Consider the following 57,671-nt stretch of genomic DNA (forward strand, 5'->3'; position numbering starts at 1 on the left):
TATCTTTTTCCTATTGCTTTTTCCAATGATTAATATTTCAAAGATATTTTAACTATTTCAAATGATTTATTCTATTTGACAAACTTATCACAAGGATAATTAAGCAGATTCTGTTAAATCTGTAAATTAACAACTATTCAATTAACCATTGAATTTCTTGAAAACCAAAGTCGCATTATGGCCTCCGAACCCGAAAGCATTGCTTAACGCAAAATTGATTTCCTTTTCTTTAGCTTCTCCAAAAATGATATTTACATCTTTCGGAATATTTTCATCCATACTGTGAAGATTGATCGTGGGAGGAATGATTCCTTTTTCTATCGCTTTGATAGAAAGGATCGCTTCAGCAGCTCCTGCGGCACCCAATAAATGCCCGGTCATAGATTTCGTAGCACTGATGTCAAGGTTTTTGCTTCCTCTGAATATATTGCTGATGGCTTTTAATTCTACCAAATCACCGAGTGGGGTAGACGTGGCGTGTGGATTTAGATAATCAATGTCTTCCATATTGGCTCCTGCTTCTTTCATAGCCAGCTGCATGGCCTTAATGGCACTGATTCCGTCCGGATGAGGTGCTGTCATGTGATAGGCATCAGCGGTCATTGCAGCACCTCCAAGTTCAGCATAAATTTTTGCACCCCTTGCTTTGGCGTGCTCATATTCTTCAAGCACCAAAGCACCTGCCCCTTCACCCATCACAAAACCGTCTCTGTCTGCATCATAAGGACGGCTTGCAGTGGCAAAATCATCATTTCTGGTAGACATGGCTTTCATAATGGAGAAACCGCCTACAGAAGCGGGTGTGATGGCTGCTTCAGAACCTCCGCTGATAATTACCTTTGCTTTTCCAAGACGGATATAATTAAAGGCATCCATCAAAGCTGTATTTCCCGTTGCACACGCCGAAATGGTTGTATAATTGATGCCCTTAAGGCCAAACTTCATAGAGATCATTCCTGACGCCATATTGGCGATGAACTTAGGAACAAAAAACGGATTGAATTTCGGTGTTCCGTCACCTTCTGAAAAATTCATGACCTCAGTTTCAAATGTGATCATACCACCCTGTCCGGTTCCCCAGATCACTCCGGTATCAAATGGATCCATTTTTTCAAATTCCAGTCCTGAATCCTGAATAGCTTCGGTGGAAGCGTACATTGCATATTGTGAAAACAGGTCACTTCTTTTTATTTCGTTGTGGGTCAGATAAACTTTCGGATCAAAATTTTTCACTTCACAGGCGAAGTGTACTTTAAATTTTTCTGAATCAAAATGGGTAATTAAACCTGCTCCGCTGACACCGTTAATACAATTTTGCCAAAAATCTTCGACATTGTTCCCCAAAGGCGTCACCGCGCCCAGTCCTGTAATGACAACTCTTTTCATATCTAGTTATTAATTTTGAATAGATTGGAGGTTCCCCTGGCAATCAGTCTTGTTTTGTCTGCGTTCCATATTTCGCATTGCGCATTGACAAACTGCCGCCCTCTTTTTAAAATTTTCGTTTCGGCTACAATATTATCATTTTCTTTTGCAGTTGAAAAATAATCGATCACATTATTGATGGTAGTTATGAAAGAATTTTCGTTCAGAGAGAACATAGTGGCCCCAATGATGTCGTCAACGATGGCTGCCGTTACACCGCCATGAAGATTTCCAATGGGATTAAGCCATTCCGGTCTTACAGTATACTGAAACTCCAGATGTCCTTCTTCTACAGAAAGAACAATAGGGTTGAGCCATTTCATAAAAGGTGATGGGGACTGGTCAAATTCTTTTCCGATGAATTGCTGAAGTTGTGCTAATCTGTCCATATTTTCTGTTTTATTTTTCTAAAATCATCGTTACACCCTGGCCGCGTGCGGCACAAATAGAGATGAATCCTTTTCCGCTTCCTTTTTCGTGGAGCAGTTTTGCCAGCGTGCCGATAATTCTACCGCCTGTTGCGGCAAACGGGTGGGCTACTGCGAGACTTCCGCCTTTTACATTCAGCTTATCTCTGTCGATTTTCCCCAATGCTTTTTCCAGACCGAATTTTTTCGCCAGATCATCATTTTCCCAGATTTTGATGGTGGCAAGAACCTGGGCGGCAAATGCTTCATGAATTTCATAATAATCAAAGTCCTCTAGACTCATGCCTGCTTTTCTAAGCATTCTGTCTGCTGCGAAAACGGGTGCAAGAAGTAAATTATGCTTATTTTCTACATACTCGATTCCCGCTACTTCTGAAAAGGTAACATAGGCTAAAATAGGAAGCCCATTAGCATTCGCCCATTCTTCACTACCCATTAAGACCGCTGAGGCACCGTCTGTAAAAGGTGTTGAATTTCCGGCTGTCAAAGTTCCGTTCTCTTTATCAAAAGCCGGTTTCAGCTGGGAAAGCTTTTCAATGCTGGTGTCGCGGCGGAGATTATTATCTTTATCCAAACCAAAAGCGGGAATGATCATATCATCAAAAAATCCTTCATCATAAGCTTTGGCCATATTTTGGTGGCTTTTTAAGGCCAATTCATCCTGTTCCTCACGAGAGATCTGATAATATTTTGCTGTGATTTCTGTATGACCACCCATTACCAAACCGGTTTTGGGTTCCTGTCCTTTATAAGGAATCGGCATCCAGTCTTTCAGTTTTGGGGTTAAGAGCTGTTTCAATTTTCCAAAAGCTGATTTTTCTTTATTGGCTTTTAATAGGGCTTTTCTTAATCTTGGTGCAGATTCAAAAGGGATATTACTCATAGCTTCCACACCACAAGCAATGCCACTTTCAATTTGTCCCAGGGCAATTTTATTTCCAATATAAACCGCTGCTTCAATTCCGGTATCACAAGCTTGCTGAAGATCGCATGCGGGCGTAGCCGGGTCAAGAGAGGTATTCATTACAGTTTCCCTGATGAGGTTGCTCTCAGAAATGTGTTTGATAACAGCACCACCGGCTACTTCACCGAGAAGTTTCCCCTGTAAACGGTATTTGCTGATCAATCCGCTGAGTGCAGCTTCCAAAAGTTCCTGATTATCCAGGTCTGCATAAGCTGTATTGATTCTTGCGAAAGGAATTCTGCTGTATCCTACAATAGCCACTTTTTTTGTTTCCATATTGAAAAATTTATGAGGAAAGTATGTTTAATTCTTTATCGATCATGAATATTATTCTGTCCAGGGCCAGGTGTAGATACTTTTCGTCTTCCGTTGTTTTGGAAAGTAGTATTCCGCCTTCAATGAGCATGATGAACAGAGATCCATATTCATCAGCGTCTATGTTAGGGTATATTTCTCCGCTTTCCTGTCCATCTGTAATCACCGATGCTATCTTTTTGATCCAACCTTCAAAAGATTGGGTGACCTGTTTTTTTAGACTGGGAAACGTATCATCAGCTTCAGTAGCTGCATTCATTAAGGGACATCCTCCGTTTTCAAACACGGCTTTCCAGTTTTTCCTGTAAAAATTGACAAAAGCATTTAATTTATCAATCGTAGTGGGGAATTCTTCTCCTAAAGACCGGGCCATGTTTTTAGATAATAGGCTGGAGTTGTATTTGTATACCTCAAGCGCCACTTCATCTTTGTTTTCAAAATTTCCGTAAATGCTGCCTTTGGTAAGGCCTGTTGCCTCCGTGATGTCAGATAAAGAGGTAGACATATACCCTTTGGTATTAAACAAAGAAGCTGTCTTCTCAATAATGAATTGTTTGGTCTTTTCTGCTTTTGACATGTATCGGTTTAATTTCAATACAAATATACAAAAATATACCGATTGGTATATTTTATTTTATTTTAAAATTATTCTCTTTCTTGATTGGGAGCATAATTCCGGGAGTAAAATATAACCACAAAAGACACAAAAGCTTATTGAACACTTTAGTAAATTTTAGGTTAAATACATCACGTACAAGAAAGTCCACTTAAGTTTCTATGAAAATCTTAGATTTTCTACTGATGTGGTCTTACTATTTTCAGGAGGGTAAAACTTTTAAAATTAAAGTATTCCAAAGTGTTTAAATAACTTAAAAGCTTTTGTGTCTTTTGTGGTTCAATAAGAACACCTAAGTTGAATGAAAATCTTTGATTTTCTTCATTTCACAGTGGAAATCTGCTTGATATAAAATATTAAACCATTAAAGCTTTTTAGTGGAGAAGAATAATTAAGAATCTGCAGGCGGTCCTAAGACATTCTGCTTTAAAATATCAATTGATAGTCTCTTAACTTTCCTAATTCCTTAAAAAGCCTTAATGGTTCAAATAAAGAAATTTGAATATAATTAAGCTAAAGTAGCATTCAAAGTAATTTCAAAATTGAAAGCTGCGCTTACAGGGCACCCTTCTTCAGCTATCTTAGCAAATTTCTGGAATTCTTCTTCTGAAAGTCCCGGAACTTTTGCGGTTAAAGTCAGCTCAGATTTTGTTATTTTTCCAATGCTTGGATCAAGGGTGATCACAGATGTTGTTTTTAATTCTTCAGGTGTGAAACCCGCCTGGGAAAGTTCTGCACTTAGTTTCATGGTGAAGCATCCGGCGTGTGCTGCTGCCAGCAATTCTTCCGGGTTTGTTCCTACTCCATCAGCAAATCGGCTGTTGAAAGAATACTGAGTTTCGTTTAAAGTAGTACTTTGTGTTGTTAAATGTCCGTTACCTTCTTTGATGTTACCGTTCCAAACGGCTGTTGCGTTACGTCTCATAATGTTTGCTTTTTGTTGTTATAATATATTGATTTTGATGATACAAAGATATGGTGGTTGTCTGCCGGATTCAATAGATAAAAAGACTTAAATATTGTACTTTTTTCCCGACGAGTAGTTTTTCTTGAAATTGGAAGGGGTGTTTCCTGTTTTGTTGGTGAAAAGCCGGTTGAAATAGGCCGGATCTTCATAGCCAAGATCGTAGGCGATTTCTTTCACGGGTTTGTCTGTATAAAAAAGCAGTCTTTTGGCTTCAAGCAGAATTCTGTTGATAATCAACTGATTCGGGGAGTCTATATTTAGGTTTTTAAATTTATGCGTTAATGTTTTCGGGGCGATATGGAGAAGTTCCGCATAATCTGCCACATTGTGTTTCTCTCTGAAATGAATTTCCAGATACCTGCTAAAGTCCCTGAAAACATCCAGCTCGCTGCCGGGAATTTTGATGGTGTCATTATTAAGATGCTGCTTTTTCCAGTTTCTGGTAGCGCGGATGATGATCTGTTTTACATAGGTTCTGATCATTTCCTCAGCAGAAGAATCTTTCCATTCCAGTTCATTTTTTATATGCTGAAACAAATTTTTAATGTCAGTACTTTCTGTATCATTAAGTTCTACAAAAGGAATTTCAAAAACATTGTGAAAAAGAAGTCCGTCGCACGCAACTTCTTTATCATGAATCTGGATGCAGTAGAAATCACGGTTATAATAGAGCAGTGTAGCTTCCTCTTTTGCTTTTTCTATCTTCAGGTGCTGGCTGGTGAGAAAGAACAGGGAGGGTTTTGAGACTTTATAATGATTAAAATCTACGGTAAGTTCATAACCCTCCGGAATGAAAAGGATTTTAATGTCATATCTGAATTGATTTCCGTTGATGATCCCCAGATTGTCTTCGGAGAACATTTCAAGGCCAAGTTTTTTATAGTGATCTTCAAAAATAAGCTGCTTCTGCATACAATTACTTTAGTCTAAAGATACAAAAAAGAAGGTTTTGGGAATATTAATAAATAAAACCTGTTTCTTATACGAATGATTTTACAGGATCCTATAAGGTTTTTATTATCCATTATAGGGGCGATTTTCAATTTTCGTTTCACTTTTTTAATTAAAAACAGAGAAAAAATAAAAATTATATATTAGTTGATTGGTTTTTTATCAATTTTGCAAAAAGTACCGTATTGAATGATAACTTTAACTTCTTCAAAAATTAGATGAGCAAGCTAGAAAATATTTTGAGAGAAATAACTCCATTATCTCCCGAGGACAGTTTTCTTGTATTTGACAGGATAAAAGCATCCTTCGATTTCCCCTATCATTATCATCCGGAAATCGAGATCAATTTTATCATCAAGGGAAAGGGATACCGGCGTATGATCGGCGACCACACAGGAGAGATAGGTGACATCGAATTGGTGTTGGTAGGTCCGAATTTGCCGCACTGCTGGGCGAATTATAAATGCAAAAACCGAAAGACCCATGAGATAACGGTGCAGTTCAATCAGGATTTTTTTAACCAGTCTATGATGGATAAAAATATTCTGAAACCGATTAGCAACCTGATGAAGGACTCGATTCGGGGCATTTTATTTTCGCAGGAAACCGCTGAAAAAGTGAAAGACTCCTTTCTCAACCTATCAAAAATGAACAGTTTTGAATCTTTCATCGAAATCATGAAGATTCTTAATGAATTGGCCATTGCCGAAAATAAAACGCTTTTATCATCCTACAGTATAGAGCTTGAAACCTTTGCAGATAATGACAGAATGAAGATCGTCCATGATTTTGTCCATAAGAATTTTGAAAATAAAATAACACTTCACGATGCAGCTTCGCTGATCAATATGAGCAGTGTGACCTTCAACAGATTCATCAAGAAAAGAACGGGTAAAACTTTTGTGAATTATCTGAATGAAATAAGGATTAGTTATGCTGCCCGATGGTTGATGGAAAAAAATCTGACCGTTTTTGAGACTGCTTTTGAAGCTGGATTTAACAATATCGCCAATTTCAATAAAGTTTTTAAATCCATCAAAAAAACTACACCTACTGAATTTAAAGAACTTTTTAAAGGGGTGAAAAAAATAGAGTAACCCATTTTAAATTAAGGAAATACATTTTATATTCTCAAGATCCGGATAAAGCTATCCGGATCTTTTTTTTGATGAAATTCGATATGTTTTCGTCAAAAAGTGTTAAAAAAATGTTACCTGAATTAACAAAAAAATAAAAGTCTGAAATTGAGGTACAATGCTGCAAATCAGCGCATAAAAGCGGTTCTTGAAAAACACCTGAAAAAATAATATCGTTTTATGATAAAATAGCATTATATCTGGCTATGAACAAAATTTAGATTTGCTAATATGAATTAAATCTTAACAAAACTTTAATTATTTAGCACAATTAGAACATAATGTTGAAGAAAAAAGAAGATAAATAATGTTTTATATGGTAAATAGTATTTAAAGCGATGTAGTTGATTCTCAAATAAATCTTAATAAAACTAAACCTTATGAGAAAAACTGTTATACCGGTTTTATTAGCAATTTCTTTATCCGCCTATGCACAGGAAACAAAAAAGGCAGATACTGCTAAAACAACCAAAATAGAAGAGGTGGTTGTGACTTCTTTGGGGATAAAAAGGCAGGTGCGATCTTTAACGTACTCCAGCCAGCAGATCGGCGGGGATGAACTTACAGAAGTAAAAACACCCAATCTTTTGAATTCAATCAACGGAAAAGTTTCCAACGTACAGATTAATAAGACCAATGGTGGTGCTGGTGGATCGGTCAGGGTAATCATGAGGGGAGATAAGTCCACGCGAAACAGCCAGCCGTTATATGTAATTGACGGTATCCCGATCATTAACAATACCGGAACTCAGGGAACAACAGGACCAAATGTTGATTATTTTGCATCCATGCCTGATACAGGTGATGTACTCAGCACCATAAACCCTGAAGATATTGAAAGCATCAATTTCTTAAAAGGAGCTTCTGCAGCAGCTTTGTATGGAGCAGCCGGAGGAAATGGAGCCGTATTGATTGTTACCAAAACCGGAGCAAAAGGTAAAGGCCTTCTTTCATTTACTTCGAGTCTTACTTTTGATAAGGTCTATAATTTACCGAAACTTCAGTATAGCTATCTTCAGACCACACCTTATGATGCATCCACCGGAACTACCGGATCGCAAGACAGCTGGGGTGCAAAAGGTGCTTCTAAGGATCATGTAAAAGATTTTTTTGACACCGGTATAACCTGGACCAACGGATTCACTTTCCAGGCGGGAAATGACAAGTCATCAAGTTTCTTTTCCCTTGGAAATACAACTAATAAAGGGGTAATCCCGACTTCTACTTTTGATCAGTACAACCTTAATTTCAGAAATACCAGTAAATTTTTGGATGACAGGCTGGTTTTAGATGCGAATGTAATGGCATCTTTGCAGGAATCTAGAAACAGACTTACCCCCGGAACTTATTTTTCACCTCTAAACAATATCTATTGGTTGCCGAGAGGGGTTAATTTTGATAATTACAGTGGTGATAATTATGCTTACTTTGATCAGACCCGTTACCTTCCTGCACAGAACTGGTGGGCCATAAAACCGGATGGAGGGTTTAACGGTGAAAACTCTCAAAACCCGTATTGGATCCTTAATAAAAATACAGTTAATACAAAGAACAAAACCTTTTACGGATCTGCTGCTCTTAGCTATACAATCAATGATTGGCTTGTTGCCAAGGCGAGAGGTAATTATAACTATTTTAATTCCGACAGCCAGCGTAATGTTGCTGTTTTCTCTTTGCCTATTGTTCTTGGAGGAAATAATAATGGTAAAATTTATAAGAATACCATTGAAAGAACTTCATCTTACGGCGACTTCATCTTGGTAGGTAATCCTAAGATCAATGAAAATCTCAGTTTGGATTTTACTGTTGGAGGAAGTGTTTCTGATTCCAAAACAACCGTTACCAATATAGAAAATAACAAGCTGTTTATTGCCAACCTTTTTGCATTGAATAACCTGGATTGGGGGAACAGCTCCGGAGAAGGAACGGTTGGAAACGGGTTAAATTACACCATTACCAATTATAACAGAAGAGATCAGTCTTTTTTTGCCAGTGCCAATTTTGGGTACAAAAAAATGCTTTATTTAGACCTTACTTTTAGAAATGACTGGTCTTCTACCTTAGCAGGGGCACCGAACAGATCTTTTGATTATGAATCGATTGGGGTGAACGGTATTATGAATGAAATATTTCAACTTCCGAGTTTTATTAATTTCTGGAAGCTGAGAGCTTCATATGCAACTGTTGGAAATGCTTTGGATCCCAATTCTACATTGCCTCAGCCTATCTTTAATGCAGGTGTTGTTACCGGAACTTATACTTCATCCCCTGTAGATATCAGCCTTTACCCTGAACTGACATCTCTTTTTCCAAGACCGGAAAAAAATAAAAGTTTTGAAGCAGGAACAGAATTTAGATTATTCAACAATAAGTTAAGTTTTGATATTACCTATTATAATTCCTTAACGACGGACCAATACCTGAAAGGAGTAGATGCTACAGGATATTATACCACTACCATAGGGAAATGGGATATCAATGCCGGTAAAATTCAAAATACAGGTTTCGAATCCAGCCTGACTTATAAGGTATTTAGCAATGAGAAATTTGGATGGACTGCTACACTCAACGCTTCTGCCAATAAAAATAGAATCAAAGAAGTATTTCCTTCCGGATTTTATCCTGATTCCGAAAAATTATTTACACTTAACGGAGGAGGGTTCAATGTAATCAAAAAAGGAGGTTCATTTGGAGATCTTTACGGGACTGTATTTTTAAGAGACGGACAGGGAAGAATTATTGTTGATGAGAATGGATTGCCTTCAAAAGATCCTAATCAGAAACAATATTTAGGTAATCCCAATCCTAAATTTATGCTTGGTTTCAGTAATTCATTCAACATCGGAAAATTCAATTTAAATTTCCTGATTGACGGAAAATTCGGAGGAAAAGTACTTGGAATGACGCAGGCATTAAATGATAAATATGGAGTAAGCCAGGCCACAGCCGATGCAAGAGATGCAGACGGGGTCCTTATTTCTAACGCTGTTTATGCAAACGGAGAAGCTTATACAGCACGTACAGATGCGCATGCCTATTATAATTTAGTGGGCGGAAGTGATGGAATCAATGAGGCGTATATTTACAATGCAACTACCATCAGGTTAAGGCAGGCATCTGCATCTTATACTTTCAATATTAATGCAAAATATTTTAAAGATATCACGATGAGTGTAATCGGAACAAATCTTTTCTTTTTATACAAGAAAGCACCATTCGACCCTGAACAGGTATCCGGTGTAAATCCTGGAGGTGTAGGTGTTGATATGTTTGGAATGCCTATTACACGTTCACTTGGTTTTTCATTAAAGGCTAACTTTTAAAAACGTAGAAAATGAATATTAAAATATTAATTGCAGCATCTGCTTTATTTCTTTCTGTAGCAAGCTGCACCGATGACTTTGCAGAAATAGATTCAAAAAGCTCTGAAGGTCTGGGAACAGAACAGCTTAATGCCGATTTCTTATTGCTCACAAATCCAATGAAGCAAATGCAGAGGAATCTTCAAAGCCAGACCAACTGGATCTATCAGTTGCAGACGAACCTTAATGCTGATATGTATAGCGGATTATTCAGTACAGCAACACCTTATAATGGAGGAAGAAATAATACCACCTATTTTATGATGGATGGTTGGAATGAAAGAGTGATGATGAACCAGCTTGAGGATGTCAATCAACAGTATAAAAACTTCAAGACAATAGCTTCAAAAAACTACGCAGGGGTCAATTTTTCACATTCTTTAGCCATACTTTCCATATTGAGGATCATTGCGGCCCAAAAAGTATCAGATGCTCATGGTCCGGTTATTTACAGCAAATTTGAATATCCGAATACAACGACGGGGATTACAGATTTTGATTCTCAGCAGGATGCTTATAATAATTTTGTTGCAGATCTGGATCTGGCAATATTGGCACTTCAGACAAGTATTGGAATAGAAGATAAGGCTGTAATTAAGAAATCTGATCTTGTATTTGGAGGCAGTTCTGTCAATTGGGCGAAATTAGCGAATTCACTGAAACTGCGTTATGCCTTACGAATTAGTTATGCAGATTCCGGAAAGTCTAAATTGTATGCAGAGCAGGCGCTGGCATCTCCTGTTGGCTTTATAAGTGACAATATGGAAAATGCTCTGGTAAATTATGGAGCAGCCTCTCCTCTTAGCGATATTATTTATTCCTGGGGGGATTGTAAGATAGGTGCACCATTAATGACATTTATGAATGGTTTTAATGACCCGAGAAGATCCGCTTATGCAAAACCGGCCACTGACCCTTCTGTAGCAGGACAGTATATCGGAGTGAGACAGGGCGTTGACATGGGTGGAAGCAAAGACCGTTATGGAGACTTTTCCCAACCTATAGCTGCTGCAGCAGGTGGAGATTATTTCTCCGTAAGCAATGGAAAAAATAAAGTCTTTACAGCCGCAGAAATATGGTTTCTGAAAGCAGAAGCTGCCATCAGAGGCTATGCCGGAGCAGGAGATGCAGGAACCAATTATAACAAAGGAATAGAAATGTCATTTGCAGAATGGGGCAAAAGTTCAGCCTATGCAACCTATGTGGCTGATGCAGTCTCCAAAGAAGCTCCCTATATTGACACTAAAAATGCTTCAAACAGTATTCTCACAGGAAGCCCGATGCTTAGCACCATTACCATCAAATGGAATGAAGGTGATTCTTTTGAAAGAAAATTAGAAAGGATAATGACTCAAAAATGGATTGCTATTTATCCTGATGGATCCGAAGCATGGGCAGAACAGAGAAGAACCGGCTATCCTATCATATTTAAAAATGTGTTGAATGACAGTCAGGGGACGATCAGTACCGATGCCATGATCAGAAGAATCCCGATTCCAACCAAATATCGAAATAATACACTGAATTATGCTCAGGCCCTTCAATATCTTGGAGGAACCGACACCGGAGGAACCAAACTATGGTGGGATAAAAAGTAATAATTTTAAGCAGATCAAAGATAAAGATATAGAGGCCATCTCAAAAGTCAGATTTAATTTGGTTTTTTTTATTCCGGAAGGAGAAATCTTACACCGTTAGTTTCAGAATTCTTCAATTTTAGTTTCGTTTCAATCCGGAATGACACTTTTGAGAGGCCCTCTTTTCTTTACTATTTTAATTTGAATATGGAAAACAACAGCTCTGAAACCCGTTTAGTAAAACCGATCCTCTGGATCTCCACATTATATTTCGCAATGGGAATACCCTTTGTGACCATTAATGCGGTCTCCGGGATTATGTACAAGGATATGGGGATTTCAGATTCCAAGATTACCTTCTGGACAGCGCTTATTATGTTTTCCTGGACCTTAAAACCTCTTTGGAGTCCTTTTCTGGAGATTTACAAAACAAAAAAATTCTTTGTTGTTGCGACTCAGTTTGCGATAGGAATTCTATTCGCTCTCATTGCATTGACACTGCCTCTGCCGGATTTTTTTAAATACAGCATTGCCCTTTTTGCTGTCGTTGCATTTTGTGGAGCAACGCATGACATTGCTGCAGACGGAACGTATATCAATTTTTTAACGAACAAAGAGCAGGCGAAATACATTGGCTGGCAGGGAGCTTTCTATAATCTGGCCAAGATCATCAGCAGCGGAGTTCTGGTTTATTTTGCAGGAGTTTTGGAAAAAACAAAAGGAGTAGTGAATGCCTGGATGATTATCATGGGAATTTATGGCCTTCTGTTTTTTGCTTTAGCGATTTATCATTATGCTATTTTACCGAAAGAAAATAAACAGGAAAAAGAAACCAGAAAAGTAGGAAATATCCGTAAAGAATTACTGGAAGTCATCACTTCTTTCTTCAAAAAGAAGAACATCATGTGGGCAGTACTCTTCATTATTTTGTACCGTTTTGCAGAAGGATTTGCAATAAAGATTGCGCCCCTGTTTTTCAAAGCTCCAAGAACTTCAGGAGGATTAGGTTTATCTACCTCTGATATTGGACTTATTTATGGGACTTACGGTTCAGCAGCATTTATTTTAGGATCTGTACTGGCGGGATATTTCATTGCGGGCAGAGGGCTTAAAAAATCTCTGATCTGGCTGTGTTCTGCCTTTAATATTCCATTTGTAGTCTATGCATTACTGGCCTATTTCCATCCAACAGAACTGCTTCCGGTAGGAATTGCCGTCGTGGTTGAATATTTTGGCTACGGATTCGGTTTTGTAGGACTGATGCTTTACATCATGCAGCAGATCGCACCAGGCGAACATAAAACCGCTCATTATGCTTTTGCAACCGGGATTATGAATCTGGGAGTAATGCTTCCAGGAATGTTCAGCGGGATGATCAGCGACTGGATAGGATACAAAATGTTTTTTATCTGGGTACTGATTGCCACCATACCGGCGTTTGTCGTGACATTACTTGTTCCGTTTTCTTATCCTGATCAGCCAAAAGAACACTAAATCATTTATTAAACATATTAAATAAAAAGTAAAAATACTTTATGACATTTCAACCAGCAAAGATCCCTTGGCAGGATCGTCCGGAAGACAGCCGTGATATCATGTGGCGTTACTCTGCAAATCCGATCATCAACAGATATGCAATACCTACGTCCAACAGCATTTTTAACAGTGCGGTGGTTCCTTTTGAAGATGGGTTCGCGGGAGTTTTCCGTTGCGATAATAAAGCCGTGCAGATGAATATTTTTGCAGGCTTCAGTAAGGATGGGATCAATTGGGAGATCAATCATGATCCTATTGATATGAAAGCCGGAAATACGGAAATGATAGAATCTGACTATAAATACGACCCCCGTGTTGCCTTTATAGAAGACCGGTACTGGATCACCTGGTGCAATGGGTATCATGGCCCAACAATCGGAATAGCCTATACTTTTGATTTTAAAGAATTCTTTCAGTGCGAAAATGCATTCCTTCCTTTTAACAGAAACGGAGTTCTTTTCCCTGAGAAAATAGACGGTAAGTATGCCATGCTGAGCAGACCTAGTGATAACGGACATACCCCTTTCGGAGATATCTACATCAGCTACAGTCCGGATATGAAATACTGGGGCGAGCACCGTTGTGTAATGAAAGTAGCACCGTTTGAAGACAGTGCTTGGCAATGCACAAAGATAGGAGCAGGTCCGGTTCCGATTAAAACGAATGAAGGATGGCTGCTTTTTTATCATGGAGTGATCAATACCTGCAGAGGGTTCCGGTATTCGATGGGAGCATCGTTGCTGGACCTTGAAGATCCGTCAAAAGTATTGTACAGAACAAAACCTTATTTACTGGCTCCGGCAGAACTGTATGAGCTTACAGGAGATATTCCTAATGTGGTTTTCCCCTGTGCTGCACTTTCAGAAGGAGATAAGGTAACCGTATATTATGGGGCAGCGGATACCGTTGTAGCCATTGCGTTTGGATATATTTCTGAAATTATTGATTTTATGAAAAAAGATTCGCTTTAGGCCAATTAAAAACCTGGGAAACATGTTGGTTAACTTTATTTTCCTCCTTGTTGAAATCATGGTTATGGTTTTTATATTGTTGAATAAACTCCTATCTTGAGAAATTTTTAAGATTTTCCTATTATGATTAAGAAAAAAGAACTGCTTATATTGGTATCAATGATCCTGTTTTCTCATGTTGGAAACGCCCAGCAACGGAAGGATGATGTTCTTTCGTGGGTAGATCCGTTTATAGGGACAGGTGGGCACGGACATACATTTCCGGGAGCAACTACGCCGTTCGGAATGATTCAGCTCAGTCCGGATCAGAATACCAAAAGCGGCGATTGGGACTGGTGCTCAGGGTATCATTACAGCAGTAAAACCATCATGGGATTCAGTCATAATCATCTCAGTGGAACAGGCTGGGCAGATCTTGGAGATATTTTAGTGATGCCAACCGTCGGGAAAATAAAGATGCTTCCGGGCTCGGAAGACAAACCTGAAAGTGGCTACCGTTCGACATTCAGTCATGAAAGAGAAACCGCTTCACCGGGATATTATTCCGTGATGTTGGACAGCTACGGAATTAAAGCCGAGCTGACCGCTTCTCCGAGAGTCGGGTTTCATAAATATACCTTCCCCAAGAGTGAAGAATCCAATGTCATCATTGATCCTACCAATAAGATTTTCGGGAATATTTACCATACCCTAGTCAGTGTAGAAGGAAACAATAAAATCAAAGGCTACTGTTACAGCAACGGCTGGGGCGGAAAACGTTTTGCTTATTTCGTGATGGAATTTTCAAAACCGTTTAAATCTTATGGAACTTATTCTGAAGTAAAAATAAAAGAGAACGAAAAAATCGCGCTTGCTAAAGATGCCAAAGCTTACGTGCGATTTTCAACTGAGGAGAATGAAAGCATTGAAGTAAAAGTTTCTTTATCTCCCGTAAGTACGGAAGGCGCTCAGGAAAACTTTGATGCCGAAGCTAAGAATGTGAATTTTGCACAAGCTAAAGAAACGGCTCAGAACACCTGGAGAGATCTGATCAACAGATTCCAGGTGACTGGAGGAACAGATGACCAGAGAAAAATCTTCTATACCGGAGTGTACCACACCTTCATTGCTCCTAATCTTTATATGGATACCAACGGAGATTATGTTGCCGCTCAGGAAAATATGAATACCAAATGGTTTACCAATTACAGTACGTATTCGTATTGGGACGGTTTCAGAGCGACACATCCTTTGCTGACCATTATGGATCAGAAACATACCAAAGAATTTGCCAACTCTCTCATTAGTAGATATACAGACCGTAAAGACCACATGCCAATCTGGGAACTTTGTGGTTACGATAATTTCTGTATGCTCGGTTATCACAGTGTATCGGTGATCTGGGATGCCATTTCCAAAGGCGTGCCGGGAATCGATCAGGAGAAAGCATTTGCTGCAATGAAAGATGCTTCCTTAACGGACAAAATGAGCAGCAGCGATGGAGGTGGAGGTCTTAATGATTATATAAAATTAGGGTATACACCATCAGAAAACGGAGCCTCGGTCTCCGCAACGTTGGAATATGCTTATGACGACTGGTGTATTCAGCAGCTTGCTGAAAAATTAGGTAAAAAAGATGAAGCGGAAGTGTATAAAAAACGTTCTATGAGCTTCCTTAACACCTTCAACAAAGGAAATAATCACTTCTGGCCCAAACAGAAGAACGGAGAATTCTTACCGGATTTCACTTTAAACGACTGGAAAAAACTTCAGCCCCATTGGGTTTCAGGGAATATCTGGGCTTACGATTTCTTCGTTCCCCATAAGATCGATGAAATGATGGATTTATATGGAGGAAAGAAAGGTTTTGAAGAAAAACTGGATAAAACCTTTACCGAAGAACTTAAGATGATCGGCGAGCAGCATGTGGATATTTCGGGATTCATCGGTTCTCTCGGATTTGGTGATGAGCCGGGACATCATGTTCCTTACCTGTATAACTATGCAGGAGCTCCTTACAAAACTCAGAAAATGGTCAAATTCATCCGGGATCACATGTATGCGGCAAAACCGGACGGAATTGTCAATAATGAAGACTGCGGACAGATGTCTGCCTGGTATATTTTCTCTTCATTAGGGTTTTACCCGGTGACTCCCGGAAAACCTGTCTACGCCATTGGTGCACCTCAGTTTCCGAAAGTAGCCTTACAACTGGAGAACGGAAAAACCTTTACGGTGATTGCAGATAAGATATCCGATAAAAATATCTACGTTCAGAAAATGTTCCTGAACGGAAAAGAATTCAAAAGCTGGGAAATCAACCACAGCGATATTATGAATGGGGGTGAGCTGAAGTTTGTCATGGGAAGCAAACCTGTAAAATAGATCAAAAAAATAACGAAATATAAAAGTATAATGGAAAGGAGAAAGTTTATAAAGACAAGTGCAATAGCAGGAACGGGATTACTGTTTACTCAAAATATTTTTGCTAAAACGCTGAGCATAGAAGATTTTCCTGTGGTTCGCGTTCCAAAAGATAAAAGACATTTTACCAGTGAAGCGGTAGAAACTGCCATTGCAGCTTTTAAAAAGAAAGTGAAAAATAAAGAGCTCTCATGGCTTTTTGAAAACTGCTTTCCCAATACTTTAGATACCACCGTTTTTTATAAAGAAATCAATGGAACTCCCGATACCTATGTTATTACAGGAGATATTGATGCCATGTGGCTTCGCGACAGTTCTGCCCAGGTTTTCCCTTACCTGCAGTTCTCAAAGAAGGATGAAAAACTTCATCAACTGATCTCCGGAGTGATTCATAAACAGACAGAATTCATCCTGAAAGATCCTTATGCCAATGCTTTTTATAACGATAACAATAAGATAAGCAAGTGGAAAGAATACGATCATACCGACATGAAACCCGGGACCCACGAAAGAAAATGGGAGATCGATTCACTGTGTTATCCTATCCGTCTGGCTTACCATTTCTGGAAAACCACGGGAGATACAAAACCTTTTGATAACAATTGGTTGCAGGGAATCAAGCTTACTCTACAAACTTTCATCGAGCAACAGAGAAAGACAGGTTTAGGCCCCTATCAATTCGAGCGTACAACAGCCTGGGCTACAGACGGAATCCCGATGGGTGGCTACGGGTATCCAACAAACCCTGTGGGACTCATCAACTCCATGTTCCGTCCAAGTGATGATGCTACCATCTATGCTTTTCTTATCCCTTCCAATTTATTCGCAGTCGTGAGTTTACGTCAGGCAGCAGAAATGGTTTCACAGATCAAAAATGAAAAAACACTGGCTCAGCAGCTGAATAGTCTGGCCGATGAGGTAGACGCAGCCATCAAGAAATACGGGATCTATAATCACCCTGAATACGGGAAGATCTATGCCTTTGAAACGAATGGATTCGGGAGTTACAATTTAATGGATGATGCCAATTGTCCGAGCCTTCTGGGACTTCCTTATCTGGATGCCGTAAAAGCCGATGATCCGGTTTATATAAATACCAGAAATTATGTTTGGTCTAAAGATAATCCTTTCTTTTTCAAAGGGAAACTAGCGGAAGGAATCGGTGGTCCTCACATTGGTCTTGATATGATCTGGCCCATGAGTATCATTATGAAAGCTCTTACTACTAAAGATAGAAAAGAGATCAAATGGTGCATAGAAACTTTACAGAAAACTCATGGAGGAACAGGCTTTATGCATGAGTCCTTCCATAAAGACAACGACAAAAAGTTCACCAGAGAATGGTTTGCCTGGGCCAATACATTATTCGGAGAACTGTTATGGAAAACCTTTAACGAGAATCAAGATTTACTGACTTAGACTCGATATTTGCAGAAGGTGGCAGTATGCCCTTTATTCCCGTTTTTTTAGTTGCAGTGTTTTACCAGAAATTCATTGAGGGAGGACCTTGTGAAATTCTCAGTCCGTAGCTGATCATTTTCTTCTTTTCCGGAGAAAATAAATAGATATCAATACATCCAAATAACTTAAAAAAAACATTATGAAAAAAGCCATTACTACATTGATCCTGATGATCATCCATGCCATGCCTGTGTTGAATGCACAGCAGCTTAATCCTACGGGAATATGCTATGTGGAAGTGAACAACAATAATATCCTGAATGCCGGAGCCTACAAACTGCAGACATCAGGGAATTATTTATTTAACGTTGTTAATATTTTTGCGGCCAATATCAATTACGATACAGGTCGTGGAAGAGCCTATCTGAGTAATAATAACAACGTAACCAAAGTACTTACCAATGCCAATACGTACATAAAACCGCTTCAGGATAAAGGGATGAAGGTGGTTTTAACGATTCTGGGAAACCATCAGGGAGCAGGGTTCTGTAACTTTCCAACCCGTGAAGCAGCTAAAGACTTTGCTTTGCAGCTTGCACACACTGTGAATACCTATGGATTAGACGGAATTGATTTTGATGATGAATATTCTGATTACGGACAAAACGGAACAGGTCAGCCCAATGACAGCTCATTTGTGATGCTTGTTCAGGAACTGAGAGCTTTGCTTCCGGATAAAATCATTTCATTTTATTATTATGGTCCGGCGGCTTCAAAACTTTCCTGGAACGGGTTGAGAGCGGGAGATTATATCAACTACAGCTGGAATGCTTCGTACGGAACTTTTTCTGCACCCAACGTTCCGCCTCTTACCAAGGCACAGATTTCTCCTGCAGCAGTTTGGATGGGAAATACTTCTAATGCTACAACAACAAGTTTAGCGAACCAAACTAAAACCGGCGGATATGGACTTTTCCTTTGGTACGACCTTCACGGAACTAATGAAACAGCACAACTTTCTGCAGGAACACAAACATTATACGGGCAACAGACTGTCTTAAGCACTCCTTTACAATCCTGGACGCAGGGAGCCAATTGTGATGCTCCAATAGGATTGTTCACCAGCAATCTTACCGGGACAAGTGCAAAACTGAACTGGTCAGCGGTAGGAACCAATACGTATGATGTAGATTACAAACCGGCTTCTTCCACAACATGGACTAGTGCGGCGACAGCTACTGCCACTACTTCAGTTACCATATCAGGATTAACAGCCAATACAGAGTATGACTGGAGAGTCAGAACGAATTGCAGTGTTAAAAGCACCTATATTTTTGCCCCAAGATTTAACAGCGGAACAGGAACGGCTCCTTCAGGTTCTACCTCTCTTTCTCTGGATGGAAGCACTGAATCAGGTACAGCCGGAAACCTTACTTTAAGCGGGTCAGCATTATCATTAGAGGGCTGGATAAAGCCATCATCTTTTAAGTCTGCATCACCTTATATTTCCTCGGTTATGGGTACGGAAGTAAGCGACAGTAATTCAGCTTTCTTGCGTTTAGGAGATGCCAATCTTGCCAATAACAAACTCCAGTTTGTGATAAGTATCAATAATGTTCAGCAAAAGCTGGCGTCAGTCACTGCCTTAAATACAAATACCTGGTATCACGTTGCCGCAACCTATGATGGTGCTAATATGAAACTTTATATCAATGGCGTGCTAGATGCCAGCAGAGCCCAAACCGGAAACGTTGCCTCCAGCGGGGCATTCAACGTGGGTTATTTATACAATACCTCCAGAAATTTCAATGGTAAAGTAGATGAGGTCAGAGTTTGGAAAAGAGCATTAAGTCAGACAGAAATCAGCCAGAAGATGTGTAATGTAACGCTTCCGGCGACTTCTCTTGCTGCATACTGGAAATTTAATGAAGGGAGCGGTTCATCAGTTCAGGACAGTTCAGGAAACGGAGTTACCTTAACATTGACAGGAGTGGATACTTCCAATTGGGGAACAGATGTTCCATGTGCAACAGCGACTCAAAAAGTTTCGTCGAATACAAAGAACAAAAAAGCAACAGACCTGGAGCAAGGGGCAGTTAAAAAGAAAATCAGATTATACCCAAATCCTGTAAGTAGCTCGTCACCACTTACGGTGTCTGTTCCGGAAGAATATAATAGAGGAAAATTATCGGTTTATAATTTTAATGGAGGTGTTGTAGAAACCCAGACTTTACAGTCCGGAGATCACCCGTACAATATGTCGAAGCTTTCGATGGGGAATTATATTATTCAGTTTGAATCTCCGGACGGGGGTTTAAAGCAGACAGAAAAACTAATTGTAAAATAAAAAAGCAGTCATTGGGCTTCGTCCCAATGATTTTACCGACCATTAAAATAAAATTACATGAGAAAAAAATCTATTTTTACTGCCCTGATCGCATTGGTCATTCAAGCGGCATCCGGACTTCAGGCACAGCAGCTTAATCCTTTGGGGGTGTGTTATGTAGAGGTGAATAACAGCAATATGCTGAATGCAGGATCTTATACTTTGCAGAATACCAACAGACAACTTTTCGATGTCGCTATTATTTTTGCAGCCAATATTAATTATGATGTTTCTAAAAGCAGAGCTTACATTTCCAACAATAACAACGTAACCAAAGTATTGAACGATGTTACCACTTATGTAAGACCTTTGCAGCAAAAAGGCATTAAGGTGTTGCTGGATATCTTAGGAAACCATCAGGGAGCAGGAATTTCTAATTTCCCGAACCGTGAAGCAGCTCGCGACTTTGCTCTACAGGTAGCCCATACTGTTTACACCTATGGTCTTGATGGTGTTGATCTGGATGACGAATATGCAGGCTATGGAAATAACGGAACAGGGCAGCCGAACAACAGTTCATTTGTCATGCTCTTGCAGGAACTCAAATTAGCTATGCCGGATAAGCTGATCACTTTTTATTACATTGGCCCAGCGATATCAAGACAAAGTTACAATGGTGATGCAGCCGGAAATTATATCAATTATGCCTGGAACCCGTATTACGGGACGTATAGCGCTCCTTCAGTACCACCACTTAATAATACTAAGCTTTCAGCTGCGGCTACCTGGATTCAGAACAGTAATCCGCAATCAACTTCTCCAGCTACACTTACGACGCTTGCCACCAATACAATGAATGATAACTATGGAGTGTTTATGTGGTACGATCTTAATGCAGCCAACAATGCCAGCTACCTGAGTACCGGATCCAATATTCTTTATAACGAAAATACATTGCTTAGCGGACAGCTTTACTCATGGACTCAGGGAGATGCCTGCGATCCGCCCTTAGGGCTTGAAGTGACGAATACCACAGGAACTTCAGCGAAATTAAACTGGACAGGGAATGCTTCTCAGACCTACAATATTGATTACAAACCAGCCAATTCAACTACCTGGGTGAATGCAGCGACCAATTTATCCGGAAATAATACCATCATCAGCGGGCTTACTCTGAACACAGAATATGACTGGAGAATACAGTCGAATTGTTCAGCAACCATAAAAAGCACCTACCTGTTTGCTCCCCGTTTTAATTCCGGAAGTGCATGCGGAACGCCATCGGGCATGAAATCCGAAAGCTATCTGGGAACTACAACCAAATTATCGTGGGATGCAGTAGGAGGCGCATCTTCTTATAATCTACAGTATAAAACTGCTGCCGCTACAACCTGGACGGATGTTCAGAATATTGCGACAAACTCTTATACCCTTCCGGCTTTAACGGAAAATACAAATTATGTCTGGAAAGTACAGGCAGTATGCGGGGGAACAAACACCAGTGTATATTCAGGAGAATCAGCATTCAACAGTGGATTTGCTCCTGTACAAAGCCCTGGAGCAAGATCGCTTTCGTTCAACGGAAGTACCCATTATCTGAATGCAGGACAGTTTAACCTTAACGGAAATGCTGTGACCTTCGAAGGATGGGTAAAAGTAAATGCATTCAAACCAAGCTTTCCTTACATCTCATCCGTAATGGGTATTGAAGTAGGCGACAGTAATTCTGCAATGCTGAGATTCGGGGACGGAAACCTGGCGAATAATAAGCTACAGTTCATATTAAGCTTTGGAACTGCTCAGGTAAAAGTGAATACTGCGACCACATTCAGTACCAATACATGGTATCACATAGCAGCTACTTATGACGGTGCGGCCATGAAGATCTATGTGAATGGTGTTCTGGATGCAAGTGCTCCCGCGTCAGGTAATTTCACTGCAAACGGTATTCTTTATCTGGGTAGAAATTATGAGAATGCCCGTACCCTTAACGGATTCTTAGATGAATTCAGAGTATGGAAAAGAGCATTGACACCCGCGGAAATTCTTGCCAACAACTGTAATGTTCCAGCCAACTCTCCCAACCTTGAAGCTAACTGGAAAATGAATGAAGGCAACGGAAACGGAGCTTTGGATGCTACAGCCAATACGCATTTTGCTACCTTGATCGGAATGTCCAATACCAACTGGAGAACAGACGTAGCCTGCACGACACTATCAACAAAAGATATTTCTTCCGAAAAAAATCAGGTGAACTACGCATATCCAAATCCGGTTAAAAAAGGAAATGATATTCATTTTGCCATTAAAGAAAATTCTGCTACTGAAATAACAGTATATGATATGACTGGAAAATTAATGATAAGTCAAAAAATTGATAAAAAAGATATGGCAATCAGCACTCAGAATTTATCTGCGGGGACCTATATCTATAAAATACATTCAAAAGACAACACGATACAATCTTCTGGAAAAGTGATTGTACAATAAAAGTTTAATCCTCGTTAGGCATATAAAAAGTAGAAATAAATTAGGGGATTTTAGTATGGACAGTCGGGAAGTGAATAGCTTCCCGGTCTGTCTGTTTTAATAGTAAAAAAGTATAATTTTAGATAGAGTATATTGATATTTTTGACGTCTAATATCTGATGTCTGAAATCTATTATCTAACAAAAAAAATATAATGCAAAATATAGTAGGAATAGACATTGGTGGTTCACATATTACCATGGCTCAGGTTGATCCGGAGAAACGTGAAATCATCAGTTCTACATATGTAAGAGAACATGTAGACTCTTTTGGACTACGGGAAATGATTTTTTCTGCCTGGATCTCTGCCATTGAAAAAGTGGCTGTTGATTTGGCTAAAAAGGATCTTCTGATTGGGATAGCAATGCCCGGTCCTTTTGATTATGAAAACGGAATCTCACTCATGCAGCAGGGAAAATTTATCGATATCTATCAGGTCAATATAAAAAAAGAATTGGCTGAAAGACTCTTGATTTCCCCTGATCAGATTCATTTCTTGAATGATGCAGGAGCTTTTCTGGAAGGAGAAGTTTTTGGAGGTTGCGTACAGGATTACAGCAGAATTTTTGGAGTCACTTTGGGAACAGGATTGGGAACTGCTTTTTATGATGGAGAAGTAGCGTCAGATGAAGACCTTTGGGATTCACCTTTCAAAGATTCAATCTGTGAAGACTATCTGGCGACAAGATGGTTCGTGAATCATTATTATGCTTTAACCGGTGAAAAAATATCAGGAACGAAAGACCTGCTGGATAAGCCGGAAGAAATACAGAACAAAATGTTTGACGATTATGCAGATTCTTTCGCGGAATTCATTGTAAAATATGTAAAAAATTATGACCCTGAAGTTTTGGTTATAGGTGGAAATATTGCAAAAGTTTATCCTTACTTTAAAAAGAGGTTAAATCAGCACCTGGAGGAGCATAAAATCAATCTTCCTATTAAAATTTCCGCTATTTTTGAAGATGCTGCTATTCTCGGTGCTGCGGGCTATGCCTTAAAGAAAGCCCGAATCAATTTAACAAAATGATACCATGAAGTTTTTATTTTCAACTTTTTTTATTGTACTTAATATCTTTGCATTGGGGCAGGGAATATCTCCTGCGGACTATGTGAATCCTTTAATGGGAACCCAGTCCAAACCATCTTTATCCAACGGGAATACGTATCCCGCCATCGGACTTCCATGGGGAATGAACCTCTGGACGCCACAAACCGGAAAAATGGGTGATGGATGGGCTTACTCTTACGATGCGGACAAAATAAAAGGCTTTAAACAAACGCACCAGCCATCTCCCTGGATGAATGATTACGGTGCTTTCGCCATCATGCCGGGAGTCGGTAAACTAAAATTTAAGGAGGAAGAACGGGCAAGCTGGTTCAGCCATAAAGCAGAAAATGCAAAACCCTACAGCTACAGCGTTTATCTGGCGGATATCAATGTGACGACGGAGCTTACTCCAACGGAAAGAGCCGCCTTTTTCAAATTTGATTTCCCGAAAACAGACAGCGCATATGTCGTGATTGATGCTTTAAACAAAGGTTCTTACATTAAAATTCTTCCCAAAGAAAGAAAAATTCTGGGGTACACCACGAAGTATTCCAGAGGGAAATATGACAATTTTAAAAACTACTTTGTCATTCAGTTTGATAAAGATTTTGACTTAACGACGACTTGGAAGGACAGCGTTTTTGTAAAGAGTCAGTTGGAAATGACCAGCGATCACGCCGGGGCAATCGTTGGGTTTAAATTAAAAAATAAAGAAAGTGTTTATGCGAGAACAGCTTCCTCATTCATCAGTTTCGAACAAGCAGAACTGAACCTGAAGAGAGAAATAGGAAACAGAAATTTTGAACAGGTAAAAACGGATGCTAAAAATATCTGGAATAAAACCCTGGGCAGAATTGAAGTAAAAGGCGGAACAGATCAGCAGATGAGAACCTTTTATTCCTCGCTTTACAGAACATTATTTTTCCCTCAGAAGCTATACGAGATCGATGCCCAGAACAAAGTAAAGCACTGGAGTCCTTATAACGGAAAAATCCTGGACGGAAAAATGTTCGCAGGAACAGGCTTTTGGGATACGTTCCGTGCTTTGTATCCTTTTCTGAATCTGGTCTATCCAAGCATGAATGTTGAAATGCAGGAAGGTTTGGCCAATACATTCAAAGAAGGAGGATTTCTTCCGGAGTGGAGCAGTCCCGGATATTCTGATATTATGATCGGAAACAATTCAGCTTCGGTGGTGGCAGATGCTTATGTCAAAGGGCTCCGCGGATATGATGTGGAAACGCTCTGGCAAGCGGTGAAACATGGAGCCAATAACGAAGGCCCGATTGATGCGGTTGGACGTAGAGGAGTAGACTATTACAATACTTTGGGCTACGTTCCTTACGATGTCAAAATCAATGAAAATGCAGCTAGAACGCTTGAGTATGCGTACGACGATTTTGCGATTTATCAGCTAGGAAAAGCACTGGGAAAACCTGCTTCAGAAATTGATATTTATAAAAAAAGAGCAGATAACTATAAAAATGTATTTGACCCGGAAACAGGTCTGATGCGTGGTAAAAACAAAGACGGAAAATTCCAGTCGCCATTCAACCCGTTCAAATGGGGTGATGCATTTACTGAAGGGAACAGCTGGCATTATACCTGGTCAGTTTTCCAGGATATCGATGGCTTGTCTAAATTAATGGGGGGTAAAAAGAAATTTGAGGCCAAACTGGATGAGGTTTTCTCCCTTCCGCCGGTCTTTGATGATAGCTATTATGGAAGTGTCATTCACGAAATCCGTGAAATGCAGATCATGAATATGGGACAGTATGCCCACGGAAACCAGCCGATCCAGCATATGATTTATTTGTATAACTATGCAGGAGCACCATACAAAACGCAATATTGGACAAGGCAGGTAATGGATAAGCTGTATTATGCAACACCGGACGGCTATTGTGGGGATGAAGACAACGGACAAACTTCCGCATGGTACGTATTTTCAGCCTTAGGATTTTATCCGGTAACACCAGCCACAGATCAGTATGTTTTGGGAGCGCCGCTCTTCAAGGAAGCAGTGATTCACCTGGAAAATGGTAAGACAATTGAAATAAAAGCACCGGCAAACAGTGCAGAAAATCTATACGTTAAATCATTAAACGTAAACCTTCGGTCTTATTCGAAAAACTGGCTCAGCCATAAGGAATTAATGAACGGAGCGGTGCTGGAATTTCAGATGGACAGCAAGCCCAATAAAGAAAGAGGCTCTGAGGAAAAAGACTTTCCTTATTCAATGTCGAAGGAATAATGATCAACAAACTTTATATTTGAAAAATAATTTTAGAACAGGAATAAATTATGAGTGCAGAGAAAACAGAAATATTCGATAAGGTAGAGAAAATGCTGGAGAACCAGGGTTTTACTATTGCTGCAAAAGATAATACAAGACCCTGGGGTGGTTTTTTCGTGATCGACGAAAATCAGGCTCAGGATTTTGCCAATCAGTATTTTGACGGAATTAATGTAGAAAGCCTGAAAATAGGAGGAAAACTGAGCCCTAAGATCCTTTTGGTTGCCCCGGATGCCCGTTTAAGCTGGCAGTACCATCACCGCAGAGCAGAAATCTGGCAGGTAGTGGAAGGAACCGTTGGGATCAAAACAAGCAATACGGATGAAGAAGGAGAACTGAAAGAATACCATCCAAAAGATCAGATCAAACTTCAGCAGGGTGAAAGACACAGACTGATTGGACTTGACGGTTGGGGTGTAGTAGCGGAAATCTGGCAACACACCGATGCTTCCAACCCTTCGGACGAAGATGATATCGTAAGAGTACAGGACGATTTCGGAAGATAATATCCGCAAAACAAAAAAAGACTGTTTTTGAGACAGTCTTTTTTTTGTATCAAATAACCTATAAACCAAGTTAATTTCTTTCTTATTTGTGTTTTTAAGTTTTCAAAAAGTTCTCGAGGTTATCTGTACATCAATAATTTTTTTCATCATTTTTGTTTCCAGTAAAATTTCCCGTTTGGAATAAATTCTTATTGGGTTAATTTTACTGGTACAAAGTAACAGCTTTATAAAATAAAATTCCCTATAAACAGTATCGATGTATATCTGTGAATCATAGATGTTTATCTATAAAAACAGCATCGATTCGATGCTGTTTTTGTTTTTATGTTGTAGGTAAATATAAACCTATAAGGTTTGTTTGTATTCTATATCATCTCCTTCATCAAATCAACTTGTTGATTGCTCTTTCCTCCCTAAAATCTACACTACAAAAAATCAATTTTACGTTTAAAAAAGCTTAATGATTAGAAAGTCACGTCCAGCCCCACATAAAAATTAGCCTTCATAATTGGGGCATACACCATCCCGCCATCAAAATAATTTCCAAAAGGATTTCTGAAATCAACAATGGCATTTTTCTGATAGTAAGACGTAAGGTTTTCACCTCCTAAATAAGCTCTGATCTTTTTATTAAAGTTCCTTGAGATCTGTGCATTCAATACGGCATAAGAATCAGAATATACTGGTAGCTGGAATTCAGCAGGATTACTCGATGTCTCCGGAAGTCTCTGCTTTCCTACCCAGTTCAGGGTCGTATCAAAACTCCAGAATCCACCTTTATCATTTTTATTCGTTGCATAGGCAAGATTCACAAAACCTCTGTGCTTGGCCATGAAAGGAACCTCTCTTCTGCCATCGATATAATCTGCCTGAACATCATAATATTTATAAGCCAGTCTTACATCAAAATTCTTGAAAGGCGTAAAATCCCATTGCGTCTGGAAAGAGTTCGCAAACGATTTCCCTTCTAAATTATAGAAGGTAAGCTGCTGTGGAGAACGGTCAAGATCAACAAGCACCTGATCCTGAAAATCTGTTCTGAAAAAATCAGCGACAATTGAAGATTTTCTACCGAAAAGTTTGAATTCCTGCTGTAAGCTGGCTCCATAGTTCCACGCGATTTCAGGTCTTAATCCATAAATATTTCCACCGTTTTGCAGGATCTGAATACTTCTGTTTGATGCAAAATACTGTTGGTTTTCTGCAAAAACATTAGCCGTTCTGAATCCTCTGCCCGCAGAAAGTCTTAAGATCGTCTGAGGAGTGAAATCATACTTAAAATTAACTCGTGGGGTAAACTGAGTTCCCGCAAGATTATGAAAATCTGCTCTGGCTCCTGCTACTAAAGTATATTTTAATCCGGTCAATGTATATTCAGCGAAAATTCCCGGAACGATTTCATTTCTCTTCATATCATCCATTAGGTACGTTTCCTCGTAGCCGTCATATAAAAAGCTGGCTCCGGCCTTATACTTATGGTTTGTATTTCCGATGATGCTTTCAAAGATTAAATTTGAGTAATAGGTGTGTTGTTTCCCTGCATAATTTCTCAGTCCGAAAAAGCTATCCTGCTGATGATACACATACTGGTTCATCCAGCCTAAGCTCTGGTAAGGTTTTCCTTTAAATACATATCCTGTTTTATTCCAGACCTGGAATCTTGAAATATCAATACCTACACCATAAGCACCCTGTTTGTCCTGACCCAGTGTTTTATCAAAACCAATCTGTCCGGCTGTTCTCTCATCCTTGATGAAATTAATCCCGAAATGAGATCCGAATCCGGATTTTTCAAGGTCATTATAATTAAGGAGATAAGCTGCGTTGATTTGCGTTCCTTTCGGTCTGTCCAGGAAAGTATCGTGATTCATATCCGTATCTCCGAAAGTTCCGTTTCCGTGTAATAAAAAGGTCTGTGACCATTTCTCATTGATAGGAGAGACGCTGGTGATATTGGCTTCCGCTCTTCCATTGAAATCAGCAAAAATATTTAGTGACGTTTCAGGTTCTTTGGCATTTTTCAAAAGCTCGGTGTTGATCTGTCCTGTGATACTTTCGTAGCCATTTGTAACCGTACTTCCCCCTTTTGTCAGCTGAATGCTTTCAATCCATCTTCCGGGAATGAAATTTAATCCATAAGCCGAAGCAAGACCTCTGATTTCAGGAAGAAGCTCCTTTGTTAAGCTCGTGTATTTTTGATCCAGTCCAAGCATTTTTAATTGTTTGGTTCCCGTAACGGCATTGCTGAAGGAAACATCTACAGTAGCATTCGTTTCAAAGCTTTCCGAGAGGTTACAGCAAGCCGCTTTCAGTAATTCCTTTTTATCGATATTAAAAACAAGACCTGCTTCCTTTTTGCTTAATGCAGTGGCTGCTTTTGAACCGGTAATTGTTACTCCTTCAATGCTTTTTTCGGAGGGTTTATGGTCTTCAGTAAGGGTAGCTGGCTGATGTTCTTTATGGTCATCATGTTTTGCTTCCTCTTCGAAATGGACATCCGGATTAGCTTCTCCGAAAGGAATATCCCTGTCGTACAGACAGCATCCCGGAAGGTTTTTATAAACTGCATCAGACGTTTTGTATTTTTCGTTGTCATGACCGGCATCGGCAATAGCTTTCAAAACCTTGTCTGATGAGGTTTTTGAAGGATCAAAAATTAAAGTTACTGTTTGCTTTTCTGCGCTCCATTCTGCTGAATCTGCACCAGCTGTTTTTGCTGTTTTTTCAATTCTGGCTTTGCACGAAGCACAGTTTCCTTTTACATAAAACTCATTGTCTTTTTTAGCATGATGCCGATGAGCTTCCGCAGGGGGAGACTGAGAGTCTCTTTCATAATGACAACATCCCGGAAGATCTTTATAAGTAGCGTCAGAAGACTTGAATTTTTCATTGTCGTGGCCGGCATCGGCTACTTTCTTGAGGATTTCATCTGTAGAAACGTTACCGTCGGTTTCAAGGGTTAAAGTTTGCAGATCGATAGAATAAACTGCAGTTTTAGCACCCGCTTTTTTGGCCGCAGTTTCTATTCTGGTCTGGCACATTTCGCAGTTTCCTTTAACTTTGAACTTACTTTTTGATAGGTTTTGTGCTGATATAAAGTGTACAGACAGGACCATTAGACCAAGAATGAACTTGGAAATATATAATTTCATTTGTTTAAAAGTTTAGATTAATTATAAACGGTCCATTAAAATGTTTAACGGACTCACTGTTTGATAATTAACCTATCTTAGGTGGTTGCCAGATCTCTTTTAAACGGTCTGATAAATGAGGCGGTGAATATTGGAACTGAGGATTCTTATTGGCTTTGTAATAAGACAGTTCGAAATGTAAGCCTTTAGAAAACGGTGTTTCTATATACGTGTAGCATGCAACGCACGTTGAACAGCAGTCATCATTACATGAAGACTTTGTATCGTGGTCGTTACTGTTTTTTGAAGTGTGGTTTTTGCAGCAGTCGCTCTTTTCAGCCTTGGCTTTACAGCATGTATCCTGCATAGATTGAGAGTAGAAGCTGTCTTTAGGAACTAAAAAAATTCCTAGACAAAAAATAACTGCAAGAATGTGAAACAGCTTCATCTCTGCAAAAATACAAAAATTATGACAAAGGATCACCAACTTTTAGTGCACAGTTGTGCCAAGGTTCTCCGTGTGCCGGGTTCAGTTTGGGTTTTGGGCCTGTTGGAGCTGGTGCTGTTACCGGACCGGGAACGTTTTGTGCACTTTGAACGGGTTGTGGTGTAGGCGTCGGTGCTGGCGTTGGTTTACTGTTTAAAGGCTGACCTACTGGAATATCACATCTGTGACCTGGCTGTCCGTGTGGAGGATTCATACCGGGAGCTGTTTTCACCTGCTTTCCATTGTTGTCGATCACTACTTTTCCCGGTGACATGGAATTAGGATCTATTTTAATGGCATTGTTGGGAGTTGTTGCCACGTTTTGTGGTGCTGCCTGTCCTGGTGCCGGACTTCCATTCAAAGGCTGTCCTACCGGGATATCACATCTGTGGCCTGGCTGCCCGTGTGGAGGATTCATGGCTCCGGCTGGTGCAGCTACAGCGGTAAGGTTGGGTTTATTAGATTGGATGCCTGCCTGCTCCATTAGAGAAGCTTTGGGCGCTGAATTCACAGCCACACTGGGCTGCTGAGCACCTGCCTCTTCTTTTAAATAAGTAGCTTTTTCATCTTTGTTACATGAAACAGCTAACACTGAAATGGCGATAACGCCTAAGAATGTATTTTTCATATCCAATCGGTATGAAACAAAATTAGCAAAACATTTTTAATTGTTTTGCTAATTTTATATTTATAATATGGTTTTAGAACTAATTTTTAACTAAAAGTCTAAATCCTTCTCCGTGAACGTTGATAATTTCCAACCCTTCATCGTCTTTTAACAGCTTACGAAGCTTGGCGATATATACGTCCATACTTCTTGCCGTAAAGTAATTTTCTTTTTTCCAGATTTTTCTCAAAGCCAGATCTCTCGGCATGAAATCGTTTCTGTGGATACAAAGAAGTTTTAACAGTTCATTTTCTTTTGGAGAAAGTTTGTATTCTTTATCACCTACTTTCAGCTGTCTCAGCATAGAGTCAAAGAAAATATTACTGATCTTAAATTGCTCCTGTTCTTCATTTTCTAAAGTAGAGCTTCTCTGCAGGATCGCTTTGATCTTGTATAAAAGAAGTTCCGTATCAAACGGCTTTGTAATATAGTCATCTGCACCCAGTTGGTATCCCTTAAGGATATCTTCTCTCATATTTCTTGCCGTAAGGAATATGATAGGCGTATTTTTATCGATTTTTTTTACGTCTTCAGCTAATGAAAACCCATCTTTTTTAGGCATCATCACATCAAAAATACAGATGTCAAATTCATTTTCTGTAAATTCTTTCAAACCCTGTTCTCCATCTGTAGCAAGGTTTACCTCAAAATTATTGATCGTCAAATAATCCTTCAGTACTGCCCCGAAACTCTGATCGTCTTCTACTAATAATATTCTGTTGCTCATGATTTTAATAATTAAAATTAATGATTAAAAATTAAGAATGAACGTTCTCACTCTATCTTCTATATTTTGTTATTTGGTTCTATATTTTAATGATAATTGATCAATGATTCTTTGCTGTAATCTGATCATTTATCATTGACTTCTCATCACTTATGATTTAGCTCATCGGCAGCTTGATCGTAAACGTACTCCCTTTGTCTTTGTGGGAATCTACGATGATCTGTCCTTTGTGCAGTTCTGCAATTTTCTTTACGTAAGAAAGTCCCAGTCCCTGTCCTTTTACATTGTGAATGTTTCCGGTTTCTTCCCTAAAGAATTTTTCAAATATTTTGGTCTTGTTTTCTGTTTCCATTCCCATTCCCTTATCGGAAATTTCTATGACGTACCAGTTTCCTTCGTTTCTTGTCTTCACATGAATCTCGGGTGCATCCGGTGAATATTTGTTGGCATTGTCCAGTAAATTCACCAGCATATTTGAAATATGGAACTCATCTATTTTGAATGTATAATTCGTTGCATTGAATTCCTGTGTCAGCGAGCCGTTTCTTTGTTTTACAATAAGATTAAAAGATTCTGTTGTTCTCTTAATGAGCTCACGTACGTTGGTTTCCCTTAAGAAGAGTTCTACTTCATTTCTTTCAAGCTTAGACATGTTCAACACGTTTTCCACCTGCTTTTTCATCCTTAAATTTTCCTGCTTGATCAGTTCCGAATAGTATTTTACCTTCTCGGGGTTGGTTGCGATCTTGTCGTTGGCTAAAGAATCTGTTGCAACAGAAATGGTTGCCAGCGGCGTTTTAAACTCATGAGACATATTGTTGATGAAATCTGTCTTTACTTCTGCCAGTTTTTTCTGTCTCATCATATAATTAATGGAAATAATATAAATTCCCAGAATGGTCAGTAGAGAGAGGAAAGTTCCGAGAAGCATCGGCCAGTTGTTCATGGCCAGTGAGTATTCTTTTTTAGGAAAAACTAAAGCCAGACTGTATAAAGTCCGGTTTTTAACATCCGTAAAAAGAGGGTAGCTGTAGGTATTGTTATCTTTTTTCTCTTTGTATGATTTATTGACAACACTGGTGAGATTGTTGTTTTTGTCGATGACTCCATACCCGAATTTTGCTGTAATTCCTTTTATTTTCAACTCTTTTGCGATCACAGAATCAAGAATATTGGCGTCTACTCTTTTAGCAATTGGAAGATTGGTGCCCAGTACTTTTACAAATTCCTTTACGGCGTAATCTCCGTTTTCAATATCGTTGTTAAGCTCTGAGGTGAGAAGCTCTCGGTTGGTTGTGTCCTTTTTTATCTTGTAGGTTGCATTGTCAGTATACAAAGTCGTCAGCTTTACCGAATCACCTTTTGGAGATATCGGAAGCTGAGTTTTTGATATAATATTTTTGGAATAGATGATCTGGCGTTGTGTACCGGAATCTTCTACCTGTTGGATCGTGGTTAAAGAAGGTTGGTCTTTATTGGCAAGAATATTGTTTCTTAGATTTTTATAATCCTGATTCAGATATTTATCTGCTTCAATTTCTTCAATATTTTTAGCCGTATTTTCTAAAGCGGAATATACTTTATTCGAAAATTCCTGTTCCAGAGCACCATAATAACCTTTCAGCCAATAAAATTGGAGCGTAACAAAGACAATCAGTGAGATCGTCATAAACACTGAAATTATTGGGATGAATTTGTTATTCATTACTTGATTTTATATGTTTGAAAAAGATGAATGTTAAAATTAATTATTTTAAGACTTGATAAACAAAAAACGAGCCAAAAAATTGTTTAATTTCTCTTAAAAGGGAGTTTTTTAACAATTATTTATGAATTATAAATTACTTGTCCTATGGAAAGTCCTGTACAGAGATAAAATAGCTAGCTTTGTTAAAAATAACTACTTATGGAATCTACTATCATTTTTAACAAAGATTTTGATTTGAACACTGTCTATGTCATGAAAATTTATGATGCGGATGTTTCAAAAGTGTGGGGCTATTTTACCCAATCCGAATTATTGGATCAATGGTGGGCTCCAAAACCCTGGAAATGCGAAACCGTAAAACAGGATTTTAAAGAGGATGGAGTCTGGCATTACGCGATGGTAGGACCTGATGGTGAAAAGATGTACGCCCAGGTGAAATATGGTGAGATTACCGAACATAGAAGCTTTGACGGAACGGATGCTTTCTGTGATGAAAAAGGAAACATTAATGAAAACTTTGCACCGTCGAAATGGCTGTTCGGTTTTACCGGAGTAGAAGAAGGAACTAAAGTGACCATCAATATTCATTTTCCTTCTCCGGAAACGATGAAACAATTGTTGGAAATGGGCTTTGAAGAGGGATTTAAGATGGGACTGACACAGCTTGAGGAAATACTCAAATAAGGTGAAGATCTGAGAAAGACCGTCATTGGTGTTTTTTATGTTTTGGCTAAAGCCTTTAGTGCATTGTAAAAGAAAAGACGGGCTTTAGCCCGTCTTCTATTGAATTTTATATGTGCGTATGCATTTTTAAATCAGTTCTTCTTCCTGAAAATACTGTATAATTGCTTTTTTCATCAGAAGAGATTGTTCATTGGGTCTTAATTCCGGAAGAGTTTCCAGTTTATCATATTGTGGCCATCCGTCTTCATAATGGGTAAACTTATAATATCCAAATGGTTCCAATAGTCTGCATACTGCAATGTGGATTAGATTTACCTTATCTTCTTTTGTGTATTTCTGTTGGCCGCTTCCAAGCTCCTGTAGTCCTATCAGAAACAAAACTGTTTCAATCGGAGGATTTTTTTCAGTTTCGAAATTGTCTTCAAAAAACTGTTCTATCTTTTTCCAGTATTCTCCTTCGTTGATCATTTTTTTATATTTTCTATTTTCAAAAGAAACGCATATTCCAGTGCGTCTTCCTTCAATGATTCAAATCTTCCGCTCGCTCCGCCGTGTCCTGAGCTCATGTCGGTTTTGAACAATAGGAGATTATCGCCTGTTTTAAGTTCTCTCAATTTTGCCGTCCATTTTGCCGGTTCCCAATACTGTACTTGTGAATCGTGAAGTCCTGTTGTGATCAGCATGTGTGGATATTCTTTCGCCTCAATATTATCGTAAGGCGAATATTCCTTCATGTACTGATAATATTCTTTGTCATTTGGATTTCCCCATTCATCATATTCTCCGGTTGTCAATGGAATAGTTTCATCAAGCATCGTAGTAACTACATCTACAAATGGAACCTGTGCTACAATTCCGTGAAAAAGTTTAGGTTCATAATTAACAACAGCTCCTACGAGAAGTCCGCCTGCGCTTCCACCCATCGCGTACATATGATTGGATGAAGTATAGTTTTCCTGAATCAAATGCTTTCCTGCATCGATGAAATCAAAGAACGTATTTTTCTTAAAGAGCATTTTTCCGTCTTCATACCATTCTCTTCCCAGGTATTCTCCACCACGGATATGAGCGATAGCGTAAATAAATCCTCTGTCTAAAATAGAAAGTCTTACATTGGAAAAACTCGCGTCTACTGTATGTCCATAGCTTCCATAACCATATAAAAGTAATGGAGTATCTGCAGACTTTTGCGTGTTTTTGTGATAAACAAGAGAGATCGGGATTCTTGTTTCTCCATCTCTGGATTCTGCCCATATTCTTTCTGAAATATAGTTTTCAGGGACGAATTTTCCACCAAGAACTTCCTGTTGTTTCAGAAGTTGAGTGGTTTTTTCCTTCAGATTGTATTCGTATGTGGAACTTGGCTGCGTCAGTGAAGTATAGCCATAACGGAGAACTTCGGTGTCAAATTCCATATTGATTCCGATGTAAGCCGTGTACGTTGGATCAGAAAAAGGAAGATAATAAGATTCTTTAGTTTTCTCATCAATAATCTTGATCTGTAGTAATCCTTCTTCTCTCTCTTCAAGAACCAGATAATCTCTGAAAATCTCAAAACCTTCCAAAAGAACTTCAGCACGGTGTGGAATAACATCTACCCAGTTCTCCATCCCGCAGTTGTTGATTTTGGTTTTTACAATCTTGAAATTGATCGCATCATCTGCATTCGTGATGATGTAAAATTCATCTTCAAAATGCTCTACCGAATATTCAAGATCATCTATTCTGGGCTGGATAATCTTCCATTCTGCAAAAACATTGTCAGAAGGAATGAATCTGTGTTCATCAGAAATCGTGCTTGAGCTCGCAATGAAAATATATTCCATTGATTTTGTCTTGAAAACATTCACGTCAAAAGTATCATCATCTTCATGGAAGATCAAAATATCCTCCGAAGAATCTGTACCCAGTTTATGTCTGTACACCTGGAAAGCACGTAAACTTTCATCCTTTCTGATGTAGAAAACATGTTCATTGTCATTCGCCCATACCGCTTTTCCTGTAGTATTAAGGATTTGATCTGAGTAAATTTCTCCTGTTATCAGGTTTTTGAAATTGATGGTGTAGATTCTGCGGCTTACATTGTCTGATGAAAAAGAAACCAGCTCATTATTGGGAGAAACGGCAACGCTTCCTACCTCAAAATAAGTTTCGCCTTCTGCTAATATATTAACATCTACAATGATTTCTTCCTCATTGTCCAGGCTTTTGTGTTTTCTGCAGAAGATAGGATATTCTTTTCCTTCTTCGTAGCGTACAATATACCAGTATCCGTTAAAGAAATAGGGGAGAGACTCATCGTCTTTTTTGTAGCGGGCTTTCATTTCTTCGAAAAGTTCCTCCTGAAAAGCTTCTGTGTCTTTCATCATCAGCTCTTCGTATGCGTTTTCCTCTTCAAGGTATTTAATGACTTCAGGGTTTTCCCTTTCGTTAAGCCAGAAGTAGTTATCTGTTCTTCTGTCGCCGTGTATTTCTAGTATTTTTTCTATTTTTTTTGCCTGTGGAGCTTTCATCCGAATATTTTAATTTTTTATTGGGCCGGATGGAACGTACTTATACATTTTCTCTTTTTTGGAGTCGTTTTTATAAGCGCGTTTCATTCAATATTAATTCTTGTTCAAATTTAGTTAAAAAAAAGCCATCTTTCCTGATTGAAAAGACGGCTGTTTTTATCTTAAGTATTAAAGGCTATTTGTGAAGCGATTTAATATATTTTTCAAGTGCCATTGTCATAGATGGAGTTTCCTTTGTAGGAGCCATTAGATCTACTCTTAAGCCTGCTTCTTCTGCTGCTGCTAAAGTGGTGTTTCCGAAAACACCGATCTTGGTTTCCTCCTGTTTGAAGTCCGGGAAATTCTGCTGCAAAGATTTGATTCCTTGCGGGCTGAAAAAGATCAGCATGTCATAATCCTTAGCATTGATGTCTGTCAGATCACTGCATACCGTTCTGTACATGATCGCTCTTGTCCAGTCAACATTTGATGCCTCCATCGTTTTTACGATATCCGGACTCAAGCCGTCTGAAGATGGCAAAAGATACTTTTCGGTAGGGAATTTTTTGAACAGAGGCAGAAGATCTGAGAAGTTTTTCTCCCCAAAACTGATCTTTCTTTTTCTATAAACGATATGTTTCTGAAGATAGTTGGCAATCGCCTCTGACTGGCAGATGTATCTCATCGTATCCGGAACGGCAAAACGCAGTTCTTCGGCAAGTCTGAAGTAATGGTCTATCGCATTTTTGCTGGTAAAAATAATCCCAGTAAACTGCGTCAGATCTATCTTCTGAGTTCTGAGTTCTTTGTTGTCAGCTCCTTCGACGTGGATGAAAGGACGGAAATCAATCTTTATTTTTTCCTTCTTTGCTATATCCAGATATGGAGAAGACTCACTAGGCGCTGGTTGAGAAACCAATATAGACTTTATTCTCATCATTGACTTTTATTAAAAAAATAACAACTTCCAAAGCAACAATAAAGGTGCGATTTGGAGGGTGCAAATATACAAAAATTTATAATACCATTTTTCGGGAAGTATGTTGTTTTTGTGAAACAAATAGAAGAAAATCTTGAAAACCGCGACAAATGCAAAGAAAGAGAAATAGTATAAAAATATTTTATTTCTGTCGACGGGGAAATAATAGTGGGTTACACACAAAATTATTAATAAAAATGAAAGGATGAAGTAAAATTTTGTGGAGGTAAAGTAAAAAATTGACCATTTTTTGCCATCACCTATGCTTTGGTAGAATAAAAATCCCAACGCAGATTTAGATACATAAAAAAATATGACCGCCAGTAACGTATATCCGAATTTATTAAGCTGATAGCCCATTAGCTGCAGATCGGCAATATATTTAGGAACAATAGGAATATATTGGGAAAGCAGAACAGATAAGGTGAGTGCCGTCACACATGATGTGATGATCCAGCTTGGCAGGTTGTTGCTCGCGTCAAAATATTTCTGAAGCAGGAAGTCTTTCAGGCTGGCGTCTCTCTCTATGATATTCATCATGAAAACATAAAGGAATATGCATCCTATTAAGATAAAGATTACCCAGTCATTGTTCTCAGGTATTCTTACGTTGTTGATAAAGTTTTGTGATAACGGCAAAGGAATGTTTTTTTGCAAAATTATAGATTATTTTGTATAAAATAAAAAGGTTAAATAAACTATCTTTGCAAACTGAAATGAAAAAACTCGTCATCATCCCTACCTATAACGAAAAGGAAAATATTGAAAATATTATTTCCGCGGTTTTTGCATTGGAAGATGACTTTCATGTTTTGGTTGTGGATGACTCCTCTCCGGATGGAACGGCAGAGATCGTTAGGGGTCTGCAAAAGAGATTTTCTCATCATTTACATATGTCGGTAAGACATGTGAAAGACGGTTTGGGGAAAGCATATATTCATGGATTTAGATGGGCTATTGAAAATCAATATGACTACATTTTTGAAATGGATGCCGATTTTTCACATAATCCGAATGATCTGCCGAAACTTTTTGAAGCTTGTCTGAATGCCGATATGGCCATAGGATCACGCTACTCAAAAGGCGTAAATGTAGTGAACTGGCCTATGGGAAGGGTGTTACTTTCTTACTTTGCTTCTAAGTATGTAAGATTTATTTTAGGACTTCCTATTCATGATACAACGGCAGGTTTCGTGTGTTTTTCACGGAAAGTTCTTGAAGAAATCGGACTGGATAATGTGAAACTGAAAGGATATGGCTTCCAGATCGAGATGAAGTTCAGAGCTTTTAAAAAAGGTTTCAAAATTGTAGAAGTTCCTATTATATTTACAAACAGAATTTTAGGAGAAAGCAAAATGAACGGCGGAATCATTCATGAAGCGGTATTTGGAGTTTTAAATTTAAAATGGAAATCAATAATCAACAGATTATGAAAAAGCTGGTCTTCATTTTCGTTATGCTTGGCATGTTCTCATGCGGCGACTATATCGACAAACCCAAAAATTTGATCGAGCCGGAAGCTATGGCTGAGATTCTGGCTGATCTTACCATTACGGATCAGGCTGTTGTTATATATCCGAACAAAAACTTAGAAGCGGGAACAAGATTTGTTCTTAAGACTCACAAGGTTAAATCTGAGGATTTTGTAAACAGCTTTCAATATTATGTCATCAAAGACAAAATGAAAGATATTGCGGAAGATGCGCAGAAAATTGTATTAAAAAAAGACCCGAAAGCTGAGAAATATGTCCAGGACAAGTTGAAAAACGCTGGAAATATACCCGTTTTAGACAAATAATTATGAAGCAGAAATGATTCTGGGATAAAGCAGAATCGTTAATAGCGGTGAATTAAAAGAATATACGAATGAAATTTTTTAATATAGAAAAAACCTCTGAAGGAAAAGCAAGAGCGGGGGAGATCACCACAGATCACGGTAAGGTCCAAACGCCCATCTTTATGCCTGTGGGAACTGTAGCAAGTGTAAAAACAGTTCACCAGAGAGAATTAAAAGAAGACATTAAAGCCCAGATTATTCTGGGTAATACCTATCATCTGTATCTCCGTCCCACTATGGACATTATGCAGGAAGCAGGAGGACTGCACAAATTTATGAACTGGGATCTTCCGATTCTTACCGATTCAGGAGGTTTTCAGGTGTTTTCACTTTCCAAAAGCAGAAAAATGTCTGAAGAAGGTGTGAAATTCAAGTCCCATATCGACGGAAGCTATCACCTATTTACACCTGAAAAATCTATGGAAATCCAAAGACAGATCGGCGCGGATATTTTTATGGCTTTTGATGAATGCGTTGCTTATCCTAGTGGATACAATGAAGTAAAAGCTTCTATGGAAATGACCCACCGATGGTTAAAAAGATGCATCGATTGGAATGAAGCAAATCCTGAATTATACGGTCACAAACAAAGATTTTTCCCCATTGTTCAAGGTTCTACCTATTCGGATTTAAGAAAAATTTCAGCGGAAGTAATTTCTGAAGCAGGTGCTGAAGGAAATGCAATCGGCGGACTTTCCGTTGGTGAGCCTGAAGAAGAACTGTACAGAATTACCGACGAGGTTACCGATATTCTTCCAAAAGACAAACCAAGATACCTGATGGGAGTAGGAACTCCCTGGAATATTCTTGAATCTATTGGTTTAGGTATCGATATGATGGACTGTGTAATGCCTACCAGAAATGCGAGAAACGCAATGCTTTTCACATGGCAGGGGGTGATGAATATGAAAAATGAAAAATGGAAGAGTGACTTTTCTCCTTTGGATGAATTTGGAACAAGTTTCGTAGACAGAGAATATTCGAAAGCATATCTGCGCCATTTATTTGTGTCTAAAGAATATCTTGCCAAGCAGATCGCATCGATTCATAACCTTGCATTTTATTTAGACCTTGTGAAAGTGGCCAGAGAACATATTGTGGCAGGTGATTTCTACGAATGGAAAAAATCTTTGGTACCGGTTCTTAGACAGAGACTTTAAAATACAAAGATCATGATCAAAATTATAGACAAGTATATCATCAAAAAATATCTTGGAACCTTCAGTTTCATGCTGATATTGCTGTCTATAGTTGTACTGGTGATCGATGTACAACAGAAAATTCCAAGGATAGAAAATGCTAAAGCACTCGATCCGAAGTTGGACCTGACGTATTTTCTGATTCACTTTTATCCGTTCTGGATCATTAATCTGGTAGTGACATTCCTGGCGATCCTGGTATTTATTTCCGTGATTTATTTCACGTCCAGGATGGCAAATAATACTGAAATTGTTGCGGTAATAAGCAGTGGAGCCAGTTTTCACAGATTTGCAAAACCTTATCTGTATACCTCTATTTTAATTGCACTGATATCTCTTGTTGTCAACCATATGGTGCTTCCGTGGGCCAATATCAAAAAGAATGAACTGGAGGCTTATACGTATAATGCTGCCAACAAGGAAAAAATTCTGGGAACAGGTCCTGCATCTGCCCAGTTCAGTAAAACAGAATACATCTTTGTCAACTCATGGAATAAAAGAGAAACCAGGGGTTCCGGTTTTGTCTATCAGAAGTTTGATAAAGACAGAAAGATGACGTATGAGCTGAAGGCATCGGAAGTATACTGGGATAAAGCTAAAAAACAGTTTATCCTTACCAATTATCTTGAGAAGACCATCAATAAAAATAATACGGAAAAACTGGGTAATGGTATTGAATTGAGGAAAAGCTATGGGCATTCTCCTGAAGAACTTTTCCCGAACGAACTTCTTGGACAGAATAAAACCACTCCGGAACTTATAAAATTCATCGACAGAGAAAAAGAAAAAGGAAACAGCAACCTGAATTCTTACCTTAATGAATTTCATCAGAGAACCTCAATGCCGGTTGCTATTATTATTCTGACGTTTCTTGCGCTCTCTCTGGCCTCCCAGAAGAAAAGAGGAGGTCTTGGGGTCAATCTCGCCTTAGGAATCTCCCTTGCGTTTGTTTTCGTTTTCTCTTTTGAAGCATTGAAAGTAGTGTCTGAGAACAAAAGTTTGTCGCCTGCCGTAGCCATGTGGCTTCCTAATATGGTTTTCTTCCCGCTTACCTTATATCTTTACCTTAAAAGAGCCAATCAGTAAAGAAGTTTGATCTCTTTATGATAGAAAGGCTTTAAGCCGTCTTTTTCAAGTTCTATCCAGAGTTCTCCTTTTTCGTCAGCATTTCTGATGATGCCATTTTGTCTCTCTTTTCCTATTTCGAAGACGGATATTTCATCCTTCCGGTATAAATGAAGGTTAAACTGATCAATGATGTCCTGTTCAGACGAAATGTTTTTCAGTTTTTCTGAGAGGTGCCCATGAAGGTTGAATACAAAATCTTCAAGATCAAAAACCTGTCCGGTCTGCTTGAGAAGAGATCCGGCATGGGATATTTCATCAAAATCCTCCTGCAGAACATTGAAGCCTGCACCAATGATGAAATAATTATTTTGATTAATTTTTTTCTTTTCAATTAAAATCCCGGCGATTTTTTTATTTTTAAGGATCATATCATTCGGCCACTTTATTTTTACGGCATTATCAGTCAAATTGGCCAGATAATCCCTAATAACAACTGCGGTATAGTAATTGAATATAAAGTCTGATAGCAGAACGTTCTGAGCCTTGACCGCTAAAGTGTATGCTACGTTTTTTCCGGCAGCAGCTGCCCATGTATTTCCGTATTGTCCGCGGCCTTTAGTTTGATTGAATGTAGAGACTCCAATAAAATCTGAATTTTCATAAAGTAAAAACTTTGAAACTTCGTCATTAGTAGAAGAGCACTCTTTTAAATAAAATAATTGATCCATTTAAGAAAACTTTAAGACTTTAAAGGGCTAAAAATAAGGCTAAAGTAAAAGAAAAACAATAAATTTGCAGATTATAGATATTTTAATGAATAAAACAGCAGAAAAGCAGGCACTAATAGATAAAATTGTTGAAGCCATCCAGGATGTAAAGGGTGAAGATATTATGATTTTCGATCTTTCGAAGATTGAAAACTCTGTAGCGGAAACTTTTATAATTTGTAGCGGAAACTCAAACACACAAGTTTCTGCATTGGCAGGAAGTGTGGAGAAGAAAGTAAGAAACGATCTTAAAGATAGGCCTTGGCATGTAGAAGGTACCGAAAATTCCATGTGGGTTTTGGTAGATTACGTAACAGTGGTAGTGCATATTTTCCAAAAAGAAGTACGTGAGTACTACGATATTGAAGAACTTTGGGGAGATGCAGAAATTACCAAAATTGAAAATTAATTTTAAATTTTAAAAAGTATAAATGAACAATAAAGGATTCAACTGGTTTTTTCCAATTGCAATCGTGGCTCTTTTGTTATTTTTCGGTTCCAATTTTTTAGGAGGCGACAGTGCAAAATCTATTGATGAGGATGCTTTCTTCAGGGAAATGCAGGCAGGAAAGGTCCAAAACGTTATCATATACAAAGACACAGAGAAAGCTGATGTTTTCCTGACAAAAGCAGCAAAGACAGCAATGGTCAGTAAAACGGCCAATCAAAGCAATCCTCTTTCTGCATTCGAAATGGCTCCAAAAGCAGATTTTTCTGTAAAATATGGGGATCTTCAGCTTTTCCTTCAAAAATTTGATCAGGTAAAAGCAACAGATGCGAATATCAAGACTACAAAAGATTACGGAGCAGGTAAAAATCCTTTCATGGATATCTTGTTTTCCGCATTGATATGGATCGCTATTTTAGGACTTTTCTACTTCCTTCTTTTCAGAAAGATGGGCGGCGGCGGAGGCCCTGGAGGACAGATCTTCTCTATCGGGAAATCTAAAGCGAAGCTTTTTGACGAAAAAGAAAGAATTCAGGTAACATTTAAAGATGTTGCAGGTCTTGAAGGCGCTAAAGAAGAAGTACAGGAAGTGGTAGATTTCCTTAAAAATTCTGAAAAATATACCAAACTGGGTGGTAAGATTCCTAAAGGTGTCCTATTGGTAGGCCCTCCGGGAACCGGTAAAACATTATTGGCAAAAGCCGTTGCAGGTGAAGCTAAAGTACCGTTCTTCTCACTTTCAGGTTCAGATTTCGTGGAAATGTTTGTTGGCGTAGGTGCTTCAAGAGTTAGAGATCTTTTTGCTCAGGCAAAAGCTAAATCTCCGGCTATTATCTTTATCGATGAGATCGACGCGATCGGACGTGCAAGAGGAAAAAATAATTTCTCCGGCGGAAACGACGAAAGAGAGAATACCCTGAACCAGCTTCTCACAGAAATGGATGGTTTCGGAACAGACGTTAACGTCATCGTAATGGCTGCTACCAACAGAGCTGACATCTTAGATAAAGCTTTAATGAGAGCAGGACGTTTTGACCGTTCAATCTATGTAGACCTTCCGGAATTACACGAAAGAAGAGAAATCTTTGATGTTCACTTGCTGAAAATCAAATTAGACGATACTGTAGACAGAGACTTCTTAGCAAAGCAAACTCCGGGATTCAGTGGAGCTGATATCGCTAATGTTTGTAACGAAGCAGCATTAATCGCAGCAAGAAACAGTCATACATCAGTTACTAAACAGGATTTCCTTGATGCTGTAGACAGAATCATTGGGGGTCTTGAAAAGAAAAATATGGCTATCAAACCTTCTGAAAAGAGAAGAGTTGCCTATCATGAAGCAGGTCACGCTACCATCTCATGGTTGGTAGAACATGCAGCACCACTTTTAAAAGTGACGATCGTTCCGAGAGGGCGTTCTCTGGGTGCAGCCTGGTATCTTCCTGAAGAAAGACAATTAACAACTACTGAACAGATGTTGGACGAATTGTGTGCTACCTTAGGAGGTAGAGCCGCAGAGCAGGTTATTTTTAACAATATTTCAACAGGTGCATTATCTGACCTTGAATCCGTAACGAAAAGAGCGCAGGCTATGGTTACTGTTTACGGTCTAAGCCCTACTATTGGTAATATTTCTTATTATGACAGCTCAGGACAGTCTGAATATAATTTCGGAAAACCTTATTCTGAGGAAACTGCGAATAAGATTGATGTTGAGATTAAATCAATTATTGAAAATCAGTACGAAAGAGCAGTTCAGATTCTTACTGAGAACAAAGATAAATTGGATGCTTTAGCGAATAAGCTTTTAGAAAAAGAAGTTATTTTCCGTGAAGATCTTGAAGATATATTCGGTAAAAGAGCATGGGATCCGGAATTAACGGAAAGACCTGTGACAAGTACGATTGCTACGGCGAAAGAACCGGATGAGCAGATCATTATTAAAGACAAAGAAGAAGAAAGTGAAATTCAGGCTCCGGAAAGCCCGACTCAACTTTAAAATACTTCCAAAATAGATCAAAAAAAACCTGACAGTCTTAGAATTGTCAGGTTTTTTCATATTTAAAGACATATTTTTAGAATCTATTGTAATTTATTTTCTATTTTTGTATAAAGTTGACTAAAAATAGATTAAGTTGAATTTATTCAAGAGAATTGTAAGCAAACTTACCAACCAGCCTGAGGAGGAGGAAAAGCAGAGTCTGGAGAAGCTCGGGGATTCGCTGAAAAATGCGGATCTTGACTATAAGTTTGCGCAATTATTTACGCATTCAGGGGGATTTTTTAATTATTGTGCAGATGAAGCGGAGGCTCTACAGACTTTAAATCAAATTGTCAAAATAGAAGGAATGGGAAATATTTTCTGCTGGGACAAGGAGCTTCAGAGCTTTTTGAACGTAGTGAAAATACCTTATACTTCAGAAATGGAGAACTCCAATGATGCTGCCTTCATTACCTGTGAATATCTTATTGCCTATGACGGAAGAATCATGCTTTCGCATAACAATATTCTGCATTACCATTCTTCAAGACTTCCGGGTAAAATCATTATCATGGCCAATGTTTCACAGATTGTGAACAACCTTAATGATGCGATGGGGAAAATAAAAAGAAACGGGAACATTAAAAATCTGACTTCCATCAGTGGAGGACAGTCGAGTTTAGATTCTTCTTCTCATACGAATACAAAACTGTTTTTATTGCTGCTTGAAGATTAAGCATCAACTTATAAATTTTACATTTTGGACAAAAACCTTATTCAAAGAACCATTTCCGGACTTGTTTACGTTGCCGTTATCATTCTTTGCACAACACCGCTGGGTGCCCAGCTGATCAACAAGATCCATCCGGACCTTATCAGGCAGGAGTATCTTTATTTCGGGCTGATAAGTCTTTTACTATTGGTGGGTACATGGGAATGTATTAAGATCATGAAGTTTGGGAAAGGCTATGAAAAATGGATTGTGCTTCCCCTGGTTATTTTTATTTATTACGTTTTCTCCAAAAGATATTTCCACCACGACTTTTTTTTCGATTTCAGGCTGAATGAAATACTGGCTATTTCCCTGATTGCTATTGCCGTGGTTACTTTATTTAAATATCCCAACGAATTATATTACGACAGCGGAAAGCTGATTTTTACGGTGATCTATGTGGCACTGCCTTTCAGTTTTGCATTAGGTCTGCCTAAGTTTTCAAGTTTTGAAGGAACGTTCTCACTGGAAGTTCTTTTCCTGTTTATCCTCATCTGGAGCAGTGATACTTTTGCTTATCTTACCGGAAAGTTTTTCGGGAAACATAAAATGGCGCCTAAAATCTCTCCAAAGAAGACCTGGGAAGGATATGCCGGGGGAGTAGTCTTAACGTTGATTTTATCATACTTTGTAGAGCACTATCAGCCTGAACTTCGCGGGAACTGGATGGTTGTGGGTTTTCTGGTCGCTGCATTTGCTCCGCTGGGGGATCTTGTGGAAAGCCAGCTTAAAAGAAATTTCGGTGTAAAAGACAGCGGAAACATCATTCCGGGGCATGGAGGCGTATTGGACAGACTGGATAGTTTTTTAATTTGCGTTCCTGTCGTATATTTGTACTTTATTTTAGAAAAATTTATTTAATCTCATGAAACTACATAAGGAGTCCAAAGGAACGATTACCGTAGCAACGATACTGTTTATTATTATAAGTGTGTTGGCTATTTATTTTCTTAAAATGTGGTCGTTACTGATCATTATGCCATTATTGGTTGTTTACAGTTTAGTATTTTGGTTCTTCAGAGTTCCGGAACGCGATATTTTAGAACACCGGGAAAACGTTATTGCTCCTGTAGACGGGAAAGTAGTAATGATCAAGGAAGTGGATGAAACTGAATTTCTGAAAGGAAAAGCAATTCAGGTTTCTATCTTCATGTCACCGCTTAATGTTCACATTTGCAGATATCCGGTTTCCGGAAATGTAATCTATAAAAAGTATCATCCCGGTAAATATCTTGTGGCATGGCATGAAAAATCATCTACAGAAAACGAGAGAACGACTGTAGCTGTGGAAACAGCAACGAATCACAAAGTAGTATTCAGACAGATTGCAGGATATGTGGCCAGAAGGATTGTTTTCTATTGTAATGAAGGCGATCAGGCGAAAGCCGGACATGAATTCGGATTCATTAAATTTGGATCCAGAATGGATGTTTTTCTGCCTTTAGATACAGAAATCATCTGTAAGATCGGAGATATTACAAAAGGAGGCGTGGATGTGATCGCCAAAATGAAAGATTAAGACAGAATAAAATCGAAATATGAAAAGGAGAAATTAAGTTTTCTCCTTTTTTTGTTATTTTCAGGTGCTACTAAATATAGAGGCTTTCTAAGATTTGATGTAAATTAATTTTAGCGTAAATAATATTTAGCGCATAATAATTTTTAAATTATTAACATAATCTGATAGTTAACATAATTTTTTTTACGTAAATATGCTGAAAAATTATACGAATTTATTAGACTGTTTACGGTCTTAATATCTTATCAAAAACACACCTCTTCGCGATTTTCATTCAACAAAATAGCAGATGAATTCCTACGTCCTGCAGTTTCCTGTTTAATTTGATGAGTATTAGTATGAATTCAGACGGCTTTTTTTTGTACAAAAAGCAACCTGGTCATTATCTTAAAAAACATAAAAACAGAACACGATGATTTTTAAATCTTTCTTTCGAGTAATAAGCGATGAGGCAGAGAAAATGCATGATGAAGACGAGCGCAGTTATCTGAACCTTATTAATAAATATCTTCTTTTTCTTTTTCTATTATTCTTATTTTACTCAATCTTTATAGTGATCTTTTTTGGAGATGCTGTAATATCTACATTTCTTACGGTCATTACACTCTTTTGGCTTTATTTAATGGCCGTAAAGGGAAAAACAAACCGATACAGAAGGGCATTAAAGGTCACTGTTATTTTTGTTTTTGTTATGCTGGTATTTATTGTCAGTTTTTTTCACATTTACACCTATAAGAATGCAGGCGTAGAATATTTTTATTTTTCCCTTTTATTTGCTATTCCTTTCTTTTTCAATTATAAAGAGGATTTTTATTCAATCCTTTTCGTAGCTTTTGTGATCTGTGTCAACTTTATAGCCTGTTTATATTTTGATTTTGACTTCCTGCCTAAAAGCAAGTTTTTTCAGGCAGAAGACTTCAAAACAGTAAAACTTCTGAATATTTTATTTTCCATTGCATCGTTTCTGATGGATATTTCTTTTATTACTCAAAAAGACGATCTCATTTACGGGCTTATCGAAGATACCAAAATGAAGGATTCTACAATACAAGATTTGCAGAAAACCAATACTGCGCTTCTTAAGCAGCAGATGCTTATCAATCATCTGACAGAAGAAAATATTCAGGAGATCTATCATCTTGCTGAGACCAATTCCCCTTTGTTTTTTGATAAATTTCAGTTCTTTTTCCCACATTTTATTCCAGCCGTTTTAGCAAGTAATCCCAATCTTATTTACTCAGAGCTATATTTTTGTGCACTCATGAAAATTGATTTTGATACGAAGAAAATTGCTCAGTGTACGAACAGCAGTGTACGAGCAGTTGAAAGTAAAAAATACAGGATCCGGAAAAAACTGAATATCCCTTCGGAGGTGAATATCAACAGCTTTATTCTTAAGATATAATCTTTTTTTACGAAAGTGAGTAGTATTACGTATATAGACAGACGCTAATTTCTTGCCGTTGTTAATACTTTTGCTTTACGTATGAATTTAAAAGAAATACATATTGGAAGTTTGGTAAAGACAAAGGCTGAAGAGCTCAGGATGCCTCCTGAAAGAATCATGAATTTTTTACACTGTACCGAAGATGAAATAAAAGCCATGTATCAGCAGGAATACATGGATACCTACAGTTTACTAAGGTGGAGTAAACTTCTGCGCTATGACTTTTTCAGAATTTATACCGGACATCTTATTTTGTATGCACCTCCGTGCAAAGCAGATAACATGATTAAAGTAAGGGATTCTCATCTTCAATTTAGGAAAAGTATCTATACAGAAGAAGTGAAGGGGTTTATACTGGATAAAATTATCACTAAACAAATGACAGTCACCGAAGTGATCACTAGATATAAAATTCCTAAAACAACCCTTTATAAATGGATTAAGAAAGTATAGCTATGCCAGATTTTAAACTGATTTATACAGATATTATCAATGAAAAATTTCCGGAGAAAATAAATGATCCGCTGATCCGGAATAAGCTGAATGCTCTAAATACAGCTGTTGATGTTTTAAAGTTCAATATACTAGTCTTTGGCGAATCTGAATATCCCATTTTATTTAAAAATCAAAGACTCCGTTCCTATGATGAAGCATCCATTCGTGAGATCCTTAACTATCAAAGTAAAAATAAACTGACAAATACTGAAACGGGCAATCATTTCAAGATCAGCCGGAATACCATTGCAAGATGGAGATCTTTTTTCAAATCATAATTCTTTTGTGTTCCTTTTTAAGTCGGCTTCCCCGTTTTGAAGTCGAAAACAGACCTTTGCTATATTTCTGATATTTTTAACCTGATGATTTGCAAAGTGCTGATATATTGTGTGTTTTACTACTCGCGCGTAGTATTGCGTATCTGTTTTTTAGTAGGGAAGTAGTTGTGGATGGTAATTTTGCCCTGGCTGAAAAGTCATTCAAAAACATAACAAACATAATTATTTCGAAATGATGAAAACAAATTCTACAACAGCGAAAACCAAAGTGTTGCTTATGGCTCTGCTTTTGGTTTTTGGACAGTTCTATTCGCAGATTCAGAACGGAGCGGTAGGGATCAATACATCTTTGCCCAATACAAATTCAGTTTTAGATGTGGTCTCGGGCGGTAACAATAAAGGAATACTCATTCCCAGGCTTACCGAAAGCCAGAGAGATGCCATTATCATTAATAAGCTTAAAGATGATGGTCTTACCATTTATAATACCACAGAAGACTGCTTTAATTACTGGAGTTTTGCAGATGATGAATGGAAAAGTGTCTGCGGACAACTCGGAAAAGCTGTATTTACAGTTGACTGTTCCAATACCAAGGCCATGGGAACCTATGTAAAAGGCCGTGAGCTAACCCCCTCCAACTATCTGAGCATTTCTGTCAATGTGACCAAAGCAGGGAATTATACCATCTCAGGAACTACTCCCAATGGATATAACTTCTATGGAACGGGCACATTCCTCAATACTGGGGTACAGACCATCCAGATTACCGGGCAGGGAACCCCTCTGAATATCCAGACTGATGATGTATCGCTTAATGCGAACGGAATTGACGTGACCTGTACACCAGCGGTATCTATAACTGTTCTCAGTCCGGCAGGAACCTATACAATGAGCTGTGGAAGTGCCATAGTTAATGGTGTGTATAAAGTGGGAACAGCGCTTAATTCTTCAAACACTATTACACTGCCGATCAATGTTTCTTCATTAGGAAGTTACACGATTACAACGAATACCGTGGATGGGATTTCGTTCAGAGGTTCAGGAACATTCACTGCGACAGGAAACCAGAACGTTACGTTAAGTGGTACAGGAACACCATCTTCCACAGCTGTAAAAACGATAACCATCACTTCTGATAGTCAGGGAGGCGTTTCTACGACTTGTAATGTAAATATTATTGTTGTAATCCCTAAGAAAACCGTTCTTCATATAGGTTTGGAAACAGCTTACGGATATAGTGCCTTTACAGGACCTTCCAGAAGTTTGATGGATTCTCCTACTAACTTTGGAACTACCGCTTCAAGTATCGTAAAATATGAAGGTTTTACTCATACATCTTTAGGAAACTCCCCATCTTCAGCAGCACTTCAGACGGCTCTGAACAGTAAGCCGGATATTGTAATTATTGGGTATAATTATACTCCAAACGCGACAGATGCAGGATATATCGCTTCGTATCTTAATAAAAAAGGGATCGTCATTGCTTTGACTGATGATACAGGGACTGCACAGAATTTATTCAGAGGCATCTTTTCAGATCCTACCATTTCAGCATCCTATGGAGCAGGAGCAGGTTCTGTATATGCACTGGCCAATACAGATGATCCTATATTGAATGGTCCTTTCGGAGATGTAAGGGGAAAAAACTGGGGTGAAGATGCTTCTACAACAGTTGGAATGTCAGGTCTTACAAGCGGATTTATTCCTTACAGCTACGCTCAGCCTATTAACAGCACGACAGCACGAACCGGTCTTTCCGGACTGAGAAGCAGCAGTCTGAGTTTTGTATGGTTTGGTGACGGTGGTTTCTTAAGCAATGAAAATGCAAATGGAAATCCTTATTCAAGCAATACGATAGAGCCCTTCGTAGCACCAAGCTCAGGAGGATATTTTCCGGTGCAGAAAGCAACATACGGATATGCAGGAAATGGGTATGCAACAGGAGGAATGCAGGTGCAGAATTCTATACTATTTGCGAACATGATCGCATGGGCAGTTAAGCAGGCAGAATTCAGCGGAATTAATACACAGTAATGAAAAAATAGTTTTTAAAGATGACTGCGGCATGGTGAAACCATGCCGCAGTTTTTATTTGATATGCTTCTTAATCTCTTCTGTAAGGTTTAAAATAATCTCAACAGGAATATCTTCTTCCATATCGATCAGAAGGATTTTAAACTTCTTTCTGCCGTCCTGAATCAACAGAGGGTGATCCAGTCTGTCCCCATGATAAAAACTTACGTAATGCTGTTTATATTTTTTACTGTAATAGAGGTAGCACAACATTTTCTTTTTATACTTAAAAAAAGGAAGTCCGAAACTTAATGTTTCTGTTATATGTTCCGGATCAGACTCTAGGATTTTTTTGCGTAAAAACAAAAGAGTACTTCTTTCAGGCTCATCGATTCTGTAGAAGTACTCTTGTATAGGATTCATTTAACTGAATTTAATTCATAAAATGATTAGTCAAAATTTTGAAGCTCCACAAGCTTGTGGTACATACCTTTCTTAGCGATAAGGTCATGGTGTGTTCCCTGTTCTACCACAAGTCCTTTCTCCATCACTACGATCCAGTCTGCTTTCTGAATCGTTGAAAGTCTGTGGGCAATAACAAGAGATGTTCTGTTTTCCATCATTTTATCCAGAGCATCCTGTACAAATCTTTCAGATTCCGTATCCAGGGCAGAAGTAGCTTCATCCAGGATCATTACCGGTGGATTTTTCAATACAGCTCTGGCAATGGAAACTCTCTGCTTCTGTCCTCCTGAAAGTTTATTTCCATCATCACCAATATTGGAGTCATAGCCTTCCGGAAGATTGGTGATGAAAGAATCAGCATTGGCGATTTTGGCTGCTTCCACTACTTCTTCTTTCGTAGCCTCAGGCTTACCCATCAGGATGTTATTGTATATTGAATCATTGAATAATACAGATTCCTGAGTTACCATTCCCAGAAGCTGGCGGTATTCTTTTAATTTTAAATGTTTGATATCTACACCATCAATTAAGATTTGCCCCTCATTCACGTCATAGAACCTTGCCAAAAGGTTGGCGATAGTGGTTTTTCCACTTCCACTCTGTCCTACAAGGGCAATAGTCTTTCCTTTCGGAATGATCAGTGAGAAATTTTTAAGGATAACATTGTCTTTATCATAATAGAATCCAATGTTTTTGAATTCGATTTGGTTGCTTAATGTAGAGATAGAAACCGGCTCTGCAATTTCTTCTACTTTTAAATCGTAGTCAAGAACTTCTGCTACTCTCTCTAAACTTGCCATACCTCCCTGGATAGAAGAAATCGCACTGGAAAGTTTTTTTGCAGGGTCTAGAATTTGGAAGAACATCCCGATGAAAACCAGGAAAGCCTGAGGTTTCATAGTCTGGTCCTCTAAGATCTGTGTTCCTGCATACCACGTAATGATAAGAATGGTAATAGAACCAAGGAATTCGCTCATAGGAGAGGCAAGTTCTCTTTTTCTGCTCATATCTATGGCGAAGTTCTGCCAGTTGGTCGTTGTTTCGTTGAATCTGTTCTTAAGAATCTTATCTGCATTGAATATCTTGATCACTTTAGACGATTTTAAAGTTTCGTCTACCAGCGAAAAAAGATTTCCAAGCTCAGCCTGGGCATAATGAGCCTGTTTTTTTAAGCTTTTTCCTGTCCATGAGATCAGCAAGCCCATAACAGGGAAAACGATCAGTGAAAAAAGGGTAAGCTGAGGAGACAGTAAAAATAATGCGATCAGTGAAGAAATGATCATGAACGGAGCATTGATGATATCTACCAATACACCCATGATGCCGCCTTCTACACCTCCGATGTCATTGGAAATTCTGGACATCATATCTCCCTTTCTCTGTTCTGTAAAGAAAGAAACCGGAAGCTGAAGGAATTTATTGTACATCGCTGTACGGAGATCCTTGGTAATACCTACACGGTAATTCACCAAAAGAAAAGATCCGATATATCTGAAAATGTTTCTTAATAAAAATGAAACCCCTGTGATGGCACACAAAACGGCAAGTACCTGAACAGCACCGTGTTGGTCAATTTGAGTCTGTACGAAATAGTAAGCTTTGTCTTTTATGTAATTGAAATAGTCCCCAAAGGCTCCACTCCATACAGGCTCTTTCCCTTGTTTTTCAATAGTACCAAACATCAATCCTAAAATAGGAAGCATAGTTCCAACGGATAAGATATTAAGTAGAGAATAGAGTATATTGAAAAACATACTTCCGAAAAGGTATTTTTGATGCGGTTTCGCGAAATAAAGTATTCTTTGTAATGGTTTCATTCAATGAAAAATTGGATAGCAAAATTACGTAAAATTAAAGGAATAGACGTTCTTAATCCTGTTTTACTTTAATTAATATGTTTCAATTTGATAGGTTTTGTTACAAACACTTGTTTAGTTTTTAATGGTTGACGGGGTGTTGGTATGAAAAAAACCGCCATTTCGGCGGTTTTTATGAGTGTAATTATTTAAAATTTTACTTTGTCATTATATTTTGGAGCAAAATTCTGAGGGTTTAATTTTTCAAGAGTTTTTCCAACATTATTGATGATTCCCGTCAAATTATCAAAATCTACAACATTCACATCGTCATTTTCATTATGGTAATGAGACGCTTTTGTCATGTCAACCGTAGAGAAGGAGTGAGCAATGATTTTCTTCTTCACAAAACTGACATTATCTGATCGGTAGAATAATTTTTGGGCAGCATAAGGATCAGGGTTTATTGTTAAGCCGTTGGCAGCATACTTATTAAAGAGTTCATCAAAATCAGAAAACTCATCACCAGTCATAAAAAGTGCATTTTTTCCGAACTGAGACTCTGTAGCCACCATTTCAAAATTGAAAAGTGCCGTCATATTATTATAAACCTTATCTAAATTGGCATTTGTGGAAATTGCTCTTGAGCCAAGCATTCCTTTCTCTTCCCCATTGAAAGCTATGAAAACCATCGAGAAGTCAGGCTTTTTGTTTTTGAAATAATCAGCGATACCTGCTAAAGTGGCAATTCCACTTGCATCATCATCTGCACCGTTGTAAATATTATCTCCCGTTTTGTCACTGGTTCCAATGTGATCAAAGTGTCCCGAGAAGCCCAGGTATTTATCCGTTTTTCCTTTTTTGATACCACATACATTATAAACCTTCTTTCCTTCATATTCAAAAGGAATCAGGTAAGAATTTCCGGTACAGTATTCAAGGTTATTTTCTTTGAAAAGTTTTGCGATATATTCTGCTGCCTTGTCATTTTCCGGAGTTCCGATCTCGCGGCCTTTCATTTCGTCTGAAGCCAGTGTTGAAAGTACGGTCTTTACTCTTTCTTTTGAAACTTCCTGTGCCAATGTGAATACAGAGAAGAATGAGAAGGCGAGGTAGGTTAGTTTTTTCATTTTTTTATAATTTAATAGGATCAGTCGTAGTCTTAACGGAAATGTTGCATGAAATGATATAAATTAATCTTTAAACTAAAAATTATTGGGAAAAAGGAATGTATTTGAAACATTAAGAAATTTTAAGCAGTTAAGTGAGATTAATAAAATTGATTGCTTTTAAGAGAAATAATAACTTATTTTATTAAGCCTTATTAAATTTTAAACGCAAAGTTTAATCTTATTTAAGCATATTTTAAGAATGCAAAGAAAAAAATCAATCTTCGATTGATCTGAATAAGCATTCGCATTATCCAGTCGCTTAATCAACGGTGAAGCCGACATCTTTGCTTTACTTAAAATAATACGGTTTAAATATAAACCTTTGCGTTTGTCAAAAAAATAAAACTTGATTTTACATAATCACAAAAAAAACAGCTCCTTTCGGAACTGTTCTCACTCAAAAAATCGTTGTAAGGCTATCGAAGTCGGTCTACAGATTTTACGAGCCTCTCATCTCTGCGGATCAAAACGTTTGCAATAAGCAGACAGATGACCGCAATCAATGGGAAAACCGGCTCAATACCCTTCTCAGGAATCTGAATTCCTCCGGATAAGTTTAGTAACCAGTACGCCAATACACCAATCAACAAAACGTTTATAATGATGCTGAACGTATTCAGCAAAATTTGTCTTTTTCTGTTTTTAAAGCTGAAAATACTCAATGCACCTGCCAAAACAAGGGCAATACAGCTTATATTAATCACCGGAATATTGCCGAAAACGTCAACATCCTGTCCTGTAACGAAAAGGGAAACTGCGGCTAAAACAGCCAGTAGAGTCCATATAGTCTGTATTCTCTGTAACATTGATTCTTAAATACCTGGCAAAAATAACATAAATTTTGCACAATTCAAAAATAAGTGTAGATTTGCATTATACATATGTACTTGAAAACAAAAGTCACCGGACTTACTTTTCTTACTCACAATTAATTACATTTTTACATTAAGTATGTTTAACATAGAAACGTTAAGGTCAAAATCCGTAACGGAACTGACTAAAATCTTAAAAGATTTAGGCGTTAAAGTTGCTAGAAACAGCAATGATAATGATAAGATCTTTGCCGTTCTTGACTTTCAGGCTTCTAACCCTAAAGTTGCAAAAGATTATTTCAACGCCACAGAAACCAGCATGGATACTGAAGAAAAACCGGCAGATAAACCTGCTAAGGCCCCTGTAAGAAAAGCAGCGCCTAAAAGACAACCTGCCAAGCCGAAAGCAGAAGTAACAGCACCGGCAGAAGCGAAACCCCAGGCTGAAGAAAAAGTAGAAGAAAAGGTACCAGTCGCTGAAGAAATAAAGCAGGAAGAACCCAAAACTGAAACAGTTTCCACTCCTGAAGAAAACAACTCAGCACAGTCTAAGAAAAAAAGAAAGAGAGTGGTTGCCAACACAGGCAATACAGAAGCTTCACAAGAAAGAGCAGAAGCTCCTAAAAATGCAGAACAACCTCAGGAATCTGCTCCCTCAGAAGAAAAGCCGGCTGCTTCCCAACCTCAGACCAGATCCCAACAAAAAGGACACAACAATCCGCAAAACAGCGGAAACCAAAATAAGAACCCTAATCAGCATCAGAATCAAAACCAGGGTCAGAACCAAAATCCTAATCAACACCAGAATCAGAACCCTAATCAAAATCAGCACAGACAACATGCTGACAGAAATGAGGAGCATCATTCTGAACACAGAAAAGAATTCAGTTTTGATGGGATGGTAAGTATTGAAGGGGTTTTAGAAATTCTTCCTGATAACTACGGATTCCTTCGTTCATCTGATTTCAGTTATATCTCTTCTCCTGATGATGTGTATGTGTCTACAGCACAGATCAGAAATTTTGGTCTGAAAACCGGAGATACGGTAAAAGGAATTGTAAGACTTCCGAAAGAAGGTGAAAAATATTTTTCCTTATTAAAACCAATAGAAGTAAACGGACGTGATCTTGCATTCATTAAAGATCGTGTTGCTTTTGAATATTTAACCCCGCTTTTCCCAGAAGAGAAATTTAACCTGGCAGGAGATAATTCTACAATGTCTACAAGAATTGTTGATTTATTTGCACCAATTGGGAAAGGGCAGAGAGCAATGATCGTTGCCCAGCCTAAAACGGGTAAAACCATGTTGCTTAAAGATATTGCCAACTCTATTGCAGCCAATCATCCTGAAGTATATATGATGGTCCTTCTGATCGACGAACGTCCGGAAGAAGTTACCGATATGGAAAGAAGTGTAAATGCCGAAGTAATAGCATCTACATTTGATGAAGCAGCGGATAAACACGTAAAAGTGGCCAACCTTGTTTTGGCAAAAGCTCAGAGAATGGTAGAATGCGGACATGATGTAGTGATCCTGCTTGACTCTATTACGAGATTAGCAAGAGCCTATAACACCGTTACTCCAGCATCAGGAAAGGTTCTTTCCGGTGGGGTAGATGCCAATGCGCTTCACAAGCCGAAAAGATTTTTCGGGGCGGCCAGAAAAATTGAAGGAGGTGGTTCATTAACGATTATCGCGACAGCGCTTATCGATACTGGTTCTAAAATGGACGAAGTAATCTTCGAAGAATTTAAAGGAACAGGGAACATGGAACTTCAGTTGGATAGAAAAATTGCCAACAGAAGAATTTATCCTGCGATTGACCTTGTATCTTCAAGTACGCGTAGAGATGATCTTCTCTTAGATGAAGTTACTTCTCAGAGAATGTGGATCTTCAGAAAGTATCTTGCTGAAATGAATCCTGTAGAAGCGATGGAATTTGTTAATAAAAACATCAGAGGAACT

The 57,671-nt window shown here is 38.4% G+C and carries 47 protein-coding genes (1 of these 47 running past the window's edge); 27 read left to right on the plus strand and 20 right to left on the minus strand.

Features of this window, described 5'->3' with window-relative positions:
- Positions 1-141: 141 nt before the first annotated feature.
- The 6 genes from fabF to NZD88_RS20370 form a co-directional block, all read right to left on the minus strand.
- Positions 142-1,386: a beta-ketoacyl-ACP synthase II gene (gene fabF / locus NZD88_RS20345; RefSeq protein ID WP_259831586.1), complete on the minus strand. Its 1,245-nt coding sequence runs from the start codon at positions 1,384-1,386 to the stop codon at positions 142-144.
- Positions 1,387-1,388: 2 nt separating this feature from the next.
- Complete coding sequence (locus NZD88_RS20350) at positions 1,389-1,814, minus strand: PaaI family thioesterase (RefSeq protein WP_259831587.1); 426 nt, start codon at positions 1,812-1,814, stop codon at positions 1,389-1,391.
- A gap of 10 nt (positions 1,815-1,824) precedes the next feature.
- Entirely contained in the window at positions 1,825-3,093 is a 1,269-nt protein-coding gene (locus tag NZD88_RS20355) for an acetyl-CoA C-acetyltransferase (protein WP_259831588.1), read from the minus strand.
- Positions 3,094-3,103: 10 nt separating this feature from the next.
- Positions 3,104-3,709, minus strand: coding sequence for a TetR/AcrR family transcriptional regulator (locus NZD88_RS20360; protein ID WP_259831589.1), 606 nt, complete (start codon positions 3,707-3,709; stop codon positions 3,104-3,106).
- A gap of 547 nt (positions 3,710-4,256) precedes the next feature.
- Positions 4,257-4,673 (minus strand): OsmC family protein, encoded by a 417-nt coding sequence (locus NZD88_RS20365; RefSeq protein ID WP_169235878.1) that lies wholly within the window; start codon positions 4,671-4,673, stop codon positions 4,257-4,259.
- A gap of 87 nt (positions 4,674-4,760) precedes the next feature.
- Positions 4,761-5,627, minus strand: coding sequence for a helix-turn-helix domain-containing protein (locus NZD88_RS20370; protein ID WP_259831590.1), 867 nt, complete (start codon positions 5,625-5,627; stop codon positions 4,761-4,763).
- 257 nt (positions 5,628-5,884) lie between these two features.
- Between NZD88_RS20370 and NZD88_RS20375 the strand changes: the two genes are divergently transcribed.
- The 12 genes from NZD88_RS20375 (at position 5,885) to NZD88_RS20430 (ending at position 26,760) form a co-directional block, all read left to right on the plus strand.
- Positions 5,885-6,763 carry an AraC family transcriptional regulator gene (locus tag NZD88_RS20375; protein ID WP_169235880.1) on the plus strand — a complete coding sequence of 293 codons (879 nt, stop codon included), beginning with the start codon at positions 5,885-5,887 and terminating at the stop codon, positions 6,761-6,763.
- A gap of 419 nt (positions 6,764-7,182) precedes the next feature.
- A complete protein-coding gene (locus tag NZD88_RS20380; RefSeq protein WP_259831592.1) occupies positions 7,183-10,125 on the plus strand; it encodes a SusC/RagA family TonB-linked outer membrane protein in 2,943 nt (980 codons plus the stop codon).
- Positions 10,126-10,136: 11 nt separating this feature from the next.
- Positions 10,137-11,762 (plus strand): SusD/RagB family nutrient-binding outer membrane lipoprotein, encoded by a 1,626-nt coding sequence (locus NZD88_RS20385; RefSeq protein ID WP_259831594.1) that lies wholly within the window; start codon positions 10,137-10,139, stop codon positions 11,760-11,762.
- Positions 11,763-11,948: 186 nt separating this feature from the next.
- The gene (locus tag NZD88_RS20390) at positions 11,949-13,235 is read left to right on the plus strand and encodes an MFS transporter (protein ID WP_259831595.1); all 1,287 of its coding nucleotides are present in this window, start codon (positions 11,949-11,951) and stop codon (positions 13,233-13,235) included.
- Positions 13,236-13,276: 41 nt separating this feature from the next.
- Positions 13,277-14,248, plus strand: coding sequence for a glycoside hydrolase family 130 protein (locus NZD88_RS20395; RefSeq protein WP_259831596.1), 972 nt, complete (start codon positions 13,277-13,279; stop codon positions 14,246-14,248).
- 123 nt (positions 14,249-14,371) lie between these two features.
- Positions 14,372-16,612 carry a GH92 family glycosyl hydrolase gene (locus NZD88_RS20400; protein ID WP_259831597.1) on the plus strand — a complete coding sequence of 747 codons (2,241 nt, stop codon included), beginning with the start codon at positions 14,372-14,374 and terminating at the stop codon, positions 16,610-16,612.
- Between the two features lie 30 nt (positions 16,613-16,642).
- Positions 16,643-18,070, plus strand: coding sequence for a glycoside hydrolase family 125 protein (locus NZD88_RS20405; protein WP_259831598.1), 1,428 nt, complete (start codon positions 16,643-16,645; stop codon positions 18,068-18,070).
- A 181-nt stretch (positions 18,071-18,251) separates the two neighbouring features.
- A complete protein-coding gene (locus tag NZD88_RS20410; protein WP_259831599.1) occupies positions 18,252-20,399 on the plus strand; it encodes an endo-beta-N-acetylglucosaminidase H in 2,148 nt (715 codons plus the stop codon).
- Positions 20,400-20,456: 57 nt separating this feature from the next.
- Positions 20,457-22,868: an endo-beta-N-acetylglucosaminidase H gene (locus tag NZD88_RS20415; RefSeq protein ID WP_259831600.1), complete on the plus strand. Its 2,412-nt coding sequence runs from the start codon at positions 20,457-20,459 to the stop codon at positions 22,866-22,868.
- A gap of 193 nt (positions 22,869-23,061) precedes the next feature.
- On the plus strand, positions 23,062-23,937 hold the full coding sequence (locus NZD88_RS20420; protein WP_259831601.1) for an ROK family protein: 876 nt from the start codon (positions 23,062-23,064) through the stop codon (positions 23,935-23,937).
- A gap of 4 nt (positions 23,938-23,941) precedes the next feature.
- Positions 23,942-26,212, plus strand: a complete 2,271-nt coding sequence (locus NZD88_RS20425; protein WP_259831602.1) for a GH92 family glycosyl hydrolase — start codon at positions 23,942-23,944, stop codon at positions 26,210-26,212.
- Between the two features lie 50 nt (positions 26,213-26,262).
- Positions 26,263-26,760 carry a cupin domain-containing protein gene (locus NZD88_RS20430; RefSeq protein ID WP_169235889.1) on the plus strand — a complete coding sequence of 166 codons (498 nt, stop codon included), beginning with the start codon at positions 26,263-26,265 and terminating at the stop codon, positions 26,758-26,760.
- A gap of 464 nt (positions 26,761-27,224) precedes the next feature.
- Here the strand turns inward: NZD88_RS20430 and NZD88_RS20435 are convergent, their stop codons facing one another.
- From NZD88_RS20435 to NZD88_RS20455, 5 genes are all read right to left on the minus strand, one after another.
- On the minus strand, positions 27,225-29,912 hold the full coding sequence (locus NZD88_RS20435) for a TonB-dependent receptor domain-containing protein (RefSeq protein ID WP_259831603.1): 2,688 nt from the start codon (positions 29,910-29,912) through the stop codon (positions 27,225-27,227).
- 67 nt (positions 29,913-29,979) lie between these two features.
- Positions 29,980-30,339, minus strand: coding sequence for a hypothetical protein (locus NZD88_RS20440; RefSeq protein WP_259831604.1), 360 nt, complete (start codon positions 30,337-30,339; stop codon positions 29,980-29,982).
- A gap of 19 nt (positions 30,340-30,358) precedes the next feature.
- Complete coding sequence (locus NZD88_RS20445) at positions 30,359-31,006, minus strand: hypothetical protein (protein WP_259831606.1); 648 nt, start codon at positions 31,004-31,006, stop codon at positions 30,359-30,361.
- Positions 31,007-31,085: 79 nt separating this feature from the next.
- The gene (locus NZD88_RS20450; protein ID WP_034700772.1) at positions 31,086-31,772 is read right to left on the minus strand and encodes a response regulator transcription factor; all 687 of its coding nucleotides are present in this window, start codon (positions 31,770-31,772) and stop codon (positions 31,086-31,088) included.
- Between the two features lie 157 nt (positions 31,773-31,929).
- Complete coding sequence (locus NZD88_RS20455; RefSeq protein ID WP_169235892.1) at positions 31,930-33,477, minus strand: sensor histidine kinase; 1,548 nt, start codon at positions 33,475-33,477, stop codon at positions 31,930-31,932.
- Positions 33,478-33,678: 201 nt separating this feature from the next.
- On the opposite strand from NZD88_RS20455, the gene NZD88_RS20460 reads away from it, so the two are divergent.
- Positions 33,679-34,164, plus strand: a complete 486-nt coding sequence (locus NZD88_RS20460) for an SRPBCC family protein (RefSeq protein WP_259831608.1) — start codon at positions 33,679-33,681, stop codon at positions 34,162-34,164.
- A gap of 126 nt (positions 34,165-34,290) precedes the next feature.
- On the opposite strand, the gene NZD88_RS20465 is transcribed toward NZD88_RS20460, so the two are convergent.
- The 4 genes from NZD88_RS20465 to NZD88_RS20480 all read right to left on the minus strand — a co-directional run bounded on the left by NZD88_RS20465 (position 34,291) and on the right by NZD88_RS20480 (position 38,274).
- Positions 34,291-34,632: a hypothetical protein gene (locus NZD88_RS20465; protein ID WP_169236681.1), complete on the minus strand. Its 342-nt coding sequence runs from the start codon at positions 34,630-34,632 to the stop codon at positions 34,291-34,293.
- Positions 34,629-36,677, minus strand: coding sequence for a S9 family peptidase (locus tag NZD88_RS20470; protein ID WP_259831610.1), 2,049 nt, complete (start codon positions 36,675-36,677; stop codon positions 34,629-34,631). The genes NZD88_RS20465 and NZD88_RS20470 overlap by 4 nt, the downstream gene beginning before the upstream one ends.
- Positions 36,678-36,852: 175 nt before the next feature.
- Positions 36,853-37,593: a uroporphyrinogen-III synthase gene (locus tag NZD88_RS20475; RefSeq protein WP_259831644.1), complete on the minus strand. Its 741-nt coding sequence runs from the start codon at positions 37,591-37,593 to the stop codon at positions 36,853-36,855.
- Positions 37,594-37,605: 12 nt separating this feature from the next.
- On the minus strand, positions 37,606-38,274 hold the full coding sequence (locus NZD88_RS20480; protein WP_259831611.1) for a DUF4271 domain-containing protein: 669 nt from the start codon (positions 38,272-38,274) through the stop codon (positions 37,606-37,608).
- 77 nt (positions 38,275-38,351) lie between these two features.
- Between NZD88_RS20480 and NZD88_RS20485 the strand changes: the two genes are divergently transcribed.
- From NZD88_RS20485 to NZD88_RS20500, 4 genes are all read left to right on the plus strand, one after another.
- Positions 38,352-39,068 carry a polyprenol monophosphomannose synthase gene (locus tag NZD88_RS20485; protein WP_169236684.1) on the plus strand — a complete coding sequence of 239 codons (717 nt, stop codon included), beginning with the start codon at positions 38,352-38,354 and terminating at the stop codon, positions 39,066-39,068.
- On the plus strand, positions 39,065-39,433 hold the full coding sequence (locus NZD88_RS20490) for a DUF4296 domain-containing protein (protein ID WP_259831612.1): 369 nt from the start codon (positions 39,065-39,067) through the stop codon (positions 39,431-39,433). The genes NZD88_RS20485 and NZD88_RS20490 overlap by 4 nt, the downstream gene beginning before the upstream one ends.
- A 68-nt stretch (positions 39,434-39,501) precedes the next feature.
- Positions 39,502-40,632: a tRNA guanosine(34) transglycosylase Tgt gene (tgt, locus tag NZD88_RS20495; protein WP_259831613.1), complete on the plus strand. Its 1,131-nt coding sequence runs from the start codon at positions 39,502-39,504 to the stop codon at positions 40,630-40,632.
- Between the two features lie 15 nt (positions 40,633-40,647).
- Positions 40,648-41,757, plus strand: a complete 1,110-nt coding sequence (locus NZD88_RS20500; RefSeq protein WP_259831645.1) for an LptF/LptG family permease — start codon at positions 40,648-40,650, stop codon at positions 41,755-41,757.
- Here the strand turns inward: NZD88_RS20500 and NZD88_RS20505 are convergent.
- Positions 41,751-42,467, minus strand: a complete 717-nt coding sequence (locus NZD88_RS20505) for a biotin--[acetyl-CoA-carboxylase] ligase (RefSeq protein WP_259831615.1) — start codon at positions 42,465-42,467, stop codon at positions 41,751-41,753. The two genes, NZD88_RS20500 and NZD88_RS20505, sit on opposite strands and share 7 nt — an antisense overlap.
- Positions 42,468-42,552: 85 nt before the next feature.
- On the opposite strand from NZD88_RS20505, the gene rsfS reads away from it, so the two are divergent.
- The 9 genes from rsfS (at position 42,553) to NZD88_RS20550 (ending at position 51,481) form a co-directional block, all read left to right on the plus strand.
- A complete protein-coding gene (gene rsfS / locus NZD88_RS20510; RefSeq protein WP_259831616.1) occupies positions 42,553-42,915 on the plus strand; it encodes a ribosome silencing factor in 363 nt (120 codons plus the stop codon).
- A 22-nt stretch (positions 42,916-42,937) separates the two neighbouring features.
- Positions 42,938-44,953 (plus strand): ATP-dependent zinc metalloprotease FtsH, encoded by a 2,016-nt coding sequence (ftsH, locus tag NZD88_RS20515; protein WP_259831617.1) that lies wholly within the window; start codon positions 42,938-42,940, stop codon positions 44,951-44,953.
- Positions 44,954-45,089: 136 nt separating this feature from the next.
- On the plus strand, positions 45,090-45,671 hold the full coding sequence (locus tag NZD88_RS20520; RefSeq protein ID WP_259831619.1) for a lactate utilization protein: 582 nt from the start codon (positions 45,090-45,092) through the stop codon (positions 45,669-45,671).
- 24 nt (positions 45,672-45,695) lie between these two features.
- Positions 45,696-46,568 carry a phosphatidate cytidylyltransferase gene (locus NZD88_RS20525; RefSeq protein ID WP_259831621.1) on the plus strand — a complete coding sequence of 291 codons (873 nt, stop codon included), beginning with the start codon at positions 45,696-45,698 and terminating at the stop codon, positions 46,566-46,568.
- 4 nt (positions 46,569-46,572) lie between these two features.
- Positions 46,573-47,226, plus strand: a complete 654-nt coding sequence (locus NZD88_RS20530) for a phosphatidylserine decarboxylase family protein (protein WP_259831623.1) — start codon at positions 46,573-46,575, stop codon at positions 47,224-47,226.
- A gap of 412 nt (positions 47,227-47,638) precedes the next feature.
- A complete protein-coding gene (locus tag NZD88_RS20535) occupies positions 47,639-48,631 on the plus strand; it encodes an energy-coupling factor transporter transmembrane protein EcfT (RefSeq protein ID WP_259831625.1) in 993 nt (330 codons plus the stop codon).
- An 81-nt stretch (positions 48,632-48,712) separates the two neighbouring features.
- The gene (locus NZD88_RS20540) at positions 48,713-49,126 is read left to right on the plus strand and encodes a transposase (RefSeq protein ID WP_259831627.1); all 414 of its coding nucleotides are present in this window, start codon (positions 48,713-48,715) and stop codon (positions 49,124-49,126) included.
- Between the two features lie 2 nt (positions 49,127-49,128).
- On the plus strand, positions 49,129-49,446 hold the full coding sequence (locus NZD88_RS20545; protein ID WP_259831629.1) for a helix-turn-helix domain-containing protein: 318 nt from the start codon (positions 49,129-49,131) through the stop codon (positions 49,444-49,446).
- Positions 49,447-49,678: 232 nt separating this feature from the next.
- The gene (locus NZD88_RS20550; protein ID WP_259831631.1) at positions 49,679-51,481 is read left to right on the plus strand and encodes an autotransporter outer membrane beta-barrel domain-containing protein; all 1,803 of its coding nucleotides are present in this window, start codon (positions 49,679-49,681) and stop codon (positions 51,479-51,481) included.
- 54 nt (positions 51,482-51,535) lie between these two features.
- Here the strand turns inward: NZD88_RS20550 and NZD88_RS20555 are convergent, their stop codons facing one another.
- From NZD88_RS20555 to NZD88_RS20570, 4 genes are all read right to left on the minus strand, one after another.
- Complete coding sequence (locus NZD88_RS20555; protein ID WP_259831632.1) at positions 51,536-51,883, minus strand: DUF1801 domain-containing protein; 348 nt, start codon at positions 51,881-51,883, stop codon at positions 51,536-51,538.
- A gap of 26 nt (positions 51,884-51,909) precedes the next feature.
- Entirely contained in the window at positions 51,910-53,742 is a 1,833-nt protein-coding gene (locus tag NZD88_RS20560) for an ABC transporter ATP-binding protein (protein WP_169236698.1), read from the minus strand.
- A gap of 188 nt (positions 53,743-53,930) precedes the next feature.
- Entirely contained in the window at positions 53,931-54,851 is a 921-nt protein-coding gene (locus NZD88_RS20565; RefSeq protein ID WP_259831633.1) for a M28 family peptidase, read from the minus strand.
- Between the two features lie 458 nt (positions 54,852-55,309).
- Complete coding sequence (locus NZD88_RS20570) at positions 55,310-55,699, minus strand: DUF4293 family protein (protein ID WP_259831634.1); 390 nt, start codon at positions 55,697-55,699, stop codon at positions 55,310-55,312.
- A 145-nt stretch (positions 55,700-55,844) separates the two neighbouring features.
- Here NZD88_RS20570 and rho point away from each other — a divergent pair, with 145 nt between their 5' ends.
- On the plus strand, positions 55,845-57,671 hold the 5' portion of the coding sequence (rho, locus tag NZD88_RS20575) for a transcription termination factor Rho (RefSeq protein WP_259831635.1). Its footprint extends 39 nt past the window's final position; the window shows 1,827 of its 1,866 coding nt (coding positions 1-1,827); its start codon is at positions 55,845-55,847; the stop codon falls past the right edge of the window.

The sequence above is a fragment of the Chryseobacterium pyrolae genome, from assembly GCF_025153485.1.
Taxonomy (GTDB): Bacteria; Bacteroidota; Bacteroidia; order Flavobacteriales; family Weeksellaceae; genus Chryseobacterium; species Chryseobacterium antibioticum.

What these genes read in the sequence shown, in the direction of transcription:
- fabF (WP_259831586.1), bottom strand. Translation starts at nt 1,386, where the DNA reads ATGAAAAGAGTTGTCATTACAGGACTGGGCGCGGTGACGCCTTTGGGG.
- NZD88_RS20350 (WP_259831587.1), bottom strand. Translation starts at nt 1,814, where the DNA reads ATGGACAGATTAGCACAACTTCAGCAATTCATCGGAAAAGAATTTGAC.
- NZD88_RS20355 (WP_259831588.1), bottom strand. Translation starts at nt 3,093, where the DNA reads ATGGAAACAAAAAAAGTGGCTATTGTAGGATACAGCAGAATTCCTTTC.
- NZD88_RS20360 (WP_259831589.1), bottom strand. Translation starts at nt 3,709, where the DNA reads ATGTCAAAAGCAGAAAAGACCAAACAATTCATTATTGAGAAGACAGCT.
- NZD88_RS20365 (WP_169235878.1), bottom strand. Translation starts at nt 4,673, where the DNA reads ATGAGACGTAACGCAACAGCCGTTTGGAACGGTAACATCAAAGAAGGT.
- NZD88_RS20370 (WP_259831590.1), bottom strand. Translation starts at nt 5,627, where the DNA reads ATGCAGAAGCAGCTTATTTTTGAAGATCACTATAAAAAACTTGGCCTT.
- NZD88_RS20375 (WP_169235880.1), top strand. Translation starts at nt 5,885, where the DNA reads ATGAGCAAGCTAGAAAATATTTTGAGAGAAATAACTCCATTATCTCCC.
- NZD88_RS20380 (WP_259831592.1), top strand. Translation starts at nt 7,183, where the DNA reads ATGAGAAAAACTGTTATACCGGTTTTATTAGCAATTTCTTTATCCGCC.
- NZD88_RS20385 (WP_259831594.1), top strand. Translation starts at nt 10,137, where the DNA reads ATGAATATTAAAATATTAATTGCAGCATCTGCTTTATTTCTTTCTGTA.
- NZD88_RS20390 (WP_259831595.1), top strand. Translation starts at nt 11,949, where the DNA reads ATGGAAAACAACAGCTCTGAAACCCGTTTAGTAAAACCGATCCTCTGG.
- NZD88_RS20395 (WP_259831596.1), top strand. Translation starts at nt 13,277, where the DNA reads ATGACATTTCAACCAGCAAAGATCCCTTGGCAGGATCGTCCGGAAGAC.
- NZD88_RS20400 (WP_259831597.1), top strand. Translation starts at nt 14,372, where the DNA reads ATGATTAAGAAAAAAGAACTGCTTATATTGGTATCAATGATCCTGTTT.
- NZD88_RS20405 (WP_259831598.1), top strand. Translation starts at nt 16,643, where the DNA reads ATGGAAAGGAGAAAGTTTATAAAGACAAGTGCAATAGCAGGAACGGGA.
- NZD88_RS20410 (WP_259831599.1), top strand. Translation starts at nt 18,252, where the DNA reads ATGAAAAAAGCCATTACTACATTGATCCTGATGATCATCCATGCCATG.
- NZD88_RS20415 (WP_259831600.1), top strand. Translation starts at nt 20,457, where the DNA reads ATGAGAAAAAAATCTATTTTTACTGCCCTGATCGCATTGGTCATTCAA.
- NZD88_RS20420 (WP_259831601.1), top strand. Translation starts at nt 23,062, where the DNA reads ATGCAAAATATAGTAGGAATAGACATTGGTGGTTCACATATTACCATG.
- NZD88_RS20425 (WP_259831602.1), top strand. Translation starts at nt 23,942, where the DNA reads ATGAAGTTTTTATTTTCAACTTTTTTTATTGTACTTAATATCTTTGCA.
- NZD88_RS20430 (WP_169235889.1), top strand. Translation starts at nt 26,263, where the DNA reads ATGAGTGCAGAGAAAACAGAAATATTCGATAAGGTAGAGAAAATGCTG.
- NZD88_RS20435 (WP_259831603.1), bottom strand. Translation starts at nt 29,912, where the DNA reads ATGAAATTATATATTTCCAAGTTCATTCTTGGTCTAATGGTCCTGTCT.
- NZD88_RS20440 (WP_259831604.1), bottom strand. Translation starts at nt 30,339, where the DNA reads ATGAAGCTGTTTCACATTCTTGCAGTTATTTTTTGTCTAGGAATTTTT.
- NZD88_RS20445 (WP_259831606.1), bottom strand. Translation starts at nt 31,006, where the DNA reads ATGAAAAATACATTCTTAGGCGTTATCGCCATTTCAGTGTTAGCTGTT.
- NZD88_RS20450 (WP_034700772.1), bottom strand. Translation starts at nt 31,772, where the DNA reads ATGAGCAACAGAATATTATTAGTAGAAGACGATCAGAGTTTCGGGGCA.
- NZD88_RS20455 (WP_169235892.1), bottom strand. Translation starts at nt 33,477, where the DNA reads ATGAATAACAAATTCATCCCAATAATTTCAGTGTTTATGACGATCTCA.
- NZD88_RS20460 (WP_259831608.1), top strand. Translation starts at nt 33,679, where the DNA reads ATGGAATCTACTATCATTTTTAACAAAGATTTTGATTTGAACACTGTC.
- NZD88_RS20465 (WP_169236681.1), bottom strand. Translation starts at nt 34,632, where the DNA reads ATGATCAACGAAGGAGAATACTGGAAAAAGATAGAACAGTTTTTTGAA.
- NZD88_RS20470 (WP_259831610.1), bottom strand. Translation starts at nt 36,677, where the DNA reads ATGAAAGCTCCACAGGCAAAAAAAATAGAAAAAATACTAGAAATACAC.
- NZD88_RS20475 (WP_259831644.1), bottom strand. Translation starts at nt 37,593, where the DNA reads ATGAGAATAAAGTCTATATTGGTTTCTCAACCAGCGCCTAGTGAGTCT.
- NZD88_RS20485 (WP_169236684.1), top strand. Translation starts at nt 38,352, where the DNA reads ATGAAAAAACTCGTCATCATCCCTACCTATAACGAAAAGGAAAATATT.
- NZD88_RS20490 (WP_259831612.1), top strand. Translation starts at nt 39,065, where the DNA reads ATGAAAAAGCTGGTCTTCATTTTCGTTATGCTTGGCATGTTCTCATGC.
- tgt (WP_259831613.1), top strand. Translation starts at nt 39,502, where the DNA reads ATGAAATTTTTTAATATAGAAAAAACCTCTGAAGGAAAAGCAAGAGCG.
- NZD88_RS20505 (WP_259831615.1), bottom strand. Translation starts at nt 42,467, where the DNA reads ATGGATCAATTATTTTATTTAAAAGAGTGCTCTTCTACTAATGACGAA.
- rsfS (WP_259831616.1), top strand. Translation starts at nt 42,553, where the DNA reads ATGAATAAAACAGCAGAAAAGCAGGCACTAATAGATAAAATTGTTGAA.
- ftsH (WP_259831617.1), top strand. Translation starts at nt 42,938, where the DNA reads ATGAACAATAAAGGATTCAACTGGTTTTTTCCAATTGCAATCGTGGCT.
- NZD88_RS20530 (WP_259831623.1), top strand. Translation starts at nt 46,573, where the DNA reads ATGAAACTACATAAGGAGTCCAAAGGAACGATTACCGTAGCAACGATA.
- NZD88_RS20535 (WP_259831625.1), top strand. Translation starts at nt 47,639, where the DNA reads ATGATTTTTAAATCTTTCTTTCGAGTAATAAGCGATGAGGCAGAGAAA.
- NZD88_RS20540 (WP_259831627.1), top strand. Translation starts at nt 48,713, where the DNA reads ATGAATTTAAAAGAAATACATATTGGAAGTTTGGTAAAGACAAAGGCT.
- NZD88_RS20545 (WP_259831629.1), top strand. Translation starts at nt 49,129, where the DNA reads ATGCCAGATTTTAAACTGATTTATACAGATATTATCAATGAAAAATTT.
- NZD88_RS20550 (WP_259831631.1), top strand. Translation starts at nt 49,679, where the DNA reads ATGATGAAAACAAATTCTACAACAGCGAAAACCAAAGTGTTGCTTATG.
- NZD88_RS20555 (WP_259831632.1), bottom strand. Translation starts at nt 51,883, where the DNA reads ATGAATCCTATACAAGAGTACTTCTACAGAATCGATGAGCCTGAAAGA.
- NZD88_RS20560 (WP_169236698.1), bottom strand. Translation starts at nt 53,742, where the DNA reads ATGAAACCATTACAAAGAATACTTTATTTCGCGAAACCGCATCAAAAA.
- NZD88_RS20565 (WP_259831633.1), bottom strand. Translation starts at nt 54,851, where the DNA reads ATGAAAAAACTAACCTACCTCGCCTTCTCATTCTTCTCTGTATTCACA.
- NZD88_RS20570 (WP_259831634.1), bottom strand. Translation starts at nt 55,699, where the DNA reads ATGTTACAGAGAATACAGACTATATGGACTCTACTGGCTGTTTTAGCC.